The 56,240-nt window shown below is 39.6% G+C and carries 74 protein-coding genes and 1 riboswitch (2 of these 75 running past the window's edge); of the genes, 67 read left to right on the top strand and 7 right to left on the bottom strand.

The genetic code is table 11. The features are described from left to right. The 4 genes from MKX62_RS20910 to MKX62_RS20895 form a co-directional block, all read left to right on the top strand. Window positions 1-310, top strand: partial view of a 5-formyltetrahydrofolate cyclo-ligase gene (locus MKX62_RS20910; protein ID WP_340742235.1) — the 3' portion only. It extends 254 nt beyond the left edge of the window; 310 of the gene's 564 nt are visible here — the last part of the coding sequence; its start codon lies beyond the left edge, outside the window; it ends in the stop codon at window positions 308-310. Beyond that, complete coding sequence (locus MKX62_RS20905; protein WP_338656436.1) at window positions 307-495, top strand: YqgQ family protein; 189 nt, start codon at window positions 307-309, stop codon at window positions 493-495. Before MKX62_RS20910 ends, MKX62_RS20905 begins: the two co-directional genes overlap by 4 nt. A gap of 139 nt (window positions 496-634) precedes the next feature. Continuing rightward, window positions 635-2,533 carry an LTA synthase family protein gene (locus MKX62_RS20900; protein WP_340742234.1) on the top strand — a complete coding sequence of 633 codons (1,899 nt, stop codon included), beginning with the start codon at window positions 635-637 and terminating at the stop codon, window positions 2,531-2,533. A gap of 236 nt (window positions 2,534-2,769) precedes the next feature. Next, entirely contained in the window at window positions 2,770-3,867 is a 1,098-nt protein-coding gene (locus tag MKX62_RS20895; RefSeq protein WP_340742233.1) for a YqgU-like beta propeller domain-containing protein, read from the top strand. A 181-nt stretch (window positions 3,868-4,048) separates the two neighbouring features. Here MKX62_RS20895 and MKX62_RS20890 read toward each other — a convergent pair whose 3' ends face one another. Further along, on the bottom strand, window positions 4,049-4,225 hold the full coding sequence (locus MKX62_RS20890) for a DUF2759 family protein (protein ID WP_082786602.1): 177 nt from the start codon (window positions 4,223-4,225) through the stop codon (window positions 4,049-4,051). A 213-nt stretch (window positions 4,226-4,438) separates the two neighbouring features. Here MKX62_RS20890 and MKX62_RS20885 point away from each other — a divergent pair, with 213 nt between their 5' ends. Then, a complete protein-coding gene (locus MKX62_RS20885; protein ID WP_067210180.1) occupies window positions 4,439-5,077 on the top strand; it encodes an MBL fold metallo-hydrolase in 639 nt (212 codons plus the stop codon). A 69-nt stretch (window positions 5,078-5,146) separates the two neighbouring features. Here MKX62_RS20885 and MKX62_RS20880 read toward each other — a convergent pair whose 3' ends face one another. Continuing rightward, complete coding sequence (locus MKX62_RS20880; RefSeq protein ID WP_067210178.1) at window positions 5,147-5,389, bottom strand: DUF2626 domain-containing protein; 243 nt, start codon at window positions 5,387-5,389, stop codon at window positions 5,147-5,149. Between the two features lie 321 nt (window positions 5,390-5,710). Here MKX62_RS20880 and MKX62_RS20875 point away from each other — a divergent pair, with 321 nt between their 5' ends. Further along, window positions 5,711-6,238, top strand: coding sequence for an ATPase, T2SS/T4P/T4SS family (locus MKX62_RS20875; protein WP_340742232.1), 528 nt, complete (start codon window positions 5,711-5,713; stop codon window positions 6,236-6,238). 38 nt (window positions 6,239-6,276) lie between these two features. On the opposite strand, the gene MKX62_RS20870 is transcribed toward MKX62_RS20875, so the two are convergent. Both MKX62_RS20870 and MKX62_RS20865 read right to left on the bottom strand, forming a co-directional pair. Further along, the gene (locus MKX62_RS20870) at window positions 6,277-8,121 is read right to left on the bottom strand and encodes a recombinase family protein (protein WP_340742231.1); all 1,845 of its coding nucleotides are present in this window, start codon (window positions 8,119-8,121) and stop codon (window positions 6,277-6,279) included. A gap of 82 nt (window positions 8,122-8,203) precedes the next feature. Continuing rightward, window positions 8,204-8,827 carry a LexA family protein gene (locus MKX62_RS20865; RefSeq protein WP_445683542.1) on the bottom strand — a complete coding sequence of 208 codons (624 nt, stop codon included), beginning with the start codon at window positions 8,825-8,827 and terminating at the stop codon, window positions 8,204-8,206. 153 nt (window positions 8,828-8,980) lie between these two features. Here MKX62_RS20865 and MKX62_RS20860 point away from each other — a divergent pair, with 153 nt between their 5' ends. The 46 genes from MKX62_RS20860 to MKX62_RS20635 all read left to right on the top strand — a co-directional run bounded on the left by MKX62_RS20860 (window position 8,981) and on the right by MKX62_RS20635 (window position 43,876). Then, window positions 8,981-9,220, top strand: a complete 240-nt coding sequence (locus tag MKX62_RS20860) for a helix-turn-helix transcriptional regulator (RefSeq protein ID WP_340742229.1) — start codon at window positions 8,981-8,983, stop codon at window positions 9,218-9,220. 22 nt (window positions 9,221-9,242) lie between these two features. After that, entirely contained in the window at window positions 9,243-9,422 is a 180-nt protein-coding gene (locus MKX62_RS20855) for a hypothetical protein (protein ID WP_340742228.1), read from the top strand. 124 nt (window positions 9,423-9,546) lie between these two features. Next, on the top strand, window positions 9,547-9,939 hold the full coding sequence (locus tag MKX62_RS20850) for a hypothetical protein (RefSeq protein ID WP_340742227.1): 393 nt from the start codon (window positions 9,547-9,549) through the stop codon (window positions 9,937-9,939). Further along, window positions 9,936-10,238: a hypothetical protein gene (locus tag MKX62_RS20845; RefSeq protein WP_340742226.1), complete on the top strand. Its 303-nt coding sequence runs from the start codon at window positions 9,936-9,938 to the stop codon at window positions 10,236-10,238. The genes MKX62_RS20850 and MKX62_RS20845 overlap by 4 nt, the downstream gene beginning before the upstream one ends. Before the next feature lie 29 nt (window positions 10,239-10,267). Further along, entirely contained in the window at window positions 10,268-10,498 is a 231-nt protein-coding gene (locus tag MKX62_RS20840) for a hypothetical protein (RefSeq protein ID WP_340742225.1), read from the top strand. A gap of 2 nt (window positions 10,499-10,500) precedes the next feature. After that, complete coding sequence (locus tag MKX62_RS20835) at window positions 10,501-11,115, top strand: HNH endonuclease signature motif containing protein (RefSeq protein ID WP_340742224.1); 615 nt, start codon at window positions 10,501-10,503, stop codon at window positions 11,113-11,115. A gap of 51 nt (window positions 11,116-11,166) precedes the next feature. Next, complete coding sequence (locus MKX62_RS20830) at window positions 11,167-12,390, top strand: DEAD/DEAH box helicase (RefSeq protein ID WP_340742617.1); 1,224 nt, start codon at window positions 11,167-11,169, stop codon at window positions 12,388-12,390. Next, entirely contained in the window at window positions 12,387-12,551 is a 165-nt protein-coding gene (locus MKX62_RS20825) for a hypothetical protein (protein WP_340742223.1), read from the top strand. Before MKX62_RS20830 ends, MKX62_RS20825 begins: the two co-directional genes overlap by 4 nt. Then, window positions 12,548-12,877, top strand: a complete 330-nt coding sequence (locus MKX62_RS20820) for a hypothetical protein (protein WP_340742222.1) — start codon at window positions 12,548-12,550, stop codon at window positions 12,875-12,877. The genes MKX62_RS20825 and MKX62_RS20820 overlap by 4 nt, the downstream gene beginning before the upstream one ends. After that, window positions 12,874-13,734: a DUF1351 domain-containing protein gene (locus MKX62_RS20815; RefSeq protein ID WP_340742221.1), complete on the top strand. Its 861-nt coding sequence runs from the start codon at window positions 12,874-12,876 to the stop codon at window positions 13,732-13,734. Before MKX62_RS20820 ends, MKX62_RS20815 begins: the two co-directional genes overlap by 4 nt. Then, window positions 13,727-14,005, top strand: coding sequence for a VRR-NUC domain-containing protein (locus tag MKX62_RS20810; protein WP_340742220.1), 279 nt, complete (start codon window positions 13,727-13,729; stop codon window positions 14,003-14,005). The genes MKX62_RS20815 and MKX62_RS20810 overlap by 8 nt, the downstream gene beginning before the upstream one ends. Continuing rightward, window positions 14,005-14,181, top strand: a complete 177-nt coding sequence (locus MKX62_RS20805) for a hypothetical protein (protein ID WP_340742219.1) — start codon at window positions 14,005-14,007, stop codon at window positions 14,179-14,181. The genes MKX62_RS20810 and MKX62_RS20805 overlap by 1 nt, the downstream gene beginning before the upstream one ends. Further along, window positions 14,178-16,154, top strand: coding sequence for an AAA family ATPase (locus tag MKX62_RS20800; protein WP_340742218.1), 1,977 nt, complete (start codon window positions 14,178-14,180; stop codon window positions 16,152-16,154). Before MKX62_RS20805 ends, MKX62_RS20800 begins: the two co-directional genes overlap by 4 nt. Before the next feature lie 110 nt (window positions 16,155-16,264). Then, window positions 16,265-16,492 carry a hypothetical protein gene (locus MKX62_RS20795; RefSeq protein ID WP_340742217.1) on the top strand — a complete coding sequence of 76 codons (228 nt, stop codon included), beginning with the start codon at window positions 16,265-16,267 and terminating at the stop codon, window positions 16,490-16,492. 3 nt (window positions 16,493-16,495) lie between these two features. Further along, window positions 16,496-16,843, top strand: coding sequence for an organic solvent tolerance protein OstA (locus MKX62_RS20790; protein ID WP_340742216.1), 348 nt, complete (start codon window positions 16,496-16,498; stop codon window positions 16,841-16,843). After that, window positions 16,840-17,322, top strand: coding sequence for a DUF669 domain-containing protein (locus MKX62_RS20785; RefSeq protein ID WP_340742215.1), 483 nt, complete (start codon window positions 16,840-16,842; stop codon window positions 17,320-17,322). Before MKX62_RS20790 ends, MKX62_RS20785 begins: the two co-directional genes overlap by 4 nt. A 50-nt stretch (window positions 17,323-17,372) precedes the next feature. After that, window positions 17,373-17,768 carry a hypothetical protein gene (locus MKX62_RS20780; protein WP_340742214.1) on the top strand — a complete coding sequence of 132 codons (396 nt, stop codon included), beginning with the start codon at window positions 17,373-17,375 and terminating at the stop codon, window positions 17,766-17,768. A gap of 16 nt (window positions 17,769-17,784) precedes the next feature. Continuing rightward, on the top strand, window positions 17,785-18,141 hold the full coding sequence (locus tag MKX62_RS20775) for a hypothetical protein (protein ID WP_340742213.1): 357 nt from the start codon (window positions 17,785-17,787) through the stop codon (window positions 18,139-18,141). Between the two features lie 37 nt (window positions 18,142-18,178). Then, window positions 18,179-19,867, top strand: a complete 1,689-nt coding sequence (locus MKX62_RS20770) for a hypothetical protein (RefSeq protein WP_340742212.1) — start codon at window positions 18,179-18,181, stop codon at window positions 19,865-19,867. Then, entirely contained in the window at window positions 19,868-20,200 is a 333-nt protein-coding gene (locus MKX62_RS20765; RefSeq protein ID WP_340742211.1) for a hypothetical protein, read from the top strand. After that, window positions 20,193-20,867 carry a sigma-70 family RNA polymerase sigma factor gene (locus MKX62_RS20760; protein WP_340742210.1) on the top strand — a complete coding sequence of 225 codons (675 nt, stop codon included), beginning with the start codon at window positions 20,193-20,195 and terminating at the stop codon, window positions 20,865-20,867. Before MKX62_RS20765 ends, MKX62_RS20760 begins: the two co-directional genes overlap by 8 nt. 45 nt (window positions 20,868-20,912) lie before the next feature. Continuing rightward, the gene (locus tag MKX62_RS20755; protein ID WP_340742209.1) at window positions 20,913-21,215 is read left to right on the top strand and encodes a MazG-like family protein; all 303 of its coding nucleotides are present in this window, start codon (window positions 20,913-20,915) and stop codon (window positions 21,213-21,215) included. Window positions 21,216-21,318: 103 nt separating this feature from the next. After that, window positions 21,319-23,184, top strand: a complete 1,866-nt coding sequence (locus MKX62_RS20750) for a DNA primase family protein (RefSeq protein ID WP_340742616.1) — start codon at window positions 21,319-21,321, stop codon at window positions 23,182-23,184. Between the two features lie 426 nt (window positions 23,185-23,610). After that, a complete protein-coding gene (locus MKX62_RS20745) occupies window positions 23,611-24,003 on the top strand; it encodes a hypothetical protein (RefSeq protein ID WP_340742208.1) in 393 nt (130 codons plus the stop codon). 132 nt (window positions 24,004-24,135) lie between these two features. Further along, a complete protein-coding gene (locus MKX62_RS20740) occupies window positions 24,136-24,447 on the top strand; it encodes a Rho termination factor N-terminal domain-containing protein (protein WP_340742207.1) in 312 nt (103 codons plus the stop codon). After that, on the top strand, window positions 24,434-24,805 hold the full coding sequence (locus tag MKX62_RS20735; RefSeq protein ID WP_340742206.1) for an HNH endonuclease: 372 nt from the start codon (window positions 24,434-24,436) through the stop codon (window positions 24,803-24,805). The genes MKX62_RS20740 and MKX62_RS20735 overlap by 14 nt, the downstream gene beginning before the upstream one ends. A gap of 179 nt (window positions 24,806-24,984) precedes the next feature. Further along, on the top strand, window positions 24,985-25,419 hold the full coding sequence (locus MKX62_RS20730) for a P27 family phage terminase small subunit (protein WP_340742205.1): 435 nt from the start codon (window positions 24,985-24,987) through the stop codon (window positions 25,417-25,419). A gap of 107 nt (window positions 25,420-25,526) precedes the next feature. Further along, window positions 25,527-27,167 (top strand): terminase large subunit, encoded by a 1,641-nt coding sequence (locus MKX62_RS20725; RefSeq protein ID WP_340742615.1) that lies wholly within the window; start codon window positions 25,527-25,529, stop codon window positions 27,165-27,167. 187 nt (window positions 27,168-27,354) lie between these two features. Next, complete coding sequence (locus MKX62_RS20720; protein WP_340742614.1) at window positions 27,355-28,566, top strand: phage portal protein; 1,212 nt, start codon at window positions 27,355-27,357, stop codon at window positions 28,564-28,566. Next, window positions 28,535-29,125, top strand: coding sequence for an HK97 family phage prohead protease (locus tag MKX62_RS20715; protein WP_340742204.1), 591 nt, complete (start codon window positions 28,535-28,537; stop codon window positions 29,123-29,125). The genes MKX62_RS20720 and MKX62_RS20715 overlap by 32 nt, the downstream gene beginning before the upstream one ends. A gap of 281 nt (window positions 29,126-29,406) precedes the next feature. Further along, window positions 29,407-30,693, top strand: a complete 1,287-nt coding sequence (locus MKX62_RS20710; protein WP_340742613.1) for a phage major capsid protein — start codon at window positions 29,407-29,409, stop codon at window positions 30,691-30,693. Window positions 30,694-30,706: 13 nt separating this feature from the next. After that, window positions 30,707-30,967, top strand: coding sequence for a head-tail connector protein (locus tag MKX62_RS20705; RefSeq protein WP_340742203.1), 261 nt, complete (start codon window positions 30,707-30,709; stop codon window positions 30,965-30,967). Beyond that, the gene (locus MKX62_RS20700) at window positions 30,948-31,283 is read left to right on the top strand and encodes a hypothetical protein (RefSeq protein WP_340742202.1); all 336 of its coding nucleotides are present in this window, start codon (window positions 30,948-30,950) and stop codon (window positions 31,281-31,283) included. Before MKX62_RS20705 ends, MKX62_RS20700 begins: the two co-directional genes overlap by 20 nt. Then, window positions 31,273-31,602, top strand: a complete 330-nt coding sequence (locus MKX62_RS20695; RefSeq protein WP_340742201.1) for a hypothetical protein — start codon at window positions 31,273-31,275, stop codon at window positions 31,600-31,602. The genes MKX62_RS20700 and MKX62_RS20695 overlap by 11 nt, the downstream gene beginning before the upstream one ends. After that, window positions 31,599-31,979, top strand: a complete 381-nt coding sequence (locus MKX62_RS20690) for an HK97 gp10 family phage protein (protein WP_340742200.1) — start codon at window positions 31,599-31,601, stop codon at window positions 31,977-31,979. Before MKX62_RS20695 ends, MKX62_RS20690 begins: the two co-directional genes overlap by 4 nt. A 6-nt stretch (window positions 31,980-31,985) precedes the next feature. Then, window positions 31,986-32,603, top strand: coding sequence for a major tail protein (locus tag MKX62_RS20685; protein WP_340742199.1), 618 nt, complete (start codon window positions 31,986-31,988; stop codon window positions 32,601-32,603). Window positions 32,604-32,613: 10 nt separating this feature from the next. Next, entirely contained in the window at window positions 32,614-32,859 is a 246-nt protein-coding gene (locus tag MKX62_RS20680; RefSeq protein WP_340742198.1) for an Ig-like domain-containing protein, read from the top strand. 13 nt (window positions 32,860-32,872) lie between these two features. Then, complete coding sequence (locus tag MKX62_RS20675; RefSeq protein WP_340742197.1) at window positions 32,873-33,259, top strand: hypothetical protein; 387 nt, start codon at window positions 32,873-32,875, stop codon at window positions 33,257-33,259. Window positions 33,260-33,510: 251 nt separating this feature from the next. Then, on the top strand, window positions 33,511-37,662 hold the full coding sequence (locus MKX62_RS20670) for a hypothetical protein (RefSeq protein ID WP_340742196.1): 4,152 nt from the start codon (window positions 33,511-33,513) through the stop codon (window positions 37,660-37,662). Beyond that, complete coding sequence (locus MKX62_RS20665) at window positions 37,659-38,063, top strand: distal tail protein Dit (protein WP_340742195.1); 405 nt, start codon at window positions 37,659-37,661, stop codon at window positions 38,061-38,063. Before MKX62_RS20670 ends, MKX62_RS20665 begins: the two co-directional genes overlap by 4 nt. A 4-nt stretch (window positions 38,064-38,067) precedes the next feature. After that, complete coding sequence (locus MKX62_RS20660) at window positions 38,068-38,442, top strand: phage tail fiber protein (protein ID WP_340742194.1); 375 nt, start codon at window positions 38,068-38,070, stop codon at window positions 38,440-38,442. A gap of 5 nt (window positions 38,443-38,447) precedes the next feature. Beyond that, complete coding sequence (locus MKX62_RS20655; RefSeq protein ID WP_340742193.1) at window positions 38,448-40,109, top strand: phage tail spike protein; 1,662 nt, start codon at window positions 38,448-38,450, stop codon at window positions 40,107-40,109. Window positions 40,110-40,168: 59 nt separating this feature from the next. Next, window positions 40,169-41,455, top strand: coding sequence for a BppU family phage baseplate upper protein (locus MKX62_RS20650; RefSeq protein WP_340742192.1), 1,287 nt, complete (start codon window positions 40,169-40,171; stop codon window positions 41,453-41,455). After that, window positions 41,452-42,603: a hypothetical protein gene (locus MKX62_RS20645; RefSeq protein WP_340742191.1), complete on the top strand. Its 1,152-nt coding sequence runs from the start codon at window positions 41,452-41,454 to the stop codon at window positions 42,601-42,603. The genes MKX62_RS20650 and MKX62_RS20645 overlap by 4 nt, the downstream gene beginning before the upstream one ends. Before the next feature lie 65 nt (window positions 42,604-42,668). Next, the gene (locus MKX62_RS20640) at window positions 42,669-43,178 is read left to right on the top strand and encodes a phage holin family protein (protein ID WP_207149735.1); all 510 of its coding nucleotides are present in this window, start codon (window positions 42,669-42,671) and stop codon (window positions 43,176-43,178) included. Next, on the top strand, window positions 43,178-43,876 hold the full coding sequence (locus tag MKX62_RS20635) for a peptidoglycan recognition protein family protein (protein WP_340742190.1): 699 nt from the start codon (window positions 43,178-43,180) through the stop codon (window positions 43,874-43,876). The genes MKX62_RS20640 and MKX62_RS20635 overlap by 1 nt, the downstream gene beginning before the upstream one ends. A 431-nt stretch (window positions 43,877-44,307) precedes the next feature. On the opposite strand, the gene MKX62_RS20630 is transcribed toward MKX62_RS20635, so the two are convergent. After that, window positions 44,308-45,441, bottom strand: coding sequence for a hypothetical protein (locus MKX62_RS20630; RefSeq protein ID WP_340742189.1), 1,134 nt, complete (start codon window positions 45,439-45,441; stop codon window positions 44,308-44,310). A gap of 346 nt (window positions 45,442-45,787) precedes the next feature. Here MKX62_RS20630 and MKX62_RS20625 point away from each other — a divergent pair, with 346 nt between their 5' ends. Genes MKX62_RS20625 through MKX62_RS20615 form a run of 3 tightly spaced genes read left to right on the top strand, consistent with a single transcriptional unit; the run spans window position 45,788 to window position 46,699 of the window. Next, a complete protein-coding gene (locus MKX62_RS20625; protein ID WP_340742188.1) occupies window positions 45,788-46,156 on the top strand; it encodes a hypothetical protein in 369 nt (122 codons plus the stop codon). After that, window positions 46,149-46,358, top strand: coding sequence for a LexA family protein (locus tag MKX62_RS20620; protein ID WP_340742187.1), 210 nt, complete (start codon window positions 46,149-46,151; stop codon window positions 46,356-46,358). Before MKX62_RS20625 ends, MKX62_RS20620 begins: the two co-directional genes overlap by 8 nt. After that, window positions 46,358-46,699: a YolD-like family protein gene (locus tag MKX62_RS20615; protein WP_340742186.1), complete on the top strand. Its 342-nt coding sequence runs from the start codon at window positions 46,358-46,360 to the stop codon at window positions 46,697-46,699. The genes MKX62_RS20620 and MKX62_RS20615 overlap by 1 nt, the downstream gene beginning before the upstream one ends. A 222-nt stretch (window positions 46,700-46,921) precedes the next feature. Here MKX62_RS20615 and MKX62_RS20610 read toward each other — a convergent pair whose 3' ends face one another. Both MKX62_RS20610 and MKX62_RS20605 read right to left on the bottom strand, forming a co-directional pair. Continuing rightward, complete coding sequence (locus MKX62_RS20610; RefSeq protein ID WP_340742185.1) at window positions 46,922-47,623, bottom strand: hypothetical protein; 702 nt, start codon at window positions 47,621-47,623, stop codon at window positions 46,922-46,924. A gap of 97 nt (window positions 47,624-47,720) precedes the next feature. Continuing rightward, entirely contained in the window at window positions 47,721-47,924 is a 204-nt protein-coding gene (locus MKX62_RS20605) for a helix-turn-helix domain-containing protein (protein ID WP_340742612.1), read from the bottom strand. Window positions 47,925-48,107: 183 nt separating this feature from the next. Here MKX62_RS20605 and MKX62_RS20600 point away from each other — a divergent pair, with 183 nt between their 5' ends. From MKX62_RS20600 to gcvPA, 12 genes are all read left to right on the top strand, one after another. Then, window positions 48,108-48,560, top strand: coding sequence for a hypothetical protein (locus tag MKX62_RS20600; protein WP_340742184.1), 453 nt, complete (start codon window positions 48,108-48,110; stop codon window positions 48,558-48,560). A 40-nt stretch (window positions 48,561-48,600) separates the two neighbouring features. Beyond that, complete coding sequence (locus MKX62_RS20595; protein ID WP_340742183.1) at window positions 48,601-49,494, top strand: helix-turn-helix domain-containing protein; 894 nt, start codon at window positions 48,601-48,603, stop codon at window positions 49,492-49,494. Between the two features lie 118 nt (window positions 49,495-49,612). Further along, entirely contained in the window at window positions 49,613-50,092 is a 480-nt protein-coding gene (locus MKX62_RS20590; protein WP_445683541.1) for an ATPase, T2SS/T4P/T4SS family, read from the top strand. Further along, window positions 50,085-51,140 (top strand): competence type IV pilus assembly protein ComGB, encoded by a 1,056-nt coding sequence (comGB, locus tag MKX62_RS20585; RefSeq protein WP_340742182.1) that lies wholly within the window; start codon window positions 50,085-50,087, stop codon window positions 51,138-51,140. The genes MKX62_RS20590 and comGB overlap by 8 nt, the downstream gene beginning before the upstream one ends. Window positions 51,141-51,153: 13 nt before the next feature. Beyond that, complete coding sequence (gene comGC / locus MKX62_RS20580; RefSeq protein ID WP_338656443.1) at window positions 51,154-51,489, top strand: competence type IV pilus major pilin ComGC; 336 nt, start codon at window positions 51,154-51,156, stop codon at window positions 51,487-51,489. After that, window positions 51,476-51,925, top strand: a complete 450-nt coding sequence (locus MKX62_RS20575) for a type II secretion system protein (RefSeq protein WP_187045010.1) — start codon at window positions 51,476-51,478, stop codon at window positions 51,923-51,925. The genes comGC and MKX62_RS20575 overlap by 14 nt, the downstream gene beginning before the upstream one ends. Then, a complete protein-coding gene (locus MKX62_RS20570; protein ID WP_187045009.1) occupies window positions 51,918-52,217 on the top strand; it encodes a hypothetical protein in 300 nt (99 codons plus the stop codon). Before MKX62_RS20575 ends, MKX62_RS20570 begins: the two co-directional genes overlap by 8 nt. Next, window positions 52,202-52,651 carry a competence type IV pilus minor pilin ComGF gene (gene comGF, locus MKX62_RS20565; RefSeq protein ID WP_187045008.1) on the top strand — a complete coding sequence of 150 codons (450 nt, stop codon included), beginning with the start codon at window positions 52,202-52,204 and terminating at the stop codon, window positions 52,649-52,651. The genes MKX62_RS20570 and comGF overlap by 16 nt, the downstream gene beginning before the upstream one ends. Next, window positions 52,632-52,811, top strand: a complete 180-nt coding sequence (locus MKX62_RS20560; protein ID WP_340742181.1) for a hypothetical protein — start codon at window positions 52,632-52,634, stop codon at window positions 52,809-52,811. The genes comGF and MKX62_RS20560 overlap by 20 nt, the downstream gene beginning before the upstream one ends. A 30-nt stretch (window positions 52,812-52,841) precedes the next feature. Then, window positions 52,842-53,357, top strand: coding sequence for a shikimate kinase (locus MKX62_RS20555; RefSeq protein WP_187045006.1), 516 nt, complete (start codon window positions 52,842-52,844; stop codon window positions 53,355-53,357). Between the two features lie 231 nt (window positions 53,358-53,588). After that, window positions 53,589-53,681, top strand: a riboswitch (glycine riboswitch). Between the two features lie 136 nt (window positions 53,682-53,817). After that, window positions 53,818-54,915, top strand: coding sequence for a glycine cleavage system aminomethyltransferase GcvT (gcvT, locus tag MKX62_RS20550; RefSeq protein WP_340742180.1), 1,098 nt, complete (start codon window positions 53,818-53,820; stop codon window positions 54,913-54,915). A 34-nt stretch (window positions 54,916-54,949) separates the two neighbouring features. After that, window positions 54,950-56,240, top strand: partial view of an aminomethyl-transferring glycine dehydrogenase subunit GcvPA gene (gene gcvPA / locus MKX62_RS20545; protein ID WP_187045005.1) — the 5' portion only. 56 nt of this gene lie beyond the right edge of the window; the window shows 1,291 of its 1,347 coding nt (coding positions 1-1,291); the start codon lies at window positions 54,950-54,952; the stop codon falls past the right edge of the window.

Raw genomic sequence — 56,240 nt, 5'->3', positions numbered from 1 at the left:
TCGTCTTATTACATCATTTGAAAGTTTGGAAACGGTCTATATGGGCCTTTTTGAGCCGATAACTGATGAAACACTGTCGGTTGAGAAAAACGAGATTGATTTGCAAATTGTACCTGGGCTAGTCTTTTCTGACGAAGGATATAGGATTGGTTTTGGTGGAGGATATTATGACCGCTACATGTCGGATTACAATGGTGCTACATTGTCGTTAGCATTTGTAGCTCAAACGAGTCATAGGATACCTGTTGAAAGTCACGATATTCCTGTTAGCAAAATAGTTACAGATGAAAAAGAGATTATCTGTATATGAAAGACTATCTGGGTGTCCTCCAATTGCTGAAGCGTTTCGGGATTTATGTCTATACGGGGAATCGAAAAGATGACATCGATATGGTGCAATCAGAAGTGAAGGATCTTTATGACAATGGACTGCTAATGAAAGAAGACTATTTGAAAGCGGTGCTAATCTTGCGTAGTGAAATAGCAAAACTATGAGGATAGACCCAGTATCATCGTTCATTTGGACTTGTTTTGGTAATTAGTGAAACTTTTCTTCAGCTACCCCGTCTATTATGTAGTAAGATTTAGTTCGAACGTTTTTTATGTGAATCTATTTTCGAAAGGAAGAGATGGAGTGAACAAAATAGTATGGTCAAAACATTCCGTACTCATAGTAGCAATAGTGGCGACTTGGTTGACAACATATTTCGGTTATCTTACAAGCTTCAATATGAAAATCGATAATATAATGCAGGAATTCATTCTTTTTCTGAATCCTCTTAGTTTCCTTTTATTTGTTTATGGTATTGCACTATTCATCAAGAGTACGAAAAGACGCAACATTTATATACTGACAATAAGTGTGATGACTTCAATTGTTATGTTTAGTAATGCAGTTTTCTATAGATTTTTCAATGATTTTATTACCTTGCCAGTCTTGTTCCAAACGAGTAACTTCGGAGATCTTTCATCTTCAGTTACTGCTAATCTAATGGTCACGGACATATTCTTTTTCACAGATGTGTTCATAATCTTTTTGGCAATCAAATTTATACCTAAGACTGATCGGGTGGAACAATCAAATAAAATTGGACGTAAACTTTACTTCGTTATGACTGCTGCAGTTATAATGGTAAACCTTGGTCTAGCCGAAATGGAAAGACCACAACTATTAACACGCAGTTTTGATAGAGAACTTCTTGTGAAAAATATCGGAACATATAATTACCATATTTACGATTTGTTCATTCAATCCAAATCCCATGCTCAACGTGCACTTGCGGATGGCAGTGAACTAGTAGAAGTAGGTAACTATATTAATGCGAATTACGCTGCTCCAGATCCTGAGATGTACGGAGTTGCAAAAGGTCGTAATATTATTGCAATCTCGCTTGAATCCTTGCAGTCGTTTGTCATTAATGAGGAAATGGATGGACATGTCATTACGCCATTTTTGAATGAATTAACGAAGGATCCGGATACATTCTATTTCTCTGATTTTTATCACAATACTGGTCTAGGAAAGACATCGGATTCAGAGTTTATCATTGAAAACTCACTGTACCCGAGAAATGGTAGTGCTGTATTTTTCACGCATAGTGGAAACACTTACCAATCGATGGCGGCTCAGCTAGGTGAAAATGGCTACTTCACGAATGTAATGCACGCAAATAACCGAAGTTTCTGGAACCGCGATATCATGTACGGTGCTCTCGGTATCGATAAGTTTTATGATCTTGAAAGTTATACAGTCGGAGAAGGAGAAGCGGTCAACTGGGGCATGAAAGATATCCCATTCATGAACCAATCGGTAGAGTTGATGAAAGAAATGCCGCAGCCTTTTTATTCAAGGTTGATTACATTGACAAACCATCATCCATTTGACTTGGATGAAGAAGATAAGCTTATTCCTGAATATACATCAAATTCAAATACGTTGAATAAATATTTCCAAACGGTACGCTATATGGATGAGGCAATAAAAGTTCTTTTCGAAGACTTGAAAGCAAGCGGTTTGTATGACAACTCGATTATTGTTATGTACGGAGACCATTATGGTATATCCGAGAATCATAACAAGGCAATGGGCATGTATTTAGATAAGGAAATTACCCCTTATGATAATGCGAAATTACAGAGGGTTCCATTGTACATTCACATTCCTGGCTATGGTAAAGGGAAGACAATGGATGAAGTATCGGGACAAATCGACTTGAAGCCTACTCTCCTACATTTAATGGGGCTTGAAACAAAAGACGATATGTACCTTGGTTCAGACATATTCTCGCCTGATCATGAACCGTTTACTATTTTCCGTGATGGCCGTTTTGTAACTGATAAAAATGTTTACGCGCAAGAAGTCTGTTATGATAGTAAAACTGGTGAAGAAACTGATATGGCTGAATGTGAGCCTTTTATCGAACGGGCTGCCACTGAGCTAAATTATTCCGATATGATCATTAATGGAGATTTACTTAGATTCAAGGAAGAACAGGAACAATCACCGAAATTAAACAGTAAAAGTAAAGAATGATAAGGTTCTGCACGGAACTTTCCGTGCAGCCTTTTTTTTAAGATAAAGTATAAGTTTTTTAACAGGGACAATGTCAAGCTCCAGACGCTCTGGCAATAAGTCAAGCCAGCTAGGAAGAAGGATTGAACTGTGTGCATCCTTCCCGGGCAAAAAAACGCCGGTCTGTCTTATGCCTGTCGTATCTGGAACGGGACCTTGCGCTTTACTCAGTTTAAATACAGAAAGGGGGAGGCGCGGTGAGAAAAAGAATATTCATCTTTTGTGTAACAGTCATGTTACTAATGGGCTGTTCAAAGAAGACGAATGAAATTATCGATGGACCAACTGCCGTTGAACAACCAGGGAATAACGAACTGATTAAAGAGGAAGTAACTAAAACGTTAGTTGCTGATCCATCAAAGTTCCATTTCGTTGCGGACTGGTTAACAGAGTCAAAAGTTATCTACGTCGAAAAGGTAAATGGGCATTATCAAGTGAATAGTTTTGATTTTGAATCAGGTCAAACAGACACGTTATATGAGGATGAATCTATAATCATCGACCTCCTCATTCATCCTTCAAAAAAATATCTATTATTACATACTAGTGATAATGCTGCATCTGCAACGATTAAAATCGTGACTATGGATGGTGCGATACAAGATGAAGTTATAGTTGCTTCAACAGAGTTGGCGATTGAATGGAACGATACTGACCCCTCACTTATTCTTCTAACGGCTTTTCATCAAGATTGGACTTTTGATTTATTTATTTATAACGGAAAAGTAGAGAGTTTGGACCTGCTTGCGATTGAAGATCCATTCCCGAAATGGCTAGGTGAGGATAAAATTGCTGTAGGATATGTCGAAGGCCACGTACTTGATGGTGGAGAGATACATACATATGAACCACTTACTAAAAAGTGGGGGCAGCTAGATATTAGCGGTGTTGTTTACTTTGATACATATGAAGATACGCTACTCGTTGTGCGAATAAATGGAGACAAGGATGCGCACTACACCATCATGGGACAGGATGGGATGATTAGCTCGGAATGGACGATGCCCGTCATTAGTAATTATTCAGAGTGGGTAATACCTGATGTTGAATGGGGTTCAAGTGAAACCGTGTTCATACCCGCTCCTGACGAGGGGGGGCAACTCGATGAACTCCTATCACCATATCGACTTATTCGCGTTATAGAAGGACGTCAAGACGTTGTAGCCGATGATATCACGGCGGGTGTTCTTCGATGTTCACCGTCGGGGCAAAAGTGTTTAACTGGTTACTCCGCGGAAAAATTGATTGATATAAAAAAGAAAACGCAGACGACGTGGTTAACGTTTCCTGAGTAAAAATAAAACAAGCTTAGATGAGGCAAGTAGCAAGCTGCTGGATCTAGCTGTGAAATCATCTGCTAATTGTTACTCACAGCTCAAGACTTTATTAACTTTAAGGAAACAAAAAAACACCCTTTGTGTATAAATACACAAAGGGTGTTTTTGGTTGTCCAAATTTAGACTTACACTTTCTCGATTATAGAGTTGGTGGGAATCCTTGGAAAACAAGTGTGGCAATTGTGAAGCCTCCAAAAACGACTGCAGCTCCAAGATTGAACAGAATACTTAAAACGTTGCGTTCTTTGAATGCTTGGACCGTACCGACCACCGCTAAAATTGCGATGAGTCCAAAAATAATCATCAATAAGTTCATAGGGAAGACACTCCTTTCAATAGGAACTTCTGCTAAAACCGCTCACGAACTGTTGTGAGCAATACAGAAGTCAGCACATACTGTGCAAGTCCGATTTAGCGCTATTCCTCTTCTATTGTACTGTTTGCAATCAAATTTGTCGAGGGATATTAGTGACGATTGTTTGAAATCGTATTTCACATTGCGTAATATAAGTTGCAGGAGGTGCCGACCATGTTGAAAGTTAATACATATCCGCTCGGACCAATCCAGACAAACTGTTACATCATCAGTGACGAATCAGGGAATTGTCTAATCATGGATCCAGGTGAAGAAAGTGGACGTATTATTAATAAAGTGAAAAGTAAAGAGTTGACTCCTGTCGCGATTTTATTGACACATGCGCATTTTGATCATATTGGGGCGGTTGACAGCATAAGGGACCGTTATACTATTCCGGTCTATATCCATGAAGAGGAGCAAGACTGGCTGTCTGATCCGAGATTAAACGGTTCTGCCAAGTATCAAGGATTACCTGACGTCCGCATTAGAAAAGCCGATAAACTTATCAGCGATGAGGGAATGATGACTGTGGGCCCGTTCGAGTTTGAAGTGAGGCATACGCCCGGTCATTCTCCGGGGAGTGTTTCGTATATCTTCGGACCATCTCGTTTTGCCGTTGTTGGCGATACACTTTTCCAGCAGGGAGTCGGAAGGACAGATCTACCGGGGGGGAATACAGGGGTTTTGCTGACATCTATCCATGATAAGTTGCTTTCCCTAGATGATGATTTTATCATCTATCCAGGTCATGGACCGTCTACAACTCCAGAAGAGGAAAAAGATTCGAATCCTTTTTTGAATGGATTTTGACCAATATAAGTATAGAAAAACAAAAAAACAGCCAATAAAAAAAGGCTGTTTTTTGTATGTACTTTTCTTTTAGTGGCCAGCGCCTGGTACGTGTATAAACGTTGTGTAGTAGCTGAATCCGACCATAAATATCATCAGATATGCTCCGAATAAGTACATGTACATCCGCTCTGTTAGGTTCAAATATCCAAGTAGCAGGAAGAACCCAGTGTTCGCAACAAAAAGAAGTGCGGCTGGCAGCATGTCTCCCATATAAAACATAACTGCGAATATGCCTGTCCAGAAGCCCATCAACTTGAACATGTTATCCATGTGTGCGTCCCTCCTTAATAAAACATTACAATAAGCTCCCATTCATTATAAGGGATAACGACAGCAGATGTAAACTCCAATCGTTCTTTCATTGTGACAAACACGTGTATAAGGGTGATTGTCACGAAAAATGATATTTGCTGTCGAAAAGTGGGGCGAATTTCAAATATCGACCTCTTTCTGGGGATACACAATTCGACTTTGAGGGAAAGTATTCCAATACGTATTTGTAAGTCGTATACTGTGCCCAAGGATGAATTGCGATTTATCCGACTGGGTTGGATTGAACTTCACTCAACCCAAAAGAAAGAGGGGTGTTCAATGATTAAGAATGATAACGTCGTAGAACAGAAAAGTTTTCGACTATTAGAGAAAGCGATTAAGTACGAAGCGACTGACATTCACCTTGTTCCTATGAAAGAAGGATATGATGTTTCATTCAAAAAAGATTCAAGGCTGAACCGGTCCGGTATTCTTCCCCCACAGTTGGCGGGCCGCATGATTTCATTTTACAAATTCCTATCCTCACTCGACATTAGCGATAAGCGTAAACCCCAAAGTGGTTCTTTTCATAAACAGATACGAGGTGAGAATTATTCTTTCCGAGTTTCAACAATCCCTTCGATTCAAATGAAAGAAAGTGTTGTTATAAGATTGCAAAGGCATGACCAAATCGTTTCAATCGATGAATTATGCATTGAAAAAGAGTGGGCCGATAAATTACGCCAGGCTGTATCAGAGCCGCAAGGGCTAATTATACTGACCGGTCCGACAGGATGTGGAAAAACGACCACTATATACTCTTTAACAGCTCATTGCGTAGTATACCAATGGATAAAAGTATGTTAATGCGTTAGTTTATCCGCCAAGGCTTAAAGGTACCTGTATCAATGTCTCAAGCTCTCTTCCTCTATCAATTTACTAATCATTTTTCGATATATCCCCGTATCTTCTGCGAGTTTTCTCAGACTCGCTTTTGGGTTTATCGCCAATTCTTTCTTTATCGCATTAACTCTTTCTTGTCTTAATTCTGGACTGGCCCAATGACGAGCCAAATGTTTGAATGGACCGAAACGTTCCTGGTCTTGCTTCAAAATAAATGGTTGATGGCCAACCGCCAATCCTAAATCCTTCATAGTTAATCCTCGATGTTTGTTCAAATACTTTTGCGCTCGGTCATATCGGGTCTTGGACCGTTCAAACGTCTCCCGGTCTCTCATCTCTTGAGTCGTATCAATCCTAATTTTTATATCTACGGTTACTTCTTGCGGCAGATAGGCGTGTAAGGTCACTAACTCTTTTTCGACATCTAAGGTCGCCGAAGGGAATAGGCTACCTAATAAACGTTGCTGGTCTTCCACATCTAACAAATCCTCAAAGCGCTCGGCCACAGCAAGAAACTCTGACACAGAATCATAATTAAGTTGGTTTTTTTGAATTAATTTACGTTTCTGTTGCAGATCCTTTAAATCTGTTTCTAAATAAGCGAGCTGGGAGTCTAATTTTACACGGTTGCCATCAAGTCGTTCTTTCGACCATTTTCCGTCGAGGTACAGATCCAGTAAGCGGTCTGTTTTTTCTTGAACTGATTGCTTTTGAGCTTTGAGTCTCTTGATTTCTTTGCTTAATTTTGAAACTTCGTTAGCATCAAACCCGGAATCTATATAGAGCTTCGCTTTTTCTGGGTCTGTAAGAATATCCTTAACAGCTTCTTTCAAATTGTGCTGGATTCGTTTTACATTAACGAAGGGCTTGCTGCTGCATTTGTCCTTCTGCTTCCAATAACCTGAGTGTTCTAAGGTATATGTGGTGTACTCCTGTTCACCACTATTGTCGGAGGAAGTAGACTTACTGATGGTTAAGGCATTTCCACAATTTGCACAATTAATATCTATACCTCGCAGTATATGAGGTGCTGCGGGCTTCCAATTATACCTTCTTTCAATCTCGGCTTGTATCCGGTTAAAAGTTTCTTCCGTTCTTAATTTTGGATAAATATTCGGCACGGTAATCGTTTCAGCTTTAAATTTTCGTTCAAAGTCTCCGTGATACGCTTTGCGTTTTAATTTATCGACAACTTGGGAATCAGTCCACTCTTTGCCTTCGGCGGTTTTACATCTTTTATTTAACTCCCTTGCGATGGCAGTAGGGTTCAATTCTTCTGTTAGGTACTTTCCGTCAATGAACGGTATTATCCAGGCCCTTTTCTCATTAATCTTCAATAATCCGGTCGCTTTATCGTAGTGGTATTCCTCAGGTTGAGGACCCCAAACTTTGCCTTCGCGAGTTCGCTGTCTTATTCCGCGCGCCATTTTCCGTAACATATCTTTTCGAGACCGTTGCGCGACAAGATTTTTAATATCAGATACGAATTCGTCATCTATATTAGTTAAATCTACAATACTGCCTGGCTCAGCTATTTTAACATCGTTATCTCGAAGTACGCTTTTAAGGTACTCCCATTTGACTGTGTCCAGGCGTGAAAGGCGATCTTGTTCGATGCATAGCACTATGTCCACTAATCCCTCTTCTATGGCGTCTAGCATCGCTTCCAGTCCATCTTTATCAAGTTTAGTTCCACTATCGGCATCTTTGTAAACGTCGACTATTTCCCAGCCCTGGGCGTTTGAGTACTTAGTTAATTCGTGAGTTTGGGCGCTCAAACTAAAATTACCCTCTTGCATCTTGGATGATACGCGGATATAGATAGCCACCCTGAGAACGTTGTACATTCTGCATATTCCTTTCTATAAGAAAAGAGCAGTATTCCGAATGGGGAACTGCTCTTTCCTTTTTAATTGCACCCGGTTGGAATTAAAGTGTTTGTTCGGACCTAATCGCTTTTCCAATTATTCTTACTGGATTTTCTCTTGTAACAACGATTGGTTCGTGTAATGGATTATCTGGCATCAATATAATTATGCCATTTTGCTTTTTAACTCTCTTCAGTGTGGCATAAGCATTTAGATTAAAAGTTACAGCTGCTATTTCTCCATTTTCCACTTCTTCTTGAATTCGTATCAATACCATTGAGCCATTTGGTATCGTCGGATTCATCGAATCACCTTTCGCTTGAAGATATACTAAATCTCCTGCTGGAAGGTTTTCTTCTAATACTGTGCGGTAATCTTCATAATTCGCTTCCACAAGGATAGGGTCACCGCAAGCGATCTCACCAAGTACCGGAATGCGAACAGTTCGTTGCGATACCTCTATTATGTTGGATAACCCATCCTTTAAATCGAAGAAATGAGTAACTGGTACCTCAAACAACTCTGACATCATTACGATTTTATCCATCATTGGTTTATTGGCGTTGCGCTCCCAAGCTGAAACAGCAGTAGGAGCAAGGTTTAGTATCTTCGCAAGTTCCACTTGTGTTAACTGTTTATTTTTTCTAAGCGTCCTAATCTTTTGACCTACACTCAACTTTAGCACCTCCTTTGTTTTATTGTACAGTAATACTGTAGAAAGGTACAGTATTTATGAAACTTTGTAATCATTTATTGTAAATTCTACATATTATCTGTACTTTCGACTTGAAACTACATTTTATCTGTAGTAATATTCAATACAAGGAGGTGAGCGGGAATGAAATACACTTTAGAACAAGCAAGAATCCTTACGGGCCTAACTCAAATTGAGATGGCTAAATGTATGAGGATGTCTGAGAAAACGTACATTCAATACGAAAAATATCGTCGGGTATTCCGGATGGATCAAGGTTATAGATTTGCGCAAAATGTAAATGTTTCATTTGATAGCATCATTTTTTTTGCTGGTCAACTACAGAATTTCTGTAGTGTGAAAGAACATTGTGCCACTTTATAAATATAGAGAGGGGCTGTCTGTCGTGGTTATACCAAAGGATTTAATTAAGATGAATGCTTATCTGCCCGTTAAATTGGCTGAGCTAGCAGTGGACAAGCCGGAAATAGCACTTGGCATATTAAAAGCTTGGGGAGAAGGTACGAAGCCGTTACGCGTGTTGTGGGCTGAAGTAAACGAAGCACTGGAAGTATTGAGCGCTTAGAAAGGAAGTGATTCTCAATGTCCATCAAGATAAAAGCTTGGAACAATCTATCACTGGAGCAGAAATTGGTACTACTGTACTTTGCTTCACGAAAGTAATCAAAGAAATGAGAGGTGGAAATGAAATGAATAACATTAAAGGATTGAGCGATAAGAAACGTGCTGAAATAGCAGCTATCACGGAAGGTGAAAGTAAATTGGTGAGTTTGAATGAAATAGCTTCATTAGTACAACGAATTAACTCACACATGGATGATGCGGATGGTGACGTACTTTCATTCTATAGTGGGCATAAGACTTCGATTATCCATATGAAACCCATCCCTTACCTTACTGAATTCATCGATTTTGGAATTAGAATTAGGGACTGTGATAAATTCCCATACGAATTTACAAGCTCTATCGGTGGGGTGACATTTCTAGCCATAATGTCGGTTTCAGAAGTTGTCGATTTAAAAACGACAATTCCTGAACAGTGGGAGTATATCCAGTCGAAAGTGCAGGTGGAGGCAGTATGACTCAAATCATGAAAGCTTCAGACACCAAAGAATTATCAAATTTAGGTCAAATGGAATTTGAAAAAAATGTACTTGAAGGACCGATGTTTAAAAACGTAGTTACTTCTATAGAAGAAGCCGCATTGAATGGTTACTCATCATGGAGTATTAACAACGTTCCTTTCGAAGATATTCGAGGACTGAAAATAATCCAAACTGCGTTACAAGCAGAAGGCTATGAGTGCGAAATTAATATGAATAATGAATTTAATTTTTTCGGAATGAAGCTTACAACTCGTCAATTCAAAGTCAGTTGGTGAAATGGAATCCTTGAAGGGAGGTGAGAGAAATGAAAAATACGCTTGGCGATTTAAACAACCATTTATTTGCGCAACTCGAACGGTTAGGCGACGAAGATTTGACCGGTGAGGAATTAGTTGAGGAAATGAATCGAGCTAAATCAATAACTGCGGTAGCATCACAAATCATTTCAAATGGGTCGTTGGTTTTACAGGCGCAAAAGATGGCTGGAGACTTTATCAACGCTGAAGCAAAAATACCTACAATGTTGGAGGGGTAGAGATGGTGCATCGCTGGACAGCTGAACAGCGCAAGTTCGTCAAAGATAACCTAACGGGCATGAAACAAAAAGATACGTTAGTAATGTTTAACGAACATTTCGGAACAGAAATTAAAATTAACCAGTTAAGGGCCTTTGTTAAAAATAACGGATTTACGAGTGGGCTGAATACACGATTTAAAAAAGGTCAAGTTCCCGTTAATAAAGGAACCCAGGGATTATACAACGTCGGTGGGAATAGTACATCTTTCAAACCAGGGGAAAGAGCTATTAATTACAAGCCTGTTGGATATGAGCGAATAGACCGTGACGGCTATGTGTTGGTTAAAGTTCAAGATGATGGACCTTGGCACAAGCGGTGGAGACATAAACATAAAGTGATGTGGGAAAAAGAATGCGGCCCAATACCTCCTGGACATGTCTTACTATTTGCAGATCAAAATAAACAAAATTTAGCATTAGATAATTTAATCCTGATAACTCGTAAGCAGTTGGTCACTTTAAACAAAAAGGACTTACTCGCAAATAATGCTGATTTAACTAGGACGGGGATTATCGTGGCAGATATTTATCAAAGAATTAGTGATCGAAAAAAAATAGGCCACTCTGCAAAGTGACCCTAAGTAAATCAATTTTCAGAAACAGTATAACACAAGTGGGTGATAATCATTAAATTATTTCCGCACCAAGATAGGGCTTTAAATGATACCTACGAACAAAATAAAGTCGCTTACTATTTGGACATGGGTTTAGGAAAAACTTTCGTTGGTAGTGAAAAGATGTGGGAACTTAACACACCTTTCAATCTAGTAATTTGTCAAAAGTCAAAAATAGAAGATTGGAAAGAGCATTTCGAAACCTTCTATAAAGACTATCAAGTAATCGTGTTCGATAAACAAAAGTTAGAATCCGTTCCAGCTGAATCGGTAATCATCATAAATTACGACAAGGTTTGGCGTAGGGATGAACTGATGGGATTAAAAAACTTCACCTTGATGTTGGATGAGTCATCGACCATTAAAAATGAAAAGTCCCATCGAAGTAAATTTATCCTGAAGCTTCGTGCTGTCAATGTCATTTTGTTATCCGGTACACCTACTGGTGGAAAGTATGAGGAACTTTGGAGCCAGCTGCATCTACTAGGTTGGACCATTACGAAAAAGCTTTTCTTGAAGCAATTCATGGTGATGGATTGGGACGAACTGAATCAACAAAATAAAATCATTGGTTATAAAAATGTGGACCGGCTCAAAGCAAAGTTACGGAAGCATGGCGCCATATTTATGAAGACTGAAGAAGTGTTTGACCTTCCCAAGATGAACGATGTCATTGTGAAAATCCAGGGCACCAAAGAATATCTGGAATTTGCTAGACATCACATTATTGAGATTGGTGAAGACCTACTTGTCGGTGATACGGCCACTGCTAAAAAGTTGTATTTGCGTCAATTGGCAAGTGCTTATAATCAAAATAAATTATCGTATGTCAAGGATTTAATCGACAGTACGAATGACCGTGTAATCATCTTTTACAACTTTAAGAAGGAATATGCGGCACTGGTAAGTCTCATTGATAAACCAATCAGTACCATCAACGGTGACCTTAAAGACTTGTCAGCATATAACGATCACGAAGACAGTATCACGCTTATTCAGTACCAGGCAGGGGCTATGGGACTTAATTTGCAAAAGGCCAATAAGATTATTTACTTCAGTCTAACTGACAAAAGTGAGCTGTTTGAACAGAGCAAGAAGCGGATACATCGGATTGGCCAAGATAGACCTTGCTTCTATTACTATCTCTTAGCAGCGGGATCAATTGAGTGGCGAATGTTGGATGTGCTGAAAGAGCGCAAGGATTACACGGATGCACTATTTGAGGAAGAGTTATGAATGAGCCTAAATTAGAAAAGTTATTCAAATACTTTGAGCTATTAACTGGGGCATATTTCACTGACGATCCTTTAAATGTTAAGCCAACTATTGAAAGAGTGACATTTTTGATTGAAATGGAATTTAATAAGAGTTTTGAAGAGGAGGATGGAACGAAGTGAATGTAAATTATAAGAGTTACAAGTGCAATGTTCATTTTGGTCACTACTATAACGGCAATGTTGCCATTCACCTTATAGGTAAAGAAGGTACCGAATATGAAGCTGAATTGATATCTGTAGCTTCTGTAAATGGTGAATTGGAATTAGTGGATGGTGTTGTGGGTATAAAAACATGGTCAGAAAATGAAGGCATGGCGCAAGCATTGATTGACGGTGGAGTTATTGAACATGAATTACTGGGTATCGAACCTACGGGTTTTGTTGCAATTGAGCATTACAAATTATCGAATGCTTCGATAAACATGATTAAGGAGGGTAAAACATGAATGAATTACAGGTAAAGACTATTAATTTAGTACCTGCAGTTGTCGAATTTAACTTTGACGAATTGGCTGCGGTATTGGATGAGAATCTAAAAAAGTATACCGGTCTCACATTTACAGATAAGGATGCAGCAGCGTGTAAAAAGGTTATCGCTGAACTCAACAAAGGTAAAAAGTTATTAAGTGCTTATCGTATCGAAACAAAAAAAGAACTTACGGTTTCCGTCACTGATTTTGAAAACCAATGTAAGGAACTCGACGCAAAATTTAATGCTGTCATTGGTCCATTAAAAGAACAGGCAGATGACTTTGAAGCGGATCGTATGGATGCGAAACGAAAGAAGGTCAATGACCTCATTAGTGCGTTAATTGTAAAAGAAGGTCTGAACGATAAATATATGGCCCAACTCATTATCAAAGATGAATATCTAACGAAAAGCAAAACGTTAAAAGCGATAGGTGAAGAACTGGCGACAACGGCTGAACATCTTGGAATTAAGCAGGACAAGGAAGAAGCTGATATTGAAATCATTAAAGGGTTTGTCGAACTGGCCAATACGAAGAGTGGTTTGAATTTAATCGAATCTACTTATATTAACTTGCTAGACTTCGAACCTGTTGATGAAATTAAAATGCGTATTAATTATGATGTTGAAGGTCAATTGAAAAAGGCTACTCCTGTACAAATAATCCCTATGCCTAAAGGTCATGACATTGTTATTCCAACACCTGTATCTAAAACAGATGACGAATCATTTGTTGAAAAGTACGAAGTGACAGGTACTGAATCCCAACTGGATGCACTGGAAGAATACATGAGTAACCACGGGCTGATATGGGTGGAGATTGTCGATGCGTGAGAATCAGTTCCAAGCAAAAGTAATTAAGTTCCTGAAAGAGAAAGAAGCCTGGCACATTAAATACTGGGCAGGAAGTCAATTCACTAAGGAAGGTATCCCCGACATACTCGCTTGCATCGATGGAACATTTCACGGTATCGAATTAAAAACGGATGTGGGTGTGGCAAGTAAGCTGCAGGTCTATAACATTCGAAAAATAAAAGACTCCGGAGGACAGGCCTATATTCTTAGACCGAAAGACTTCGAAGCCTGGAAAGAGAGGTGGTTTTGATGGAACGTTATAAAGAAATATCACTAGCTGAAATGCTCGATTTAATAAGTAAGGGTGAATTTAGCAGTATTTATGTTAAGTCTAACCGGGTCGGGATATGTCACATCGGTGATTCCACCTATAATCTGTCACTACTAAAAGATAAGCAGTGGTTCAAACGGGAGGTTATCGAATGACCCAATACAGTTACTCCCGTGTATCACTATTCGAAGATTGTCCGTACCACTTTAAATTAAAGTACATCGACAAGCTTACTGAGTTACCTAAACTGGAGGCAGACAACGCTTTAATCATTGGTAATGCAATGCACTTAGGTATTGAAACGGATGTGGAAACAGCGTTAGAACAATACTATAATGCGTTTCCAGTGATGACGGATGCAATCATTGAGGAAGCTATGAAAATGGAAATCTTAATTCCAAAAGTGAAAGAGTACCTGGAAACAAACTTCGAAGGTTTTAAGTTTATCCATGAATACAAAATCGACCATCCCAATTATGTTGGTTACGTAGATTTAATTCTAAAGGCACCGGATGGTACATGCATGGTGATGGATTTCAAGTATTCCAATCATATTAAAAACTACTTGGATTCCGGCCAGCTTCACATTTACAAAGACTACTTGGAGCAAGACGGTTTCAATATTAAAAAACTTGCATATCTATTCGTACCCAAAACAAGCATTAAGAAAAAGGATACTGAAGGGATATACGAATTTAGAAAACGGATTGTTGAAGAAGTAGCGAAATCAAATGTGACGTTTGTCCCAATTGAATTCGATGAAATGAAAACCGTTTTCTTTATCAACTCTATTAAGGAAATTGAAGATGCTAAGACATATCCAAAGAATGTGAGTGGTAAATGTTTCGCTTGCATACCAAGATTTAAACCGGATTACCTCGAAACTATTATGAATGAAAAGGGAGAGATAAAAATGGTATTACCTAAAAATGAACGACGTGAAAGAAAGATTGATACGAAGCCAGACTTGTGGATTTACGCAGATTCCTATGTTGGTAAATCAACATTTATAGATAATGTGGAGAATGTACTTTTCCTAAATACAGATGGAAATACAGACAATACGACTGCTCCAGTAATTCGGATTAAAGATGTAGTAACTAAATCAGGACGGGTTACTACTCGTAAATTTGCTTGGGACGTATTCCTGGATGCAGTAGGTGAATTAGAAACGGTTGAAAATGATTACGAAGCAGTCGCTCTCGATCTAGTTGAAGATTTATATGAACATTGCCGAGTTTACACGTTTGATAAAAATGGATGGGAACATGAATCCGATGGAACTTACGGTAAAGGTTGGTCAATGGTCACGACTGAATTTAACAATGTCATGAAACGACTGAAGGCCCTCGGATACCAGGTTATTTATATCAGTAAGGAAAAGGTTGATGAAATTACGCTTAAAGGTGGAGCCAAGCGTAGTACGTTCAAACCAAATATTAATGATAAAGTGGCCAACTTTTTATCCGGTACTGTCGATTTAACATTACGGGCTTATGTAGATTCCAACGATGAGCGTTTTCTACAACTGAAGAAACAGCAAAATGTATTTGGTGGAGGGAGATTTGATTTCCAAATTGATGTGATTCCACTAGAAATGGAAGTGTTTCTTGAAGAGTTAACTGCAGCACAAGATTTGAAATCAACTGGTAAGAAAGCGCCACGTAAGCCGAAAGATGAGCCGAGACAACGGACTCCGCGTACTAAACAGACTGAAGCGGTTGAAGAAAAGTCTACTGATGAAGTTGAAGAATATGTAGCTAAGAAACGTATGTACTTCGAACATGATGGTACGGGCGACATGATTATAGTGAAAAAAGGAGATTCACTTAATTTCTTAAATAACGATATTTTCGATGAGCGTACTAAAGCCGAATATGACGAGTGGTTGGAAGACCAAGATGAGTCTGAAGATGCGGAAGAGCAGGAAGAGAAAAAAGAAGAACCTCCAGCTCGTCAGCGTCGTTCCCGTACTAAGCCGGAAGAAACACCAGTTGAAGATGCTCCACCGAAACGTGAACGTCGTCAACGAACTCCGGTTGAAGATGGAACACCACCAGGTGAAGGTGATGATGAACCGGAAGAGAAGAAAGAAGCACCTGCACGTAGACAACGGAGGTCTCGGTAGAACGAGCAGTCGAATGACTGATGATCCATTTGCAAAAAATAATCCGCGTATTGAAATAAATGAAGACGATTTACCTTTCTGAAAAAATTAAAACATTGGAGGGGTTAATCATGAAAGTAACAGCGTGGTTAACTACAGATCAGTACACCACAACAATAGATTTAGATGTACCAGGGTTAAATATCAGTTCCATGGATTCCGAAATGTCTATTCCAACAATTCTGATTGAATTGTTTAATCACCCTAAGTACCCTGGTATGTTCGTTCAAGTAGAGACTATTGGAATTCGAGTTGGTAGTAGTTTCATTTGCGACATAACCCTAAAATTGGAGGAATAAATGATGACTAAAAAACAATTGAACGTGAAGGAACAACACTATGCGGGTTCTCGTGAGGAAGCTGAAGAGATTGTAACTGAAGCGAAAGATGATATTTATCTGACGATGCATAAAATTTCTGAGAAACACAATAAACTCGGTACGTACTTCTTGGTGGACCTTCAGTTTAACTACGACACTCCAAGAGAAATCATGGAGTCGGCACCTGACAAGGAATCGGACCATGAATCGGACCACGGACCGACTCATGAAGGTGTAAAAGTGGTTGTCGTTGACGGTGCAATTCAGGTAGACCCGAATCAAATGGAAATTGACGATATTGAAAACAAGAATGAGGGGGAAGCAGAATGACTAAATTTAATTGGGACAAGTTTGATAAGCAAGTAGATCTTGAAGCGTTACAAGGTGACGTTAAAGACGTTGAAGAAAACGGTGGGGGAGATTTCGAACCGCTTCCTGACGGTCAATATGAAGTTTCGGTTGAGAAATTGGAATTGACCGAATCCAAAAAAGGTGACCCGATGTTGACGATTTGGTTCATCATTCTGACTGGCGAATATGAAAAGCAACGTCTGTTTTACAACAAAGTAATGCAACCCCAAAATGATAAAGCTTTTGGGCTTCAGGTGCATCAAAATAACGAGATGCTACGCGGACTTTGGGACTGTGAAAAAGATGAAGTCCAGTTTACAAGTTTCAAAGACTACGCTGATCTTGTGCTAGATATCCATGAAGACATTGATGGCCAACTTGAATACTTGCTTGAAAAAGAAACTAACAAGGATGGATACGATAATTTTAAAATCGTAGAAGTATTTGAAGTTGAATAATTAAATAGAGGGGGCTTAGCGGCTCCCTTTTTATTTTAGGGGTGATTAGAATGATTAAACGTGCAACCGACTATCTGGTAGAACAATTTAAAGAACTGGGTTTTAAGGTGATGCGCTACGATTCGTACAGTTCTAAAAGTGTCTACTTAAAGCTGGATGACGGTGTAGTAGGTACCTTGCGTATCAGTGACCATAAAGGGAAAAAGCATTTGCGGTACAAATACAATTTAACAAAAGGTAGTTATCGTTACAAAAGAGATGATAAAGGTGTAGTTCGTTATTACTTTCCGATGCAAGACATTAATTTATTAGTTGAAAAAGTAGTGTATGACCGTAAGGTGCTTATTGATAAATACGGCCAAGATCAATATGCAAAATTCATGGTGAATAATCGGAATAAGGGTCGGGGCAGTAAAGGTTTTTGGACGCAAGCTAAGTATGTGTAAGGGAGTGAAAAAATAAATGGTAAATGATACAGAAAAACGCGTAGCTGCAATGGCCATTAAGCAGTATCGGGATAGACAAAATGAATATAGAGAAATTAGAGAATTATTATCAACGAAAAAGTTCAAGTATGGTGACTATGTTGTTAAAAAGGGAACTTCATATTTTGATGGAGTGTTTGGTACGGGTGAGGGTTCTATTGGGAAGATTGTATGGTTCGATGAAGAATGGAATTATTACCGTGTTCGATATGGTGAGGACAGTCCGTTTATTGGAGCCAGGGAAGATGATATCGAACTGTATGATGGAGAAATTCCACAACACCTAATTGATTACGATATTGAAGATTCAACTTACATTCGTTTCAAAATATAGATGAACCGTTCGAACCATTATATGAAGGAGTGAGAGGATGCTCTTTTATGACTTTGAAGTATTCGTTGAAGATTGGTTAGTGGTCATTACAGATTCAAATAATCAGTCTGAAACCATATTCCACAATGACGAGCAAGGGTTGATTAAATATTACAATGTCCATAAAAAAGACATTTGGATTGGTTACAACACCAGGCACTATGACCAATACATTTTGAAAGCAATCATCTGTGGATTTTCACCGCAGGAAATTAACCACTGGATTATCAACAAGCGTGAACCTGGTTGGAAATTCTTCAAGGACTTTTGGAAAATAACCCTTTTAAATTTCGACATCATGACTAATAAATTTAGGTCGTTGAAGCAGCTGGAAGGATTCATGGGGCATGACATCCGTGAATCAAGTGTGGACTTTACAATCGATCGTGTATTGACTCCTGATGAGATAGAAGATGTTATTAAGTATTGTCGGCATGATGTTCATGAAACCATGCACATCTTCAGTGTAAATATTGAGGAATTTCAGTCCCAGTTGGAACTTCTCAAAATGTTTAATTTACCCATACGTAATGTGTCCAAAACAAAGGCTCAATTGTCTGCAGTCATTTTGGAAGCAAAGCAACCGAAAGTGGAACGTACCGATGAGTTTGATTTCACGTTTCCCCCAACACTGCAGCTGAATAAATATGCCGAGGTCATTGACTTCTATAAAGAAAATAAAGACTACAAAAAGGTATTAGAACTAGAAGTTGCTGGGGTTCCCCATTTACTTGCTTGGGGTGGCCTACATGGCGCCAGGAACAATTACATTGGGACAGGTTACTTTTTAAATATCGACGTAGCATCCTATTATCCGGCACTGATGATTGAGTATGGATATCTGTCACGGAACGTCAAGAATCCCGACAAGTTTAGAGAGATTCGTGACACCAGGCTTAATTATAAAGCTGCTAAAGATAAACGCCAGGCACCGCTTAAAATAGTTATTAATGGAACGTACGGAGCATCCAAGGATAAATATAATGCGCTGTACGATCCGTTACAAGCTAATAATATATGTATTGCAGGCATGACATTGATGCTGGATTTAATCGAAAACCTAGAGCCGCATTGTGAGGTTATCCAATCTAATACTGACGGTGTCCTGGTTAAAATAAAACATCCCGATGACTATGGTTTAATCGATGACATTTGTTATGAGTGGGAGCAGCGGACACGGATGGAATTAGAGTTTGATGAATATGTAAAAGTGATTCAAAAGGATGTGAATAATTATATTGTCGTCGATGCGGAAGGTAATTATAAAGCTGCAGGTGGATGGGTTAAGAAGCTGAGCCCACTTGATAACGATCTACCCATTGTTAATGAAGCAGTTGTAAATTGGTTTGTCCACGGCATTGATCCTGAAGATACCATATTCGGTTGTAAGGAACTCATAAAGTTTCAAAAAATCGTGAAGGTCAGTAATAAATATGATTATGCTCGATACGGGACCAGGCGCATCGATGGGAAAGTATTTCGCTTGTTCGCCAGTGTGGATCCAAACGATAAGGAATTACGGAAAGTGAAAGACGGTGTTGCCAACAAAATAGCATATGCACCAGAGTTATCTTTCATTATCAACGATGACGTAAACGATATGGCCGTACCAACAAAGCTTGATTACTGGTGGTATTGGGACTTGGCGATTGAACGGATAAATGCATTCATAGGGGAGGAAAAATAGATGACCGAGCTGTTAAAGAAAATGATTACAGACTATAAGAATAATGGTGAGCGTGTCGATGAAGTACTTTACCAAGAAGTTATGAAAACAGTGACTCGGGCACTGGAATTGGAAAAAGCACATAAAGAAATTAAGGCGCTAGAAAATTCAGTTCAAAAAGCTGTTGAAATGCAAGAGTATTACTTGATTAATAACGACGCTGTGGAGCAAGAAATCAAGCGATTACGCGGAGCACTGAACACTATTGCGTGGAATTTTGAAGCTACCAATCCGCAAGCGATGATTATGAAAGATACGGCGCGACAAGCCCTAGAAGGTAAACGCGATGGCTAAACTCATCGACGGTGATTTGCACACAATCGAAACTATCATAACGAAATATGAAAGACTGGTTTATAAGTTGGCGGACAGATTTTGCGGCAACGATTATCACCACAAGTACGATCTAGCACAAGTCGGGTTTATTGGATTAATGGAATCGTTTAAAAGGTATGACGTCAAGTCTGATGTGAAATTCATCTCCTTCGCTTACAAATATATCCGTGGTTACATGCGGAATCTAAATCGTGAAAATGGAATTGTGCATGTACCAGCGGGAGTTAAATCGACAGCCTGGCAAATAGATAAACAAGATTTATGGGATTCCGAGGATTCCGTTATTGCGAAATTGCTAAATGTCGAACCTAGACATGTGGAAAGTTGCCGAATTTTTTTCAACATTAAATCCGTGCTGAGTACGGATGCGGATAACAGTGAAGAAGATAGCGAAAACGATTTATACAAAACAGTCGGTTACGAACAAGATTTATCAAACCCGAATGTTAGCTATTACATTGAAAAGTTGGATCCGCGCGAACTATTTATAGTAGATAGATTGATAAAGGAAGACAGTTATTCTGAAATCGGGTTAGAGATGGGGATCTCAAAAGCACGAGTGGGAGTACTTGTTAAACAAATACGCGTCAAAGTTGAAGCGCGTATTGCGAACGAAAACTTTTAAAGCAAGAGTGGGAACTATCAAATATAAAAAGGGGAGTGCAAAACAATGCAGGATTTAACGGATAAAATCAGAGTATGGGCAATCATGCGTAATTTAGATGAGGCAGAGCCGACTAAGCAAATGCTGAAACTTGTAGAAGAGGTCGGAGAAATAGCGAGAGGATTGGCAAGAGGGAATATGGATGAGATTAAAGATGGAATAGGCGATGTACAGGTGGTGATAACTATTCTAGCTATGCAGCTAGGTACGAGCATTGAAGAATGCACCCAATTAGCTTACAACGAAATCAAAGACCGTACAGGTGAAATGAAAAACGGTGTATTCGTTAAAGCTGAAGACCTGTCATAAATGTGGATAATAGCTTGTCCAATTACGTAGCCATATGCTAATCCCGAACGATGTTATGCGTTCCGGATCCAGATTGTTCGTGAATTGAAAGTAGGTGAATAAAATTTATAAGGGTTATCTGAGAGGTAACGGTAAGCATGCTGCTACTGAATTTAAAAGTGGTGGTAAGCTACTGTCCTACCATACAGCTAGAAAAGAAGATTCATTTGTCGGTATTTTGGATGATGACTATATCATGGTTGATGTCGATGATATGGATGAAGCCGAAATATTGTTTGAAATTGTCGAAGAAAACAACATTGGATGTTCAGTCCTAGAAACCGACAATGGTATGCACTTCTATTTCAAAGGATACGACATCACGGCCAATAAAATTAAGTGGTATTCCAATATCGGTATTCATTGCGATTACAAGCTAGGAATGAAAAATACAGCTGATCCATTAAAGATAGATGGCAAGGTGCGAAATTGGATACGTAAAGCAACTGAACATGTGCCATTGCCAGCGTGGTTGTATCCGTATCAAAAGAAAAACCCCAGCCTAAATAAATTGACTGAAGGTGATGGCCGGAACGATAAACTGTTCACCTACATCTTGAAAATGCAATCGCAGGGTATGGCCAAGAAAGATATTAAAGAAACGATTTCTATCATTAATAACTTCATCTTGGAAGAACCTGTAGATCAGTCAGAGTTAAATATAATACTCCGTGATGAATCGTTCATGAAAGAGTCTTTCTTCATTAAAGGTGTTTTCCACCACGATAAGTTTGGTGACTTCCTTATAAACGAACATCATATTTGTAAAATAGCTAACGTGCTGCACATTTACCAAGATGGTGTGTACTCGGATAAGGAAGAAAACATTGAGCGCGTCATGGTAAAACATATTTCATCCTTAACACGTGCCAGGCGTCAGGAAACACTATTCTACATTCAACTAAATGCGAAAGAAAAACAATTCGCGTCTACCCAATATGTCGTGGTTAAAAATGGCGTATTTAATTTAGATACGTGGCAGCTTGAAGATTTCAGTCCTGACATTATCACACGTAATAAAATCCCGATTGCTTATGTCCCGAATTCACATTACGAAGTAACCGACAATACATTTTCTAAGTTGGCCGCGAACGATAAAAAAATTCGCGCCATTTTAGAGGAAATTCTCGGTTACATATTGTTCAGAAGAAATGAGTTTGCTGCAACATTTATTTTGACTGGTGATGGATCTAATGGTAAATCATCTTACTTAAAAATCATTCGTAAGTTAGTAGGCTCTGAGAATACCGCGTCCCTGGATTTAAAGGAACTAGATCAACGATTTAAAACGGCCGAGCTGTTTGGGAAATTGGTTAACATCGGAGATGACATTTCAAAAGGCTACATTAAAGAAACGTCCGTCTTCAAAAAGCTTTCAACGGGTGAAACGATAAACGTGGAGCGAAAAGGTAAAGATCCCTTTGATTTCACTAGTTATGCAAAAATGATTTTCAGTGCAAATGAAATGCCGCGTATTAATGATTTTTCAGATGGGTTAGGCAGACGTTTGCAAATCGTTCCGTTCAAAGCGAAATTCAGCATTAATGATGTGGACTATGATCCGTTCATTACCGACAAATTACTATCAGATGAGTCGATGCACTACGTGTTGAATCTTGCATTGAACAGTTTGAAACGATTACTCAAAAATCAACAATTCACGAAATCGAAATCTGTCGAAGATGAAATGATTAAGTACCAGGAAGAAAATAATCCGATTATATCATTTGTTAATACTGAAGAAGTCGAATTGGAACGTGCAGTAATCGGTGACGTATACATTCAATACAAAGCGTACTGTTCGATTAACGGATATCAAGCCATTAGTAATATCAGTTTTAGTAAATCGATTAAGCAATTATTTGGATACACATCGGTTCAACAAAAAATCGATGGTAAAAATAAACGGTTGTTTATAAGAGAGGATTAACGTTCTTGGTCAAAAGTACGTGACCGTTTTCGGTCACACGCCTTTTTCAAACCCTTGGTACGACTGGGTTTGTAAAATGACCTTGACCGTTTTCGGTCACGAAAAAGCGTTATTTCCGCTTAAAATCGGTGATAATCGGCTAAAAATGAGGTAAATGCGTTACCTGTTACCGAATGCGTTACCTCTATAAACCTTGATACGACGGGCTTTAATGGGTGTCGGTAACAGGTAACAGATGAAACCACTTTCTTATTATTTTTAAGTTAAAAAAACAAAAAGTCTAATGTCTATAAGAAATATAGGGTAAATGCGTTACCTTTTTACTTTTGATACGCTATAAAGTCAGTAACACCAAGGGCTCACAGCGGTAACAGAAGGTAGCAGAAGGTAACGCATTTTGCTCAAAAAGGCAGGTGTACACGTCAAATGTATGAGTGGCTACGTGATTATCGGAAATTAGAAGATGAAATTGCTTATATTGAATATAATCTCGATCGTTCAATACGTGAGTTAAGGCGATGGGTTGAAGGTGATTTGTCAAATGTTAAATTGACGGCCGAGTCTAATGGTGCCAAGTTAGAAGAATCTATTGAACGCATTAGAAATGAATTACAATGCAAGCGGGATGATTTATTTACACTTGTCGAATTGATAGGTACATTCCGCGGACTCGAACATAAAATCCTTAAAATGAAATATATAAACGGAATGACATTAGAAACCGTGGCCGCTGAATTGAATTACAGTCCTAACTATATTTATAGTAAGCATGCGCAGATCATGAGGATGATGAAATACGCAAATGAAGTTTCGACTTAACATTTACTTATGCAGAGTTTGAGCGATAGAAACCATTGAAAAAAGGGATTATAGTAAGAACATAAAGAACCGACGAAAGGGCAGCTCATTGTAGTTGCTCTTTTTCTATTATAAAAAAGGAGAGGATATCGAATGATTGTAGAAACCCGAAAGACAGCTAACGGTACGGAGTACTGGGACACTGAATTAAAGAAATCGGTATTTGTACCTGCAGGTAAAAAACCTGACTTTGAAATTACAGTAGATCCACCATCTATGTTGTCTGAACCAGATGGATTGAATCCAGGTATTGGCATTGTTGATGAGAGTGAAATCTATTTGGAAGATATGACACCAAAACAATTACGGGCTTATGCTGCTGAACTAAAAATAGAGATTCCATCCCATGTGAAGAAGAAGGATGACATTATTAATTTGCTGTCTGAACCAGATGAAGTACTGTGATTTCAACGGTTGTGATTCAAAAATAGAACGTGGTCGATATTGTCCAGATCATAAGCGTGTTAAACCGAAAAAGAAAAGTAAGAAAAATATTTACCATCATGAAAACAAATCCTTCTATAACTCAGCGGTGTGGAAGTCTACAAGGTCCTACGTGTACGACAGAGAGCGAGGATGCTGTCAACGGTGCAAGTCATTTGTATTCGGACGCAACGCACATGTACATCACGTAGTACCTGTTAAAAAGAATCCGCTGATGAAATTAGATGAGAACAATCTTAGATTACTTTGCAGCGTGTGCCACACGATCGAAGAAAATAATATTGGAAACCAAAAAGTTTTCCCGAGTTACTTTAATTAAAAAAGTTTTTCGGAAAATAATTTATAAAAAATAAAATAAAATTTAAAAAAGTTTTCTGAAATAAAAAGTTGAAGCCCCCCTACCCAAAAATAAAAAAGTCGGTTAGGAAAAGATAGGTTACAATTGGGGCTTCTTTCGCGCTAGACAAGATTTTTAAAAAACAAAGGGGGGTGTGTAAATTGTCCACGAAAAAGCAGCGGCGTGAAATCGTAGTCCAAAAAACAGATGCCGAAAAAGGGCGTATATTGAAGATCATGCGCGATGCTGAAATTTACACACTTACCCTTGATCCGCTGATTGAGTCCTATTTGGACATTTTCGAAATCTATCAAACAATGTTTGTCGAATGGAAAGATAAAGGTTTCCCGTCCACACAGCGACATACGAACAAGGCTGGCGCGACAAATAATTCAAAACATCCTTTGGCCCAACAGGTTGAAACGTGGTCCGATAAAAAAACAAAAGCCCTGGATTTATTAGGATTAACAAATAAATCTAAAGCTGGCCGGATTGTCACTGGCGGTTCGTCCGTCGGAAAAAATGAACAAGTTGAAAAGCCGAAAGCGGTTGTAACCGAATTGGACGATCACCGTAACAAGTGGCGTAAAACTTAGGAGGTGGCGATCATGTGACTAGTATCGAGCAAGGCGTAAATTACGCAGATTTATTCGCAAAGAAAGTTCGAAAGAATCCAAAGAAATATCCCGATACTATTAAATTAATGGTGGACAGATATTACAAATGGAAAAAACGAAAAGATATTTGGTTCGATGTTGATCGTGCAAATGAAATGTTGGATTGGGTTCAGACTTTCGTTCGACACGTCAAAGGGAATCTTGCGGGTAAACCGCTTGTCCTGGAAGATTGGCAGCGGTTCGCATTTTCAAATATTTACGGCTGGGTTCATAAAAATGAAAACGGAAATATTGTCCGTGTTATTCGTGAATCTTATATCCAGGTGCCGAAAAAGAATGGGAAAACATTAATTGCGGTAGGCGCATTAGGCTATGCGATGTACGGTGAGGGTGCGCTTGGTGCGGATTGCTATTGTTGTGCGTCCGACTTTAACCAGGCTCAATATGCAGCCAAACCGTTTGCAGCAACAATCATGAATCACGATGCTTTATTAGAAGTTAGTCGTATTTACGCGGGCGCAAAAGGCAATATAGCATCTATCACATATAGCTACATTCATGATGATTTAGCGTTTAAAAATGAGTTCATTGTTATGTCGAAAAACATCCTATCAATTGAGGGTTCGAATCCGCACTTTGTATTAAACGACGAACTCCATGCACAAGAAAATATGGACCAATACGACAACTTTAAGTCGGCTCAAATCAGCCGCGATGAACCTATCATGTTTAGTATATCTACTGCAGGAAAAGGCTCCTCGTCTGTTGGAATGCGCGTATATCGCGAAGCAAAAGACACGCTAAAAGCCGATGATAACGATTCGATTTTTGTCATGATTTACGAGCCGAACAAAAAGTACGATTGGACAGACCGTAAAGTATGGGCGATGGTCAATCCGAATATTGGTATATCAGTAACCATGAGTGCGCTTGAAACAGAATTTATTTCAGCAATGAAATCAGCTCATAAAAAAGCTGAATTTTTATCGAAGCACTTGGACGTGTTCGTCAACGGTGCGGAAAACTACTTTGAGCAGGAACAAGTCGAACACGTATTGGTATCGACTGAAGAACTCGGGGACCTTTCCGGTGAAACCTGTTACCTCGGATTGGACCTATCGAAAACCACCGATTTAACTTGTGTCAATTTGAATTTCCCATCCTTTAATGATGAAGGAAAAGCGATTCTGAAAGTTAAACAAATGTACTTCATCCCGAATGCCGACATTGAATTTAGGGAAAAAGAGGATAACGTGCCTTACACCGATTTAGTTGCGCAGGGATTTGTTACGTTTTGCGATGGGAAGATGATTGACCAGGATCAAGTCTTGGACTATATCAAAGAATGCATGGAACTTTATGATGTGCAGCAGCTTAATTATGACCCTGCAATGTCGCAAAAACTCATTGAGAAATGTGAGAATCTTGGACTGGAATGTTTAGTAGTCAATCAATATCCAAACGTCATGAATGCCATGATTGATGATACAGAGCGATTACTTTATGAAAGAAAAATAATTACGGATAATCCTTTGTTTGTCTATTGCGCATTGAATCTAGTTGTCATCACAAATATCAACGGCATGAAAGGACCTTCCAAGCGAATGTCTAAAAAGAAAATCGATGGATTAGTTGCCTTTTTAGTTGCCCATAAAGAAACGATGATGCTCATGGATGATGTGGATGAAGACGGCATGGATGAGTTATTAGCTGATATTTATCGATGAGGTGGTTGTTGTGAAAGATATTCGAATCAAAATCCAATATTGTTTTATAACCAATACAACCGTTGCTATTTTCGTGGATGATAAATTGTCTAGCATTATCGCAATATGCGGAGAAAGGAGTTGATCCAAATCTCGGTTTCGCTACACCGTTATGTAGCAGTAGTTGTAAATGAAAGTAGGTGAGAAATTGGGATTAAGAGATAGTTTTTCTAACTATTTATATACTCAGGCCGAAAAGCGCGGATGGTTTGAAAAGGCTATGAGCGGTTCAATTCGATACGGTGGGCGATATGTAAATGATGACAACATTTTGGAGTCATCGGATGTGTACGAATTGATGCAGGATATTTCGAATCAGCTAATGTTGGCCAACTGGATTGTGGAAGATGGCGACGGGAACGAAGTCAAGAATCATTCAGCATTGCGAACGTTGCGGAATCCAAATAATTATTTGACGGGTTCAGAATTTATGAAGCTGATGACGAATACTTATTTATTGCAAGGTGAAGTGTTCCCCGTTTTGGATATGGATGAACTCCATTTGGCAACTAACGTATACACGGAATTGGATGACCGATTGATTGAGCATTTTAAAATTGGCGGCGAGTCGATACCGGGTTCGATGATTCGACATATAAAAAATATGGGAATCAATCACCTCAATGGTGTCGGATTAATGCAACTTGGCAAGAGCACGTTAGAAGGTGTTATGAGCGCTGAAAAAGTATTGACTGACAAGTATTCCAAAGGTGGGTTAATGGCGTTCCTGCTCAAACTGGATGCTCATATTAACCCGGCTAATGGTGCGCAATCCAAGCTTATTAAAGCGGTACTCGATCAGTTAGAACAGATTGATGAATCACGTTCAGTAAAAATGATTCCTCTCGGAAAAGGTTATGTAATCGAAGCGATGGAGTCACCAATCGACGATGATAAGACACTTGCCTATCTCAATGTTTATAAAAAAGATTTAGGGAAATTCCTCGGCATGAATGTGGATACCTATACCGCGTTAATTAAAGCGGACTTGGAAAAAGCCATGATGTACATGCATAACAAAGCAGTTAAACCAATAATGAAAAACTTCGAAGACCATTTGAGTCTTCTTTTTTTCGGTCCGAATTCGGATTTGCGTATTAAAGCTGTGATTAATATTCTGGATTTCGTCACGTATTCCACGAAAACGAACATCGCGTTTAACTTGGTCCGCACTATGATCACGACACCGGATGACTCGAGAGGAATGCTTGGATTCCAAAAGTTGAACTCCCCTGAAGCTACTAAACTTTATATTTCTAAAGATTTAGTTGCTGGTGAGGATTTAGGAAAAGTGACTGACGATTCCTTGAAGGGAGGTGAAGATGAAAATGCCGAAAAAGATGGAGACACGGGTAGTTGAAATTAAAAATCTGACTACACGAAACGGCTTGGAAAATGAACCTGTAACGGTGAGTGGTTACGCTGCTGTATTTAATTCGCGGGCTGAAATTTGCGATTGGTTTACGGAAGAAATTGAACCAGGCGCATTCGCGAAAGCTATTTCAGAAAGTGACGTTCGCGCCTTATTCAATCACAGTTGGGACAATGTGCTAGGAAGAATGAAAAGCGGCACTTTGAAACTCTCAGAAGATGAAAGAGGGCTGCAATTTGAAATCGAATTACCTGATACTTCCGTAGCGCGCGACTTAGTGGTGAGCATGGAGCGTGGTGATATCAATCAATGTTCATTCGGTTTCTATCCCACGATTGAAGAATGGGATTATTCAGTTGAACCCGCTCACAGAAAAATTAACGAAGTGGAGCTTTATGAAATCTCGATAGTGTCACTTCCCGCATATGACGACACAGAAGCATCTGTTGTCCGCAGCAAAGAAATTTCTGCAAATGTTGAAAAACGCATGAAAATTATTAACCAAATAAAAAAAATAAATCAAACCTTGGAGGGTATCGGATTATGAATAAAAAACAAATGTTGGCTATGCTTAAAAGAAAACAGGCTAAATTGAACAAGCTGGACACACGCATGAAAAAAGGCGAAGTCCGTGAAGAAGATGTAACGGCGGTCCAAGAGGAAGTGGATGATCTTCAAACTGAAATCACGGAACTGACTGATGCAGTCGCAGCGCTTGAAGAAGAAGTAGTAGTCATCGACGATGAACTTGAAACAATCGACGAAGAAATTGTTGCGATTGAAGAAGAATTGGAAGATGAAACCGTTGCCGATGAAGAACGTTTGAAATTGAAAAAGCAATTATTGCGCGCTAAACGAAAAAAACGCTCAAACTATAAAAAGCGTAGCAGCGTTGACGAAGAAGTAGTGACAGATTTGCAAGAGGAAATCACTGACTTGGTAGATGAAGTACAAGACTTGTTAGATGCCGTAGAAGAAATCGACGACAGCCTCGACGTCGTAGATAACCTAGCGAGCGACGTTGAAGATGAAATTGTTGATGATGAAGCACGCGGAAAAGGTCGAAAAAAATCTACGCGCAACAAAAAGAATCCTGCTGCATCTGCCGCAATTCGGAATGCACTATCTACCAAAAATGCGAAATCAACGAAAAAACGTAGCGCTGAAATTCGTTCGGCATTCGCTAAATTTGTTGTCGGTCAAATTTCCGAACAGGAAGCTCGCTCTCTAGGAATCGAAGTCGGCGGTGGTTCGGTAACGATTCCGGATGAAATCGCAAGCGAAGTAATCACATATGCGCAAGAAGAAAACTTGTTACGTAAATATGGTTCTACCCACAAAACGACTGGAAACATTAAATACCCAGTACTTGTTAAAAAGGCAGAAGCAAATGTTAGTAAGAAAGAACGTTCCACGGATATGCCCGAAACCGATATCGAATTTGACGAGATTCTACTCGATCCAGCTGAGTTCGATGCGCTTGCAACTGTCACTAAAAAGTTAATCAAAATGTCAGGCGTAGATATCGAAGAAATCGTTTTGGAAGAATTGAAAAAAGCATATGTACGTAAAGAAATTAGCTACATGTTTAATGGTAATGATGCAGGAAACGAGAACCCTGGAGCGCTTGCTAAAAAAGCAGTACCATATATCGAATCAACGCCAATCGTTTTATACGAAGATGAATATTCTCAAAAACTTTATTCCGAACTTGTAAGATTTAAAGGGCAGCCGGTTACGGAAGTCTTGAAGAAATCAATGTGGATTATCAACCGCGCGGCACTAACTATTTTGGAAGATATGACGGACAGAAACGGCAATCCGTTACTACACGAACCTGCTGATGGTGTAGGTTATCGTCTTCTTGGTCACAATGTCGACTTCACGGATGCGGCAGATGGTCCAGACCGGACTAAAGCTGTATTCTACTTCGGCGATTTCTCTGCCTTCCACATTCAGGATGTTGTTGGTCAATTGGAAATTCAGCGTCTTGTTGAGCAATACGCAAGACAGAATAAAATCGGTTTCCAGATTTACAACTTGCTTGATGGTCAGTTAATTTACTCACCGATCGAACCGGCTGTTTACCGTTACGAAGTTGGAACAACTGCATAAGAGGAGTGATAAGGTGGATACTTTAACCGAAAAATTAAAGTCTCACATTCACTGGGAGGAGGGCATGGATGATTCTATGCTCTCTTTTTATTTGTCACAAGCTAAAAGATATGTGAAAACGGCAACTGGCAAACAAACGGAATATCTTATCATCATGACTGCAGGTATTTTTTATGAATATCGAGTCGCTGAAAAAGAACTCGGTGAAGCACTAGATGCGATGACTCCATTTTTTGTACAGGAGGCGTTTGCTGATGGCGACGAGACAGACTAATAATCTTAAATGGATTGCCGACTTGTTGAAACTTGGCGAATATATAGATCCCGAAACTGATCGTGTAGTCATGGGATATCCATTCGAACGCAAAATGAACTACAACAATATCGGCGTTACTTCCACGGATAAGATATTTGCAGAACGTCCTACCAATGAAGTTGTAAAGAAAATCGAAGTGCGCATTGATCGTGAAATCGAAAATAACCAAAAAGAATATCGCGTTGAAATAAATGAGCGTATCTACAATATCGAACGTATTTACGTAAAAGAACACGAGCGCATTATGGAGGTGTCACTCTCTTATGCAGATTAATCTACAGCAATTACGAAGCATCATGAAAGAGTCTGGCATCCCCGTCTATCGCGATAATGCACCGACGACTGCCAAGTATCCGTACATTGTTTACGAGTTTGTAAACGAACAGCACAGGCGTGTATCCAACAAGGTGATTAAGTCGTTGCCTTTATACCAAATCGCCGTTATTACCAATGGTACCGAGTCAGATTATGAACCATTGAAAACCGTTTTTAATACTCACGAAGTTGAATACGGCATGTTCAGCGGTGGACCATACGATGAGAACGACAGCACTGTCACACAATACATCACGAACGTGAGGTGCGTACAGTGACAAATAATAATGGCTTTGCGGATGGACTCAATCGCATAAATACACTGTTAAATGTAAATCAACAAGTCCAAATGGATGTGTTGAAAGATGCTGCTGAATACTTCGCCGAAAAACTGAAACCGCGAATCAATATAACGGACAGAAATAGGCAAACTCATTTACACAACAGCCTAAAAGTAGTTATTGAAGGCGACAAAGTAGTCGTGTCATTTGAGGATGAAGCATGGTATTGGTTCCTGGCCGAACATGGTCATAAAAAAGCAGGCGGGAAAGGTAGAGTTGCAGGATTGCATTTTGTCCGTAACACAATCGATTCCGAAATGGGCAATATTAAAGAAATAATGATCAGTGAAATAATTAACCATATGGAAGGATGATAGAAGATGAAAGCAAAAGAAATGTTATATCCGGTTGGGGTAGAGGATTTATATATTGCTATTATGACAGGCGGGAAAGATACAGATTCAGCTTACCCGACTTACGATGAAGAAATTTACAGAATCCCGACAATTGAAACAATCGGCATCCAAGGGAATCAGACAAACGCGGTGAAATGGGCTTCAAATAAAATGTTCGTAAACGTTACTAAAAATAGTACGTTCACATTAACACTTGATCATACTTCAATCCCTGTGGAAGTTATGGATTTAGTCTTGGGCTATCTTGCAACAAAAGGTATCGTTTTTGACACCGCGAAACCTAAAGAATATCCGTACTTTGCACTAGGATTTATTGCACCACTAAATGATGATTCGAAAGTGGCGCGTTGGTATCCACGTGTACAGGTTACTCCTCCACAAGAAAGCTACACGACGAATACAGAAGAAACTACTATCCCGACACAACAGTTAGTTATGACTGCCTCACCACTTTTATTCAACGACGTAACGAAAGCGGATTTCAATTCGGCACGTGACGGTGCAACAGGTATCACAGCTGAGAAATTCATGGAACAAGTTGTTTGCGACGAATCTCAATTAGTAACATTGTTTCCCGGTTGACCCTATTGTCGTGAAAACTAGTCCTACAAACGTGACTAGTGCGTCAGGGGGAACTAAACAGTTCATTGCAACGGTAACGGGTACAAGCAATACAGCGGTCACGTGGACATCGAGTGACTTAGCTATCGCAACTATTAATTCATCTGGTCTAGCAACTGTCCTAGCAGATGTAATTGCTGGTGAGGTAACAACCATCACCGCGTCGTCTGTGGAAGATCCCGCGAAAAAAGGCACATCGACATTAACAATAGTCTGAGGAGGAAATACAATTGACGAAACTTAGCGACTTAATCGATATAAAAATTAACCAAGACACTATTAAAATTCAAGGTGTCAAAATTCCTGTACTCTTCACATTTACAGCATTTCCTCTCGTAGAAGAAGCTTACGGAAAAGAATATGGCATATTTGAAAAAGAATTGAACAATATGTTGAAAGACGGAAAGGTCGTACTTGGTAAAAAAGAAGTGAAATTGATGAACGCCTTGATTTACGCAATGGTGAAAAGCGCAGGTACAGATTGTACGCCATATGAAATCGAGACGTCGATTCCACCATCTGATTTGCCCGCTATTTTCCAGACGGTACTTGGTATTTTTAACAATCAAAACTTCCAATTTACCGACATGGAGAAATTAAAAACTGAAAAAAAGTAAAGAACGTATTTACTGACAGGCTAAAATCCCAATCCGAAACATTAGATTGGGATTTTTATTTTTATGTAGGAAATACGTTACTCAATTGGAGTAGGGTAGATTTTTTCGAAAGTACACCAAACCATCTAATGAAACAGTACATTATGCATTTGAAATATAACCATCCGGAGGCGCTCAACGAAGAAGAAAACAAACAAATTTATACGCTTGATCAGACTCCACATTTATAGAAAGAGATGAGGTGAAAATAAATGGCCGAACAACCTAGTAACGTAGTATTAAATTTTCAGATGAATGGACAGGTCCAGTACGCTCAGACGCTCACTCAAATTAATATGGTCATGCAGACTGCTGCTAAAGAGTACGCTAACCACGTCGCTGCAATGGGGCGTGACGCTACAATGACTGAAAAATTAATTGCTGAAAAACAGAAACTTGAAACGCAAATGAACGCATCTACTGAAAAAGTCCGAATGCTACGTGCTGAATACGATGCAATGTCTGCAGATACGAATACAACTGCTGCTGAATTACAGAAACTATATAATCAATTGCTATCCGCTGAAACCGCTCATTCACGACTTGAACAATCTATGCAACGAGTCAACGAGGGGCTGACAGATGAAGCTATAGCGGCACGTGAGGCGCAGGGTGCATTAAGAGAATTACAAGCAAGTGGACGATCACTGGAAGCAGAACAACGTAACGTGATCAGTGCATTTGAATTAGAAGCCGCACAATTGGGCGCCAATGCCACCGAAGCGCAAAAACTGGAATTGGCTCAACGTCGATTAGCCGCACAAACTAGTTTGGCCGGACGCGCGGTATCAATTTTAGAGGATCAGTTGGACCAGGCACGTACTGCATATGGTGACAATTCAGATGAAGTCGTGCGGTTGGAAACTCAACTTAATAATGCCCGAACTACTTTACATCAATTTGGGGATGACTTATCCGATATTCCTGATGATGCCGAAGCTGCAGAAGATTCGGTTGGTGATCTAGGTGGTGCATTCCAAGCGTTAGGCGGAATAGTCGCAGGACTCGGATTAGGTGCAATCATAGCTGCAGCACTTGCGGAAGCCGATATTGCATCAACAATCGACATTACTTTTAATGTTCCCGAAGAATCAAAAGAAGCTGTACGGTCTTCACTATCCGACATTAAAAAGTACGGTGTCGATGGAGAAGCGGCGTTAGAAGGTATGCGGCGTCAATGGGCACTGAATAAAGATGCCACTGATGACATGAATAGTAGTGTTGTGGAAGGATCAGCGGCACTGACGAGAATGTATACTAGTCTTGATTTCGTAGATGTCATCCAAGAAGTTAACAATATTTCGAAGGTGTTAGGTAGCACCAATGAAGAAGCGCTGGACTTGATTTACAACTTAATTAATGTCGGTTTACCACCGGAGCAAATTAGTGTTATTGCTGAATTCGGGAATCAATTTCAGCGAATGGGCTACACAGTAAAAGAAGTTCAAGGGTTAATTGCGTCCGCAGTTTCTACAGGTTCTAGTGATGTAACTGGATTGCTAGACGGATTAAAAGAAGGAATTGTTAAGGCAAGGGAATTCAGTTTAGGCATTTCTGATGCTATGAAGGATTCCATTCGTGCGATAAAAGGCGGTGTCGAAAAAGCGTCTGAGGGACAACTTGCCGCAATGCAAGAAGGATTTGCTAAACAAGAAACTGCATTGTCTAAGTCGATTGCATCCAGATCTAAAGCGGTATCAAAAGGTCACGACCAACAAAAAAATGCATTATCCAAGTCGCTAGATGCTCAATATAAAGCCGTGTCAAAAGGCTATGATAATCAAGCGAAAGCGTTAGAAAAGTCACTATCTGCTAGTTATGATAAATCGGTTAAGAAATATGATAACCAACAGAAAGCATTGGATAAATCATTGGAAACTGAGTATAAGGCGGTTTCCAAAAGTCATGACGACCAACACAAGGTATTAGAAAAATCACTGTCCACAAATTACGACAAGGTAACTAAAAATTACGAAGCACAACAAAAGGCGCTCGAAAAGAATTTAGAACTTGAAGTCGAAGCGTTTGAAAAAGCGTCTGAACAAAAAATGAAATTGATTGATGCTGAATATTATGCCCGTCTAAAACTTGTGGATGAAGAGCGTTATAATCAGCTCAAATCACTAGATAGTCAGATTGACGCATTAGATGCTAGAACGACGGCGGAAGATCGCGCAATCAAACAACGTGAAGATGCTGAAAAACGTGTCGAATTACAGAAACGAATTGCCATTGCTGCAACTAGCGAAGAACGCGCGGAGGCTTTAAAAGCATTACGCGATTTTGAAGAAAAGTTAAGACTGGATGTTATTCGTGAAGAAAGAAAAGTTCAGACTGATGCACTAAAACAGCAAAAAGAAACAGTAAAAGAAATATCGGATACTCGAAAAGAAGCTCTTAAAGAAGAAATTGATGGAAAAAAAGAAGCGACAAAAGAGCAATCTGACATCGAGAAAAAGGCATTAAAAGAACGTCAAGATGATAAAAAAGAAATATCCAAGCAGGAAATTAAAGATGCGCTGGATGCATTAAGCGAAGAAAACAAGGCTGAATTAGAATCCCTTAAAGTTATGCTTGCCGCTAAAAGAGAAGTCTTAAAAGAAGAGCAGGACGCTCAGAAAGAAGCATTAAAAGAGCAGAATACATTAAGTTTAGCAGCTATTAGTGAAGCGAATAAAGCGCGAATGGAAGCCGCTAAAGAATCCTCTTCTGCTAATTTAGAAGCGCTAAAAGAAGAGCAGGATCAACGTAAATCAGCATTGAGTGAGCGGCTAAGTAATGAAGCCGATGCGGTACGAGAATCACACGCTGCTGAAATGGAATCATTTAAAAAAATGAATGCCGAAAAGTTGGAATTAGCGAAGAATCCACCCGATACAGCGGAAATACAAGCGGTATTCGACGAACTGGAAGGTTGGGGCGCAGCGGTTGCCAAAGGTGGACCAGAGGGTACCCAAGCATTCGAGGATATGGTCAGATGGTTGGACAGCATTGAAGATGCAACGTTGCGGAATGCGCTAGGAGTTGAGGTTTTTGGCTCAAAATGGGAGGACGAAGGCGACAAACTTATTGACACACTCTTGAACGGTGAAAATGCTCTGGCTGAAATGGAAAAAGCGCAAAAAGATTTCAATAAAACGATGGGTGAACTTGATAATACGCCGACCGTTAAAATCAAAGAAGCGTTTGAGGAATTAATGGAAGCACTCTCACCGCTGTTGCTTAAAGTTGCAGAAGTAGTAGGTGTGTTCGCTAATTTTGCGGCAGAGAATTCCGGGCTAACCTCCATAATTGTTGGTTTAGCCGCAGTTATCACAATTGCAGCTGGAGCGTTCGCGTTTTTCGCCCCTTTAGTCGCAGCCATACCCGCATTGTTACCTGCCATAACCGGAGCACTCGTCCCATTAACCAAGGCATTCGGATTCCTAGTCGGACTTATACCTAAACTCGGGTTAGTATTTACCGCTTTAACAGGTCCAATTGGTATAGCTGTAGCAGCCATTGCCGCAATAGCCGCGATAGCGTTTGTCGTCATTAAAAATTGGGAGCCGATTAGCAACTTTTTCAAAAAATTATGGGACGGAATTTGGGGCACCATTAAATCAGTTGGTACGTCAATCCTTAATTTCTTACGTGAAAATTGGAAAACAATACTAGCGGTAATTACTGGCCCGCTTGGCTTAGCTGTTAAATTCGTCCTTGAAAATTTCGGGAAAATTAAAGATACGACATTGAATATTTTAGGATTACTGGCAAAAAAAATAACCGAAATTTGGTTAGGAATTGAGAAATCTATATCCAAACCGATTACTCTTGCAAAGAATACTGTGGATGGCGCAATTAAAGCCATTAAAGGATTCTTCTCTAGCTTGACGCTGAAATTCCCGAAATTGAATACCGATATGTTTGAAAATGCCAGGAAAGCTGTGAAAAAAGCAATCGATGCAATTAAAGGTTTCTTCAATTTCGAATTCAAATGGCCCAAGTTAAAAATGCCCGAATTCAAAGTTGAGGGCACAATGAACCCACTGAAATGGATTGACGAAGGTGTTCCGAAATTCGATATTAAGTGGAATGCAAAAGGCGCCATTTTCCAGCAGCCTACTATATTCGGGGCATCGAATGGACAGTTACAAGGCGCAGGAGAAGCTGGACCTGAAGCTGTTCTACCTCTTAATGCTAAGACATTAGGCGACATCGGAAAAGGCATTGTGGATGCTATGGGCGGCAATTTCGGCGGTGGAGATACTAATTTAACTGTCGAATTAGACGGTGAAGTAATCGCGAGAAAAACGATTAAATATACAGCACGTGAATTATTAGCTAAACAGGACCAAAAGAGAAAGGGGCGTGGAAAAGGATGATTGTCGGGTTGACCTTTAACGGTATACACTGCCGTACATTAGGACTCACTATGACTGCATCACGGCGTCCCATTTTGCCCGAATCAAAAGATACTTACATTGATATCCCCCATCGTAATGGCAGCATATTAATTGCTGACAAATCGGTCGGGGATATTATTGTGGAGGCAGATTTTACAATTGTGAAGGATACAACACAAAATTTATATTCTACTGCTAGATTAGTCGGTGCCTGGCTGTCCACAATTGCGAGGAAACCGTTAGTTTTTGATGATGATCCTACTTATATTTACAGCGCAAAAGTAATCAGTTCTTTGACTATTGAACAGGTTGCAGATTTTGAAAGTATCGGAGATTTCACTGTGAGTTTCAGATGTAGTCTTCCACAAGGTGAGGAGTGATTTTATGACAAATATGAGCACATATTTAGAGAAAAAATTATTAGCTGAAAGTCTCAATGGGGCATTTATCGCGTTATATACTTCTGACCCAACCGATGGGGATACAGGGGCAGAAGTTACCGATACAAGCTACGCGCGTCAACCTGTGACGTTCTCTCCACCTGTTTCGGCAATGGGAGAAACGTCTGTGACTAATACCAATCGGATTGTATTCCCTGTCGTGCAACGCAATATCGGTTTCGTGACACACCTCGGTATCCGTGATGCATTGAGCGGTGGGAATTTACTATTTCACGGCATGCTGTATGACTTGATTGACTTGAAATTAGGGATGGCCGTCGAGGTGAAATTCGGACAAATAAAAGTTACGTTGGGGTGAGTTAATTGGATGGAAATAAACTCATAATTCATAACGCAACGGGCATAATTGGTGAAATCGTCAATGTGATCAATCCCGAAATTAACGAAGAATTAAATGCGAGTTACACCTTTTCTTTTGAAACGGTAATGGATGAAAAAACAGTATTATTAAACTATCCAAATCTAATAGAGGTGGACGGCGATTACTTTCAACATTCCCGCATAATAAAAAATAGGAATTCGACTGTATCAGTACGTATTGCATGTGATCACGTATCCTATCAATTAAGTCGCTATCCCATTCAAGAAGATGAAGAATTCGATTCATCACCCGACATCATTATGAATCAATTACTGGGTGGGACAGGATTTGAAGTGGGGACGGTAGAATGGTTAGGGAATGTTGAATTTAAACCGTCCTCCAAAAACGTGAGGGAAGCGCTGATTGAGTTAGCTAACTACCTCGACTTTGAACTATTGTGGCATAAATACACCGTCAGCCTTGTGCAACGTCGTGGTACGGATAATAATCTCGAATTTGTACTCGGTGAAAACTTAATCGGAGTTACAGAAGAAATAAGTATTATTGACGGTTACCCAAGCTATGCATATGAGGTTGACGTGCTAGATTTAAAGCACTTAGCCGAGTATGCATTTTTAGCGACTGTAAATCTTGGTGATGTGGTCCGTGTACTAGATCCTCCACTTGATATTGATACACGTCTACGCGTTATTACGTATAGTCGAAATCCGTTTCAAAAGATTAATCCCCAAGTGAGTATCGGTAATCGTATTCGCGATTTCACGGATTATGTCGATGAATTGGAAGAAAATATTATTAATGACATTCCCATTCCTATAGATGACACAATTTACATCCGTGGTTCTTCGCGGCTGGATGCGACCGTTAATATCATTGATAATACCGAGAATGATACTTGGCTAGAATCATATGACGTTGGTGGAATAAGTGTTTTAAGTTTGCCGGGTCTGGATGAAACAGACGGCGGTAGCGGAGGTATCTTGGAAATTGAGGAACCTTTAGATGGAATTTTTATCAGACTGAAAGATGAATATCTTTTGTACTATGTAAATATTTCAGTTGATTTTGGTGACGGATGGGTCGGCTATAACGAAGGGATATTGGTAGGTGGAGAAATATTCATTCCAGGTGTGTTTCCGGAGAACGGGAGGGGACGCATAGAAATTATCATAAGTGATAATCTAGAAAGTTGGTGGGATGGGGAGTATAAGATATACGGGTTAAAGACTGAAGTTACTGAAAAACCTATAGATATACCGGGTCTGATAGCGTTTGGTGAGGTGAGTAAAATAAGGTTGAAACGCCGTTCTCAAGACCATGGTCGAATGATGTCACTGTTCGCCAATTCAAACGACCTACTTTCTTCCGAACCACCCGAGGGAGTGGTTCCAATTCCTGATTTGACGGGTTACGACCGCCGAGCAGAAGCATTTATCACTTTTACGGGAGATAGTAACAATAGTGGATGGTTACCGGTCGGGTTAGATGTGATGGAGTTCTTTGATAGAAAATACTGGGAGAATGACGAAACAGCCATCGGTTGGCATGAGATATATGCCGTTTATTCGGCTATTGTGATGGTGGTAAACGGAATTGTTACTACTATTTTGTCTGCAAATAGTGGGGATTCACCACCTGAATAATATACATTGGGCGCCTTAATCGGCGTTCTTTTTAATCACAAAAAAGGAGATGAAACAATTTGGAATCTGTCCATATTACCTTGGATACTCAAAAAGTCATTAAATCACAAAATATCAAAGTGACAAAAGGTGACAGTGCAATACAGTTTGTCGTTAAAATCCAGCGCAATGGACAAGATGACGCTTTGCTGGACGGTACTATATATACGTTATCCAATTTGCGGTTAGACGGCGTAGCAGTGCTGTCGCCAACGGGAATCGTTACTGGTGAGAATGAAGTTACATTTTTACTGGGCACGACAGAGACAGAGGTAGTAGGTACTGTACGTGCATCTGTACAGATGTATCACGCGGATGGTCGTGTATCTACTATTTCTTTCACCTACAACGTCATGCGTGATTTATCGTCAGATTATGTTCCGTCAGAGTCGGAAAAAACACTGATTGAATCGGTACTTGTAGATGGTCCGGTTGTTATCGGTCAAGCAAAAGATTTAGTAGTACAAATGGAAGAATTAATAGGTGAAGGGGTTAAGGGTGACAAAGGGGACCAAGGAGAGCAAGGTATCCAGGGTGAACGCGGCGCCGATGGTGAACCTGGTCCAAGAGGAGAATCGGGGGAGCAAGGAGATACCGGTCCTAAAGGTAATAACGGTGAGCAGGGTATTGTTGGTCCTCGGGGTGAAAATGGCACTGACGGTAAAGACGGCTTACCTGGTCTGCAAGGTGAAAAAGGTGATCCGGGCGAACGGGGTTTACCAGGGGAAAACGGTAGTGATGGAAAAGATGGACTACCCGGTCCTGCAGGTGAAGATGGAGAACGGGGCATTGACGGTTTACAGGGGCCTGTTGGCGCTGATGGTGAAACAGGTCCCAAAGGTGCTGACGGCCTCGAAGGTCAACAAGGTATTCAAGGTGAAAAGGGCGCCGATGGAACTCCCGGGGAACAGGGTTTGCAAGGATTACAAGGCGACACGGGACCAAAAGGAACTGACGGTTTACGAGGTGAACGCGGACTGAAAGGTGAACCTGGTCCTGCACCCGACGTTTCCCTATTCGCTACTAAACCCGAAGTGAAGTCCGCTATGGATAGAGCAGAAGAAGCTTTTACGCAAGCCAATGACGGAAAAACGCTAGTTGCTGTTGCGGTAACTGCGAAAGGTGTGTCAGCAAGTCCGGCTGACTCATTTAGTCAATTGGCGGTTAAGATTGGACGTATTGAAAGTGGTGGTGCAGGGGGGAATGAAGGTGTGCCGATTGGTCCTGCCACTGTCGTCGAAAACATTGCCATGAATACCATGAACGTGTCTGCGTTGCATAAAATCGTATTGGAGGAAGTCACATGATTGAAAATATCGTAATGCCAAAATTCGAGCCTAAAGGTTTAATAAAAATAGAGCTGTTTGATGAATTGACAGGGAAGAAAAGTGATGAAGTTAATACCCATAATTTTATTGCAAAAAGTGTATACGATGTTTTATTTAAAGCAAAGATGCGAGATGTTTTTTTAGAGATGAAACCTGCTGGAGGGTTTTCATTGTACAGCCGGTACTCGGATCCATTTGCGCAGATGTCGTTGACTTCTGCAGAGCATGACGAATCGCCAGAAAAAGAATGGCTTCGTGAGGGCGAGTTAATTGGGTTCGCTTATTCAGATGTGACATACACCGGACCTGACTTGCTGCGCGGTGGGTATAATGTGGCTGAGAGTTCTACAAAGGCTGAACGTGTCCGTATGGTATTTGATTTTCCCACAAATGCTGGAAACGGCACATTCAAGAGTATTTACTTTCATCCCAAAACAAGTGCCCTTAGGGCAACACCTGCGACTGTGCCAAGACTAACAGGATTGCTAAGCCTCCAAAAATATAAGGGGAAATATTACTTGTTGAAAACACAATTAGAAGTGTATGGGGAAGATTGGGAATTAATTAACACATATACAGTCCCTGGTGGAAACGGTGTAAAAGATTTTTGTATTACGAACGATACAATATATTACGTTAGGGACAACGGCGCAAACACAATAACTAAAGCCGCTCTTAGTGACCCTACTGCCGTAACAAATGTTAAAGATTTTGGGACGGGTTATACTGGAGGTATTTGTTTCAATGAAGTAACACAAGAATTTATTGTTGGTGATTATACCTCTAGCTCGGCCGTACTAATTTTCTACGATGTTAATTTCGTTGAACTGAAAAGGGTTCTGTTAGGTAACCTTGCGCAAAGTGGTGGCTCGTACGGCGAAGGGAAATTGCTTATCGACGAAGAGAATAAATTGTTTTTGGGGAGAAACAGTGTTTCCGACTTTAAGTATGTGACACTTATGACAGATCACAACATACGGGGGGTTGCGGACGGTATCTTATTCGCAGCATCTTATGAACTGCCGAAGTTCTTCATCGGTTCCCGTTCATTGCTAGACGTTCCAATTACAAAAACCAATAAACAAACCATGAAAATAACATATGATTTCGTGTTACCACCGATGTAACAACCGAGAATGTTCCGTAATGGGAGCGTTCTTTTTATTTACTCAAAAAATAAGGAGTGAAAATAATGGGAGGTTTTAATTTGGGTCAATTAGAAATAGTTCACATGTATTTATTCGGGGGAGTTAAGTTTCTACATTTTTTATTAATCTTAATGGCGCTTGATATCATCACAGGCATTTTTAAAGCTTATAAGAATGAGAATTTGTGGAGTCGAAAGAGCCTGTTTGGATATGCAAGAAAAATGCTAGTCCTTGTCATGATAATTATGGCTAATATTATCGACCAAATACTTGGTATGAGCGGAGCGGTAACATATGCGACCGTTCTTTTTTATATCGTAAATGAAGCACTCAGCATCATGGAAAATATGGCTGAACTCGGCGTTCTAGTTCCGGCAGGATTAGCATCCAAATTGAAAGTCATCGAATCAAGCAATCAGTCATTCTCAGAGGAGATTCGTGAGGAATTGATTGGTTCGAAAGTAGACCACCAATTAAACACCGCTAAGATCGATAATGCAATTAGTGCAAAAGTGGAAGAGTTAATAAATGATAAAAATGAAGGTGATAAATAATGGTTATCATCGATATTCGAAACGTAACACCTCGGACTAACGGCACCAGAAAAGAATCGGCCATTAAGAAGATTGCCCGTCATCACTCTGCTACTCCAACAGGAAGCTGGGAAGCATTCTGGCCATACTGGAATAAAACAAAAGGTTGGGGAACAGGTGGTTATCACGAAATCATTTTGCGTAATGGTGACGTACAGCTTTGTTATGATCCTGTTGAAATCACTAACGGAATTGGTAACCATAATACGAATACTTACCATATCTGTGTTGTTGGTGACGGATCTTTCACGGATGCGCAAGAAAAAACGTTTGATGAACGGTGTAAACTTGCCATGAAACGTTTTGGATTACTTGCTACAGACGTACTAGGTCATAACGAGTTTAGTGGCACGTCCACTTCATGCCCTGGCATTAATATGACATTGGTTCGTGCTAGGTTAGGTAATGGGAATAACGTAGCTGCAGACGTGCCGGCATCCGTTAAAAAGGAGGCTGTCGAATTGAAGTTTTCAAGTCCAACTTTAAGAACCGAAACAGAAACTTCTTTATTGAGCAAAGCACATCGTCAAATCATCGTAACTGCAGCTGTGAAGGCAGGAGCTAATTCGTCATGGACTGATAAGCTAGGGAACAATACGATCACAGACGCGGATGTATTGGGGTTAGCGGTTAAATATACGGTTGCGGTAAATAAATAAGACCTAAGTAAAAGGTGGCCGTTCCACAAAAAAACTATTGATCGGTCGCATTTATTATTAGGCCGCTATTTTAAATCGTTGTATTTTTCGTTTTTTGTAACTATAATGGATATACATGCATACCATATAATAAGTGATTAAATAAAGGGGGGGATCAAATGGACCTAGAGATGAATCCGCGTACACGTAAAATATTGCATTTAGTCTCAGTATCAGGTGTGTTTTTAGCTCTATTTGGTGTGTTATCCCTCTTGCAAATGTTCACTGTAGGTATCATCCTAAATATTAATAATGTGAATTATAATGGATTTTACCCTTTACCTATTTTATATTCATTATGTTCGATTTTTATTATAATGAGGTTTTTTCATATTTCATCCCCCTATAAATAAAAATGCTACCTCTTTAATAAATGAGGTAGCATTTTTAAATTAATCCACTATATCTGATTCCTCTACAACTGATTCTTCGACCACCACGATTTCTGTAGTACCAATGTCAGTTTCGTTTTCAAGATTGGTTAATTCTATTGGTAACTCCATTTTTAAAGTCTCGGTTGCGCGGTTAAGTTGAGATTGAATGGCCATCATTCTACTAAAAGTTGCGTCGTCGACTTCTAACATTTTTTTATCCATATCAATTTTATGGGATTGGTGTCTCCATTTTAATAACTTCTCGTATAAGCCTTCTGTTTGAAGTGCTCCTTCCGTTTGGTCTCCGTTTTGTTTAGTCTTTTTAAAACTGAGATTACCACCAACTATGGCAACAATAACCATTCCTAAAATTGCGACTAACGCAAATGCTGGTCCGGCAGAAGCTAACTCAATCATTCCAGGAGATTGAACCCTTAGTTTTGCATCTAAATCACGTTTGTTAAAGTTGGATGAACCTGGATCCAATTCATTTATTACATCTACCAGTGCTAAGGGAGCCTGTAATGCATCAAGTAAATCCAACAAAGGAATATCGTTCTCCTGCTCAACTTTCAAAATTAAATGCGCTTGATCACCTTTGTAATAAAAAGAATGCAGGGTTCTATCAATTGCATCGGCGTATTCGCTAGCATTACTTATCGAAAAATGACTCTGCATCATTCTATATAGGTACGGGTCTAATGATTTCCTTTTTACGCTTTTAATCCATTTAACTTTACGTCTCTTTTCATAAGGACATGTTTCCTCTTCTATTGTCTCTTCGGTGATTTCTTCAAAATAGACATCAGACATGACTTCACCAAAAATAATATGTGTAGAATTGACACTGGGGATCATGACTATATCCCCAACCTTTATTTCGTGAAAGAACCTTTTAAGTTGAGTGAATACCCTCCACGCTTGAACGTCTTCAAGAGTGTCTTTAATCGTTTCCATAGTGCGTTCCTTATTACTCTCTTTGAAATGTCCAGGTTCATTAAACTCGTTCCATCCGACTCCAATGAATTGATCCAAATGAAATTCGTCAAAATATAGACCGGCTTGGGTTCTAATTAACCAGTAGCCCCTTTTAGGATCTATTTTTACAATAGGTATTTGAAATTCTTCAATCATTTTCAACGCATTTTCCATTATAAAGTCCCCCTTTTTCTAATACTTTCCTATTATACCTAGGTACTACCAATATACCTATTTTTTATTTGTTTGCAATACGAACATTCATTCTCTATACTAATGAAAAGGGGGAACGAGTGTGCGTAATCAATTAGTTAAGTCTGCAGAGTATAACGAGTTCTTAGATATGATGTATATCGCAAAGGATGGTTCAATCAGCAAACGGAGAATCAACGTACTACAGGTCGGTGAGGTCTCGTTCCGTGCCTATTGTCATCTAAGGAAGTCAAAGCGGACTTTCACTATCGACAACATACTCGCACTCGTTCCCATCGTACATAAAGAAAGCATGGTGATCTGAGTCGTGCCGTTAATCCCAGGAGATGCATTGCCGTATTTCGAGAATATGATTTACCTACCGATTATTATAAGTATCTTGGAGAGAGACCGAGAAGTAATTGAAACAAGTACGTTCAAATTAAAAGGGCCTTATATTAATATCGTTGAAAATACTTTAAAGACCGTACGAGCTGAATTGAAAGATACAAATACTTATGCAAGAAACAGAAATTTGAAGTTGGTTAAAAAGGGGAAAGACGGATCGTTCATCGAGTATGCATTTATCCATAATGGCTACGAAGACATAAGGCGCTACATGAACATACGGCTACGCAACAGGACGGAAGAGTTGATGAACGATTACTTTGAAAAGGGGATGAAGTCTAATGAATAATCGACAACAAATGATTTTTGAGTTTATTAAAAGTTATATCGCAGAGAATCGTTATTCACCTACGACACGGGAAATAACAAGTGGTATAGGTCTCAATTCTTCTTCCACAGTTCATGGCCACTTGGTCAAAATGAGGAAGAATGGTTATATAAATTATATCGATTCATTCCCGCGTACTATCAGCATTGTGGAGGGGCAATGATGTTAGAAAATATTCACGACAGAGGGACCAAAAAGTGGTCAATGGCGATGATGTTACCTGAACATGTTATAGAGCTTAGAAAGTGGATGGATAAAGATCATTACACGGAACGACCACAGCTGGATGATTTTGATTTACAGTCAATTCAAGAAAGTATTGAAATCGCATATATGCGTAAATGTTCAACGCATGTGGCAATGTGGAGTAATGGAAAAGTTAAACACTTTGGCGGAAAGATAGAGGATATCAATGAACAGACGAGGGTCATGATATTAGATACTCCATTCGGGGTAGAACGGTTATTATTTTCAGATATAGTTGGGGTTCATTGTGAAGAATAGTGAACAGGGAAAGGCGCCCACTCAATTAAGAATGGACGCCTTTTAATCCGATATTTTGCGGATACCGGATTGCATTTAATTGGTTCGGTTAGGAAACCAATCTTCAATATATCTCTCTTATCAAAAATTGTCAATATGTAAATTTGAATTGTTTGTTTATTGACTTGTGAAGTATGAAGCAACAAAACAACGACCAATCCGATTAGGGAAAGGTCGTTGTTTTCATTCGGCTACAAGTAAGCCCAGATTACTTTCTAGTCTAGTGAGAGCTAGCAGCGCTGTGATTAAATGGTCATCCGCATCACTCGTAGCATCTTTGATGTCATCCGCTTCCTTTTGGGAGAGTGTTGACCTTTCAATCATCTTCACGGCCATCTTACCAGCTATAACGCGTCCCTCTGCGAACTTTTCGTACTCCTCCTGAAATTCAATAAAAAGCTTCTTATTTTCTCTCTTCAAGTCCCCGTGATCGAATCCCTTTGCAACTTTACGAATTTGTTCATATTTGGGCTCTAGCTGTTTCAAACTTCCAAGTGAAATATTTTTATTGACCTCTGATTTAAAAACAGTTTCAAATGCAGCCTCCCAATGAACATCCCAAATATCATCCGACGACCCTATCATCTTTTCGATATCGGGTTTTAATTTATTTATATAGTAGTCTTTTTCGTCGGAGCTAGAATTATTTTTAATCGGTGTTTGGTTATCCGCGGGTGTGACCGCTTGAACGGTGTCTTCACTCTCATAAGTGGATGCGAATACAGTGACGGATGCAATCGTGATTATTGATGCAATGATGACACTTTTGAGTTGCTTTGTACTTTTCTCTTTATCTTTTTTGATGAAAAATATGAAGAATCTTACAACGAAAAATACGACAGCGGGTAGCGAAAACATGAAGATGATAAAAAATAGCATAGTCAATTTAATTCCCCCTAAACTTTCTGATAGTTCAATAGTACGTCATTTAGGAATAAATGGGTAAAAGAAAAAACAGACAACTAGTAATTAGTCATCTGTTTTAAAACTTACGGCCATCCTCTAATACAAAGTGCGCTTCGTATTTAGCATCCAATATCTCCGCGATTACCTCCAATTCATTCTCGCTGAAATTATCCCGTTTCAACTTGTTAGAAATATTTGATTGCGAAGTTCCCATCATATCAGCGAGTTTTGAAGCAGTCACATCACGTTCTACCATTAATAGCTTTATCTTCTTCGCCATTCCCACGTGTATTACACCACCTTAAATTTTCTTGTTGTCACTATTATACATCATAAGTTCACTGAAACAAAATTATATTTCACTAATTAGTGTATTCTTATTTACAACTACACTTTTAAGGTGTATATTGTTATTAACAAGTGAATTATTTTCACTAATAAGTGAAGTGGAGGTGCGTGTAACGTGTGTAAGCCAAGTCGATACATCAACAGCATTTGTATGGAGTGTCATCCACAGTCTTACGATAAGACGCTTGCTAAATTCACTGGTGAATCCGGAACGTATGAGGATTGTGGTGAAATAGTGAATGAGCATCTATATGAGTGCAGTGAATGTGGATTGGAGCCATGGGTGGATGATCAATGGGTTAGAAGTAATGCGGTAGAGGAAGTTGATGTGAAGGTTAATTGGACTTTCGAAAAACTAGATTTAACTGGTGCTTTAAAAGATATACAAACAGATTGCGACATTTGTAAAATCGCCATTAACAACGGTAATAAAAACGCAAAGTCTCTTGTCTATTGGAAGAATCGTTATAACAGAATGGTTTCAGTTGCTAATGCTTTAAGAGTTATTATTTCCTTTGATGATTCTAGATTTTCAGAACCTTACTCAACTAAACGCTTCAAAGTATAATATCGTAGTTTGACTAAAATAAGAAAGCGAGGTGAAAACGATGGCATTTGAATATTTAGCAGTATACGCAACATTCAAATCAGTAGCAGATATGGATTCAAACGTAAAACAACATATTGATAAATACAGATTAGATTTAACGGCTAATGAACGTGCTATCGTTTTCGCCATTGCTGGTCGTTCGTTGATGTACCCTGGAGCTTCACACCTTAAAGCTGAAACGGTTTGTAAAGCTGTTGGGATCTCGCGAAGTACTTTTATGCGAGCGATTAAAAAGTTAGCTGCAGTCGGCATTATCGAAAAAGTAAACCAAACAAAATTAAATGGCATCATGGGAGCTAACGTTTATAAAATATTGCCCTTTGCTGACACAGCGACTATGAAACAGCGAGAGGTAGTCCAAGAGACTAGTTATGACGAGGTTTCAGAGCCGATTGAAAATGACCCAAGCATTAAATCTTTTAATCTTTTAAAATCTATACAAGCAAATAATATTATAAGCGTCGGGGACGAATTAGCTTTGCAAGCTGAGGAGAAAAAAGAGTATATGAACGAATGGCAAGTGACGTTGTTTGATTTCATGCACAGCTTACCAATGAAAGATGAATTGAAGGACGAATTGCATAAAGTTGTATTGTCATCTGAAATAAATGATGCGCGTGATTTTGTTCGCGCTAAAGATGTGCTGCTAAATATTATTCGTGATGTTAATGAAGGTGTACTAACAATATCTACTACATTACGAGCAGTGTATAAAGGGGCACACAGCGAGGCTGTAGAGCGTAGGAGTAATATGAAGGTTAGTACATCATCTGTGGAGGGCAAGGCTTCAAATGTACGTCCAGTACCTTTCTATAACTGGTTAGAGCAACGCGATGGTCCTCCGAAATATAAGAGTAGCAAACCTACTATTGAGAACTGGCTTTTATGGTAAATAAAACAGCCACCTTCTATATAGAGAGTGACTGTTTTATTTATTGGTAAATCAACGTCATTAACATGTTTTCATACCACGCCTTACTGTCAATCATCTAGAACGGCATGTAATCACATTGGAAGATCCTGTTGAAAATAATCATTCACATCTGCTTCAAATTCAAGTAAACGAACGGTCCGGTATGACGTACTCGGCAGGTCTAAAGGCGATATTACGTCATTCACCGGATGTCATCATGATTGGAGAAATACGTGATAGTGAAACGGCAAAAATTGCAATTCAAGCCGCCTTGACTGGACATTTAGTACTGACATCCGTGCACTCTAAAGATCCAGCAGGCTGTTTTTATAGGATGATGGATTTTGGTATTTCTGCCGAAGAATTAAGACAAACCATTGTCTGTATTTCAGCGCAACGTCTCATTCGCAGTGCTTCCGGAAAAAGGGGAGCGGTATTTGAAATTATTCAAGGAGACACGCTTAATCGAATGACGGACACCATCATGAAAGGTGAAAGAGTAATTGTTCCTGAGGAACATAAAGTGGAGTCGCTTTTTCAGAAATATAACAGGCCAAGTGTGGTGCAAGATGGATAAATCAAAAAAAAGATTGTTATTTCACAAAAAAGAAAAATTCCAAAATCGACCGGTATTTCTAGAAAGACTTTCTGTGTTATTAACTGAGGGATACACATTTCATGATTCAGTTACTTTGTTAGTACCACATCATTTGAAAGATTATAATCCTGTGCTGGAAGCAATGAATAAAGATTTTAAGGAAGGGTTCGGTGTCACTCATATCCTTGCTAGTTTTGGGTTCTCATCCGGAACGCTTCTTCCTATCGCGATTGCTGAAGTGGATGGGCGAGTAGCGCAGGCTTTGAGGGGCATGGCTGTTCGTATGAGAAAAGCAGAAGAAAAAAGGAAGAAGTTAAAAAATCTACTTATTTATCCTGTGGTTCTTTTTATTCTGATTGCCGCATTGCTTATGGCCTTCCGAAGGTACTTTTTACCTAACATGGAAGCGTTAGCGATATCTAGAAAAGGTCAAGGGGATGGATTTGTTTCGTCATTACCCTCGCTTGTGACGAGAATCCCCGATTTCATCATAAGTATGGTGTTAGTCTCTGCATTACTAACGGTATTATGCACCATTATCTACAAAAAGTTTGCGCCTGCAACAAAAATTCGCGTATTAATGTCCATCCCTGTCGCTAGTACATTCTTTTCGATAGTAAAGACTCGCGACTTTTCTAGTGAAATTGGGGGATTGCTTCAGTCGGGCCTATCCTTGCAAAATGCTTTGGATGTATTAATTGATCAAAATTTGGATCTAGTGTTAAGTGAAATTACGAAAAATGTCAAAGAGCAGGTAGTTTTTGGAGATTCACTCCACACCGCGATAAGTAGGACAGAAGGATTGATGGACCAACTGGCTGCATTCGCCAAGCATGGTGAAGACAGCGGTTATCTACCGAAAGAACTTCAGATTTACAGCGAACATCTAAGTGAAGCGATTGATGAGAAGCTAGCGAAGGCATTGGCGCTACTTCAGCCAGTTTTATTTAGTATCATTGCAATCTGTATTTTGGCAGCATATCTCGCTTTACTTTTACCGGTTTACGGAATGATGGATAAATTATGAGGGGGAGAATTTGATGAAATTTATTCATAATGAAAAAGCGTTCACGCTAATTGAAATGATGATCGTTCTCTTGATTATTTCGGTTCTCATTCTCATTGCAATCCCGAATGTCACAAAGCATTCTAAGTCAATTGATGAAAAGGGGTGTGATGCTTATATGCAAATGGTTCAAGGACAAATTGAGGCGTTTAAAATGAATGAAAAACATCTGCCGACCTCCCTTGCAGAAATGACTGAAAAGGAATATCTGCCCGAAAATGCCCAGTGCCCTGATGGAACGCAATTGTCAATTGATGGAGATGGGAAAGTGGATAAGGTGGGGGGAACCGCCAGTTTTGGAGCAGACTAAGGAAAGTGGATTCACGTTCCTTGAAATGGTTCTAGTATTAGCTGTTTTGTCAATTATAACAGCAATCATTTTGCCTATAGGTGACAAATGGATACAAGCTGAATCTGAGGATGACGCGCTTCAAGCATTTATAGCTACTGTCTATAATTTACAAGCTTATTCGATGGCAAACTATGTAACAACAGGATTGCAATTCAAGGATTCGGGAACTGAATATATCACATCTTATTTGGTGGACGGGGAAGTGAAAGTTGAAGTTGCACGAAACGTTTTTCCTAATGGGATGCGTTTGGCAGGCACGAGCCAATTGAAGGCGATTGAATTTCGTGGAAATGGAGATATCCTGAAGTCTGGTACAATGGCATTCTTAACGAGTTCCGGAATTATCGAAATACGATTTCAATTTCAGCGTGGAAGGATGATTATCTATGAATGAAGGGGGATACTCATGGCCGGAAGCGGTACTTACATTGACGATTGTGATTGTAATATTTGGGACACTACTTCCATTTGCTTCAATAGTGACCTCAAAGTTACAAATAAAGAAGGCGCATATGTATGCGGCGGAAACTACTCATCAAGGGGCTATTTATTTTAGAGCGTATGGTTTGATGGAGGGTGTCCGTCGAGTTGATGGAGTGGATTATAATTGGACTATTGACGGACAATCCGTTTGTGTGTCTTATGAGATAGTCGAGAAGGTGTTCAATAAATGCGTTCATTCGTGAAGAAACCAAATGAACAGGGCTATACATTTTTAGAAAGTATCTTTCAACTAATCATCATGACCATTTTCATTCATCTATTCCTGTTATTTTTCTTCTGGAAAGGCTCGATAGAACAACACTATACAGATTACTCATCAACTGAATGGGAATTATTCTCGGCCGATTTACAATACCTTCTATCTGACGTCAACGAAATCCGATTGGTTAACGGTGGAAGTGCAATCCGGCTTAAGAACAATCGGGGGCTGATTGATATTGAACAAAGCGGAACAGTTATCCGGAAGCGAGTAGACACAACTGGGCATATTCCTTTAGTTACAGGAGTAAAGGCAGTCACGTTTACATTTGATGGAATAACTATAACTGCTAATGTGACAATGTTGAATGATTCCATTAAAGTAAGGGGTTTTGCGGTTGGATTTTATCCGAAATGAACATGGATCCATGCTTGCTGCCGCAATTATTTTATTATTTTTCGTTAGTCTCTTTCTTTTCTCCCTCGTTTCATGGCATGATAGTATTCAAAGAAGTTATGATTCGCTTGAAACGTATTATGAAAACGAAACGGTGAGAACAATGAAACGGAACGGATAAAACTATTCGTTCTGCCAAGTGGGTGATGACATGAAAAAAGTGTATTTAATTGGCTATATGGGATGTGGGAAGAGTGCGATCGGTAAACGACTCAGCTTTGCGACGAAAATGCCATATTATGATATGGATACTGAAATCGTGAGGATGACTGGTTTGACGATCCCCCAAATATTTGAAATGTATGGTGAAGAACGTTTTCGTGAAATGGAAACGGAGTTCCTTCGCACGTTCCGTGATGAATTTTGTATCATTGCGACAGGTGGTGGTGTGGCGATGCGTAAAGAAAATAGGGAGATTATGCGGGAAACAGGTCTTGTCTTTTTTCTGAATGCTCCGTTTCGTGACATATGGCGACGGATTTCCACGGACCGAAACCGACCGATTGTACAAAGATCGACACGCTCCGACCTTGAACAGTTGTTTAATAATCGAAAACCTCAATATCTACATGGTGCACATTTTAAAGTCGAAACGGAAAATCGATCTTTGCGTGACATTGTGGATTATATCGCATTCCAAATAGGAAGACTTAAAGGGGAAATATAAATGAAAACGAAAATAAACCACCGATTATCGTTTTCTTATTCCTTTAATTGGACGAAAATTTAATTAATGACCAAAAAGACGAACGATTTATAGTTAATATCTATTTTAGTTCGTTAAAACGACTGTCAATTAAAAAGTATTGCGCTTTTAAAAATGAAATGTTAAGATATAAGGCGAAAGGGCATTAGTTGTCCGAATCTTAGTTATCTTTATTTCAATTGAATAACGCGAATGATTGTATGGGGAGAGCACGCAATGGCGTCGCCGAAGGAGCAAGTAACTTATTGTTATGAATCTCTCAGGTAACAAGACTCATACATGACGCATCTCTGGAGAGCGCCGGTTAAGCTGGTCACCAACGAGGAAAGCCGCAAGGTCAAACTTTCAGGTACAAGGACAGAGGTTTCCTAATTAGGGGACCTCTGTCTTTTTTTATCAAATTTTTAAGGGGGAATAGAACTTGTCAGAGTCATTGAAACGCACGGTTCTTTTTGACAGTTACGCTGAATACGGCGGTAAAACGATTGATTTTGGTGGTTGGGAATTACCTGTTCAGTTTTCAAGCATTAAAGCTGAACACGAAGCTGTACGGACAAAAGCAGGTCTTTTTGATGTTTCGCACATGGGCGAAGTGCTTGTCACAGGAGAAGGCGCATTATCATATTTGCAAAAGATGGTTACGAACGATGTATCGAAACTTAAAGACGGACAAGCTCAATACACGGCTATGTGTTATGAAAGTGGCGGGACTGTGGATGATCTTTTAATCTACAAACGTGGGGATAATAATTACCTTTTGGTAGTCAATGCTTCAAATATCGACAAAGATCTTGAGTGGATGAATAGCCATACTACGGACGATGTCAAAATTGAGGACGCATCATCTTCTTACGCACTGCTTGCATTGCAAGGACCTATTGCGCAAGAAGTACTTCAAACATTGACGGATGAGCCTTTAGCAGACATTAAGTTTTTCCGTTTCAAAGAAAATGTTGACATTTCCGGACACCAAGTTCTTGTTTCGCGTACTGGATACACGGGAGAAGATGGATTCGAAATTTACGGCTCTCCTGAAGCAATTGTCGCATTATGGAGTGTTATTCTGAAAGCGGGCGCAAGTGAAGGTGTTGTACCAGCAGGTCTTGGTGCACGTGATACACTACGTTTTGAGGCTGGTTTACCACTATATGGACAAGAACTATCAAAAGATATTTCACCACTTGAAACGGGCCTTAGCTTCGTTGTGAAGTTGAATAAAGAAGAGGATTTCTTTGGTAAAGAAGTTCTAGCTTCCCAAAAAGAAAATGGTGTGCCGCGTAAACTTGTCGGCGTGGAAATGATCGACAAAGGAATTCCGCGTACAGGTTATAAAGTATTCCTTGGCGAAGAACAAATTGGTGAAGTAACAACGGGTACACAATCACCGACACTTAAAAAGAACATTGGTTTTGCACTTCTAAACAGTGAACACACTGCTGAAGGAACTGAAATTGAAGTCGAAATTCGTGCTAAGCGTTTGAAAGCAGTAATTATCGCTACACCATTTTATAAACGCTAATCATATACCATCTATGAAAAGGGGTTAAGAGGACATGCAGCATCGTTATATTCCAATGACTGAAACCGATCGCGATGAAATGATGAAAACAATCGGAATTACTTCCGTAGATGAACTTTTTGAAGATATTCCTGAAAAGGTTAGATTTAAAGGCGAGTACAATATTAAAAAAGCGAAATCCGAGTCTTCTTTGACAAAAGAACTTTCAAAACTTGCAGCGAAAAATGCGGATGCGCGTACATATGCATCATTCCTTGGCGCAGGTGTCTATGATCATTACAAGCCGATCATTGTCGACCATGTCATTTCACGATCCGAGTTCTATACGGCTTATACACCTTACCAACCGGAAATCTCGCAAGGTGAATTGCAGGCTATCTTTGAATTCCAGACAATGATCTGTGAACTGACAGGTATGGATCTTGCAAACTCATCTATGTATGACGGCGGAACAGCTCTTGCAGAAGCGGGTACGCTTGCATCAGGTCATACACGCCGTAAAAAACTTCTTATTTCTGAAACAGTTAACCCTGAATCGCGTGATGTTGTACTTTCTTATGCGTCTGGGCAGTATATCGAAGTGGTCACAATTCCACAAAAAGATGGCGTAACTGATATGGCTAAGCTAGAAGAAATGATGGATGAGGATACAGCTGCAGTCCTTGTACAATACCCAAATTTCTTTGGTCAAATCGAAGATATTCAAAAAATTGGTGAAATTGCACATGCTAAAGGCGGACTGTTCGTTGTTTCATCAAATCCGCTTGCACTTGGCATACTAACACCACCAGGTAAGCTTGGTGCCGACATTACAGTTGGTGATGCACAACCATTCGGTATTCCTGAATCATTTGGCGGACCACATTGTGGTTATTTTGCGGTGACGAAAAAGTTGATGCGTAAAGTTCCAGGTCGTCTTGTTGGAGAAACAACTGATGATGAAGGCCGTCGTGGCTACGTGTTGACACTTCAAGCACGTGAACAACATATCCGCCGTGATAAAGCGACGTCTAATATCTGTTCAAACCAAGCGTTGAACGCACTTGCTGCTTCTGTAGCGATGACTGCGCTCGGTAAAATAGGCGCACAAGAAATCGCCTACCAGAACATTGTTAAAACACGCTATGCGAAAGAAACCTTTGAAAAAGCTGGCTTCGACGTTAAATTTAGTGGATCACATTTCAACGAAATCGTCGTTGATTGCAAACGGTCTGTAAAAGAAGTAAATGCAAACCTATTTACAAAAGGGATTATCGGTGGTTATGACTTAGGCCTGACGTATCCTGAATTTGCTAACCATGCACTAATCGCCGTTACAGAACAGC

It is taken from the genome of Sporosarcina sp. FSL K6-5500, assembly GCF_038005665.1.
GTDB lineage: Bacteria > Bacillota > Bacilli > Bacillales_A > Planococcaceae > Sporosarcina > Sporosarcina psychrophila.
Note: the sequence above shows the minus strand (reverse complement) of the source record. Positions and strands in the feature narration are given on the sequence as shown.

What these genes read in the sequence shown, in the direction of transcription:
- MKX62_RS20685 (WP_340742199.1), top strand. Translation starts at nt 31,986, where the DNA reads ATGAAAGCAAAAGAAATGTTATATCCGGTTGGGGTAGAGGATTTATAT.
- MKX62_RS20790 (WP_340742216.1), top strand. Translation starts at nt 16,496, where the DNA reads ATGACTAAAAAACAATTGAACGTGAAGGAACAACACTATGCGGGTTCT.
- MKX62_RS20905 (WP_338656436.1), top strand. Translation starts at nt 307, where the DNA reads ATGAAAGACTATCTGGGTGTCCTCCAATTGCTGAAGCGTTTCGGGATT.
- MKX62_RS20775 (WP_340742213.1), top strand. Translation starts at nt 17,785, where the DNA reads ATGGTAAATGATACAGAAAAACGCGTAGCTGCAATGGCCATTAAGCAG.
- MKX62_RS20870 (WP_340742231.1), bottom strand. Translation starts at nt 8,121, where the DNA reads ATGTACAACGTTCTCAGGGTGGCTATCTATATCCGCGTATCATCCAAG.
- MKX62_RS20630 (WP_340742189.1), bottom strand. Translation starts at nt 45,441, where the DNA reads ATGGAAAATGCGTTGAAAATGATTGAAGAATTTCAAATACCTATTGTA.
- MKX62_RS20875 (WP_340742232.1), top strand. Translation starts at nt 5,711, where the DNA reads ATGATTAAGAATGATAACGTCGTAGAACAGAAAAGTTTTCGACTATTA.
- MKX62_RS20605 (WP_340742612.1), bottom strand. Translation starts at nt 47,924, where the DNA reads ATGGCGAAGAAGATAAAGCTATTAATGGTAGAACGTGATGTGACTGCT.
- MKX62_RS20615 (WP_340742186.1), top strand. Translation starts at nt 46,358, where the DNA reads ATGTTAGAAAATATTCACGACAGAGGGACCAAAAAGTGGTCAATGGCG.
- MKX62_RS20885 (WP_067210180.1), top strand. Translation starts at nt 4,439, where the DNA reads ATGTTGAAAGTTAATACATATCCGCTCGGACCAATCCAGACAAACTGT.
- MKX62_RS20670 (WP_340742196.1), top strand. Translation starts at nt 33,511, where the DNA reads ATGGCCGAACAACCTAGTAACGTAGTATTAAATTTTCAGATGAATGGA.
- MKX62_RS20805 (WP_340742219.1), top strand. Translation starts at nt 14,005, where the DNA reads ATGGAACGTTATAAAGAAATATCACTAGCTGAAATGCTCGATTTAATA.
- MKX62_RS20765 (WP_340742211.1), top strand. Translation starts at nt 19,868, where the DNA reads ATGACCGAGCTGTTAAAGAAAATGATTACAGACTATAAGAATAATGGT.
- MKX62_RS20695 (WP_340742201.1), top strand. Translation starts at nt 31,273, where the DNA reads ATGCAGATTAATCTACAGCAATTACGAAGCATCATGAAAGAGTCTGGC.
- MKX62_RS20785 (WP_340742215.1), top strand. Translation starts at nt 16,840, where the DNA reads ATGACTAAATTTAATTGGGACAAGTTTGATAAGCAAGTAGATCTTGAA.
- MKX62_RS20745 (WP_340742208.1), top strand. Translation starts at nt 23,611, where the DNA reads ATGTATGAGTGGCTACGTGATTATCGGAAATTAGAAGATGAAATTGCT.
- MKX62_RS20635 (WP_340742190.1), top strand. Translation starts at nt 43,178, where the DNA reads ATGGTTATCATCGATATTCGAAACGTAACACCTCGGACTAACGGCACC.
- MKX62_RS20800 (WP_340742218.1), top strand. Translation starts at nt 14,178, where the DNA reads ATGACCCAATACAGTTACTCCCGTGTATCACTATTCGAAGATTGTCCG.
- MKX62_RS20740 (WP_340742207.1), top strand. Translation starts at nt 24,136, where the DNA reads ATGATTGTAGAAACCCGAAAGACAGCTAACGGTACGGAGTACTGGGAC.
- comGC (WP_338656443.1), top strand. Translation starts at nt 51,154, where the DNA reads ATGAAATTTATTCATAATGAAAAAGCGTTCACGCTAATTGAAATGATG.
- MKX62_RS20860 (WP_340742229.1), top strand. Translation starts at nt 8,981, where the DNA reads ATGAAATACACTTTAGAACAAGCAAGAATCCTTACGGGCCTAACTCAA.
- MKX62_RS20780 (WP_340742214.1), top strand. Translation starts at nt 17,373, where the DNA reads ATGATTAAACGTGCAACCGACTATCTGGTAGAACAATTTAAAGAACTG.
- MKX62_RS20890 (WP_082786602.1), bottom strand. Translation starts at nt 4,225, where the DNA reads ATGAACTTATTGATGATTATTTTTGGACTCATCGCAATTTTAGCGGTG.
- MKX62_RS20755 (WP_340742209.1), top strand. Translation starts at nt 20,913, where the DNA reads ATGCAGGATTTAACGGATAAAATCAGAGTATGGGCAATCATGCGTAAT.
- MKX62_RS20735 (WP_340742206.1), top strand. Translation starts at nt 24,434, where the DNA reads ATGAAGTACTGTGATTTCAACGGTTGTGATTCAAAAATAGAACGTGGT.
- MKX62_RS20700 (WP_340742202.1), top strand. Translation starts at nt 30,948, where the DNA reads ATGGCGACGAGACAGACTAATAATCTTAAATGGATTGCCGACTTGTTG.
- MKX62_RS20795 (WP_340742217.1), top strand. Translation starts at nt 16,265, where the DNA reads ATGAAAGTAACAGCGTGGTTAACTACAGATCAGTACACCACAACAATA.
- MKX62_RS20880 (WP_067210178.1), bottom strand. Translation starts at nt 5,389, where the DNA reads ATGGATAACATGTTCAAGTTGATGGGCTTCTGGACAGGCATATTCGCA.
- MKX62_RS20810 (WP_340742220.1), top strand. Translation starts at nt 13,727, where the DNA reads ATGCGTGAGAATCAGTTCCAAGCAAAAGTAATTAAGTTCCTGAAAGAG.
- MKX62_RS20555 (WP_187045006.1), top strand. Translation starts at nt 52,842, where the DNA reads ATGAAAAAAGTGTATTTAATTGGCTATATGGGATGTGGGAAGAGTGCG.
- MKX62_RS20815 (WP_340742221.1), top strand. Translation starts at nt 12,874, where the DNA reads ATGAATGAATTACAGGTAAAGACTATTAATTTAGTACCTGCAGTTGTC.
- comGB (WP_340742182.1), top strand. Translation starts at nt 50,085, where the DNA reads ATGGATAAATCAAAAAAAAGATTGTTATTTCACAAAAAAGAAAAATTC.
- comGF (WP_187045008.1), top strand. Translation starts at nt 52,202, where the DNA reads ATGCGTTCATTCGTGAAGAAACCAAATGAACAGGGCTATACATTTTTA.
- MKX62_RS20640 (WP_207149735.1), top strand. Translation starts at nt 42,669, where the DNA reads ATGGGAGGTTTTAATTTGGGTCAATTAGAAATAGTTCACATGTATTTA.
- MKX62_RS20570 (WP_187045009.1), top strand. Translation starts at nt 51,918, where the DNA reads ATGAATGAAGGGGGATACTCATGGCCGGAAGCGGTACTTACATTGACG.
- MKX62_RS20770 (WP_340742212.1), top strand. Translation starts at nt 18,179, where the DNA reads ATGCTCTTTTATGACTTTGAAGTATTCGTTGAAGATTGGTTAGTGGTC.
- MKX62_RS20845 (WP_340742226.1), top strand. Translation starts at nt 9,936, where the DNA reads ATGACTCAAATCATGAAAGCTTCAGACACCAAAGAATTATCAAATTTA.
- MKX62_RS20595 (WP_340742183.1), top strand. Translation starts at nt 48,601, where the DNA reads ATGGCATTTGAATATTTAGCAGTATACGCAACATTCAAATCAGTAGCA.
- MKX62_RS20760 (WP_340742210.1), top strand. Translation starts at nt 20,193, where the DNA reads ATGGCTAAACTCATCGACGGTGATTTGCACACAATCGAAACTATCATA.
- MKX62_RS20660 (WP_340742194.1), top strand. Translation starts at nt 38,068, where the DNA reads ATGACAAATATGAGCACATATTTAGAGAAAAAATTATTAGCTGAAAGT.
- MKX62_RS20645 (WP_340742191.1), top strand. Translation starts at nt 41,452, where the DNA reads ATGATTGAAAATATCGTAATGCCAAAATTCGAGCCTAAAGGTTTAATA.
- MKX62_RS20850 (WP_340742227.1), top strand. Translation starts at nt 9,547, where the DNA reads ATGAATAACATTAAAGGATTGAGCGATAAGAAACGTGCTGAAATAGCA.
- MKX62_RS20725 (WP_340742615.1), top strand. Translation starts at nt 25,527, where the DNA reads ATGGTGGACAGATATTACAAATGGAAAAAACGAAAAGATATTTGGTTC.
- MKX62_RS20715 (WP_340742204.1), top strand. Translation starts at nt 28,535, where the DNA reads ATGCCGAAAAAGATGGAGACACGGGTAGTTGAAATTAAAAATCTGACT.
- MKX62_RS20620 (WP_340742187.1), top strand. Translation starts at nt 46,149, where the DNA reads ATGAATAATCGACAACAAATGATTTTTGAGTTTATTAAAAGTTATATC.
- MKX62_RS20665 (WP_340742195.1), top strand. Translation starts at nt 37,659, where the DNA reads ATGATTGTCGGGTTGACCTTTAACGGTATACACTGCCGTACATTAGGA.
- MKX62_RS20825 (WP_340742223.1), top strand. Translation starts at nt 12,387, where the DNA reads ATGAATGAGCCTAAATTAGAAAAGTTATTCAAATACTTTGAGCTATTA.
- MKX62_RS20835 (WP_340742224.1), top strand. Translation starts at nt 10,501, where the DNA reads ATGGTGCATCGCTGGACAGCTGAACAGCGCAAGTTCGTCAAAGATAAC.
- MKX62_RS20840 (WP_340742225.1), top strand. Translation starts at nt 10,268, where the DNA reads ATGAAAAATACGCTTGGCGATTTAAACAACCATTTATTTGCGCAACTC.